At 61.1% G+C, this 57,671-nt stretch carries 49 protein-coding genes, 1 tRNA gene and 1 pseudogene (2 of these 51 running past the window's edge); 24 read left to right on the top strand and 27 right to left on the bottom strand.

The genetic code is table 11. The annotated features are described in order from the left end of the window. The 5 genes and pseudogenes from ACIQWO_RS13885 to ACIQWO_RS13865 all read left to right on the top strand — a co-directional run. Positions 1-64, top strand: the final stretch of a protein-coding gene (locus ACIQWO_RS13885) for a hemagglutinin repeat-containing protein (RefSeq protein WP_402825373.1). It extends 10,223 nt beyond the left edge of the window; only the last 64 of its 10,287 coding nucleotides appear in the window; the start codon falls outside the window, past its left edge; it ends in the stop codon at positions 62-64. 702 nt (positions 65-766) lie between these two features. Then, positions 767-1,360, top strand: a complete 594-nt coding sequence (locus ACIQWO_RS13880; RefSeq protein ID WP_402824695.1) for a hypothetical protein — start codon at positions 767-769, stop codon at positions 1,358-1,360. Positions 1,361-1,432: 72 nt separating this feature from the next. Beyond that, positions 1,433-1,828 (top strand): annotated as a pseudogene (locus ACIQWO_RS13875) (transposase); the annotation flags it as partial. A 158-nt stretch (positions 1,829-1,986) separates the two neighbouring features. After that, complete coding sequence (locus tag ACIQWO_RS13870; RefSeq protein ID WP_402824692.1) at positions 1,987-2,259, top strand: hypothetical protein; 273 nt, start codon at positions 1,987-1,989, stop codon at positions 2,257-2,259. A gap of 189 nt (positions 2,260-2,448) precedes the next feature. Beyond that, the gene (locus ACIQWO_RS13865) at positions 2,449-2,763 is read left to right on the top strand and encodes a DUF5076 domain-containing protein (protein ID WP_402824689.1); all 315 of its coding nucleotides are present in this window, start codon (positions 2,449-2,451) and stop codon (positions 2,761-2,763) included. Between the two features lie 58 nt (positions 2,764-2,821). Here the strand turns inward: ACIQWO_RS13865 and ACIQWO_RS13860 are convergent, their stop codons facing one another. Continuing rightward, positions 2,822-4,180: an MFS transporter gene (locus tag ACIQWO_RS13860; RefSeq protein WP_402824686.1), complete on the bottom strand. Its 1,359-nt coding sequence runs from the start codon at positions 4,178-4,180 to the stop codon at positions 2,822-2,824. Beyond that, on the bottom strand, positions 4,177-5,574 hold the full coding sequence (locus ACIQWO_RS13855; protein WP_402824683.1) for a M20 family metallopeptidase: 1,398 nt from the start codon (positions 5,572-5,574) through the stop codon (positions 4,177-4,179). Before ACIQWO_RS13855 ends, ACIQWO_RS13860 begins: the two co-directional genes overlap by 4 nt. Before the next feature lie 217 nt (positions 5,575-5,791). Here ACIQWO_RS13855 and ACIQWO_RS13850 point away from each other — a divergent pair, with 217 nt between their 5' ends. Further along, positions 5,792-6,709 (top strand): LysR family transcriptional regulator, encoded by a 918-nt coding sequence (locus ACIQWO_RS13850; protein ID WP_150666512.1) that lies wholly within the window; start codon positions 5,792-5,794, stop codon positions 6,707-6,709. Positions 6,710-6,735: 26 nt separating this feature from the next. On the opposite strand, the gene mdtD is transcribed toward ACIQWO_RS13850, so the two are convergent. The 8 genes from mdtD to gloB all read right to left on the bottom strand — a co-directional run bounded on the left by mdtD (position 6,736) and on the right by gloB (position 18,232). Continuing rightward, positions 6,736-8,151, bottom strand: a complete 1,416-nt coding sequence (gene mdtD, locus ACIQWO_RS13845) for a multidrug transporter subunit MdtD (RefSeq protein ID WP_402824679.1) — start codon at positions 8,149-8,151, stop codon at positions 6,736-6,738. Between the two features lie 256 nt (positions 8,152-8,407). After that, entirely contained in the window at positions 8,408-10,309 is a 1,902-nt protein-coding gene (locus ACIQWO_RS13840) for a propionate--CoA ligase (RefSeq protein WP_402824676.1), read from the bottom strand. Between the two features lie 124 nt (positions 10,310-10,433). Next, positions 10,434-12,257, bottom strand: a complete 1,824-nt coding sequence (locus tag ACIQWO_RS13835; protein ID WP_402824673.1) for an ABC transporter ATP-binding protein — start codon at positions 12,255-12,257, stop codon at positions 10,434-10,436. Continuing rightward, positions 12,254-14,089 carry an asparagine synthase-related protein gene (locus tag ACIQWO_RS13830; protein WP_402824670.1) on the bottom strand — a complete coding sequence of 612 codons (1,836 nt, stop codon included), beginning with the start codon at positions 14,087-14,089 and terminating at the stop codon, positions 12,254-12,256. Before ACIQWO_RS13830 ends, ACIQWO_RS13835 begins: the two co-directional genes overlap by 4 nt. A 104-nt stretch (positions 14,090-14,193) precedes the next feature. Beyond that, entirely contained in the window at positions 14,194-14,955 is a 762-nt protein-coding gene (locus tag ACIQWO_RS13825) for a lasso peptide biosynthesis B2 protein (RefSeq protein ID WP_402824667.1), read from the bottom strand. Continuing rightward, positions 14,948-15,130 (bottom strand): hypothetical protein, encoded by a 183-nt coding sequence (locus tag ACIQWO_RS13820; protein WP_402824664.1) that lies wholly within the window; start codon positions 15,128-15,130, stop codon positions 14,948-14,950. Before ACIQWO_RS13820 ends, ACIQWO_RS13825 begins: the two co-directional genes overlap by 8 nt. 207 nt (positions 15,131-15,337) lie before the next feature. Further along, the gene (locus ACIQWO_RS13815) at positions 15,338-17,029 is read right to left on the bottom strand and encodes a transglycosylase SLT domain-containing protein (RefSeq protein WP_402824661.1); all 1,692 of its coding nucleotides are present in this window, start codon (positions 17,027-17,029) and stop codon (positions 15,338-15,340) included. A 375-nt stretch (positions 17,030-17,404) separates the two neighbouring features. Continuing rightward, positions 17,405-18,232, bottom strand: coding sequence for a hydroxyacylglutathione hydrolase (gene gloB, locus ACIQWO_RS13810; protein WP_402824658.1), 828 nt, complete (start codon positions 18,230-18,232; stop codon positions 17,405-17,407). Between the two features lie 14 nt (positions 18,233-18,246). Here gloB and ACIQWO_RS13805 point away from each other — a divergent pair, with 14 nt between their 5' ends. The 8 genes from ACIQWO_RS13805 to ACIQWO_RS13770 all read left to right on the top strand — a co-directional run bounded on the left by ACIQWO_RS13805 (position 18,247) and on the right by ACIQWO_RS13770 (position 24,513). After that, positions 18,247-19,116 (top strand): methyltransferase domain-containing protein, encoded by an 870-nt coding sequence (locus tag ACIQWO_RS13805; RefSeq protein ID WP_402824655.1) that lies wholly within the window; start codon positions 18,247-18,249, stop codon positions 19,114-19,116. Positions 19,117-19,127: 11 nt separating this feature from the next. After that, positions 19,128-19,574 (top strand): ribonuclease HI, encoded by a 447-nt coding sequence (gene rnhA / locus ACIQWO_RS13800; protein ID WP_150576985.1) that lies wholly within the window; start codon positions 19,128-19,130, stop codon positions 19,572-19,574. A 99-nt stretch (positions 19,575-19,673) separates the two neighbouring features. After that, entirely contained in the window at positions 19,674-20,414 is a 741-nt protein-coding gene (gene dnaQ / locus ACIQWO_RS13795) for a DNA polymerase III subunit epsilon (RefSeq protein ID WP_402824650.1), read from the top strand. 274 nt (positions 20,415-20,688) lie between these two features. Beyond that, positions 20,689-20,763 (top strand) — tRNA-Val (locus ACIQWO_RS13790). A 153-nt stretch (positions 20,764-20,916) separates the two neighbouring features. Beyond that, positions 20,917-21,963: a site-specific integrase gene (locus ACIQWO_RS13785; RefSeq protein WP_402824647.1), complete on the top strand. Its 1,047-nt coding sequence runs from the start codon at positions 20,917-20,919 to the stop codon at positions 21,961-21,963. A gap of 320 nt (positions 21,964-22,283) precedes the next feature. Further along, a complete protein-coding gene (locus ACIQWO_RS13780) occupies positions 22,284-22,916 on the top strand; it encodes an exonuclease domain-containing protein (protein WP_402824644.1) in 633 nt (210 codons plus the stop codon). An 18-nt stretch (positions 22,917-22,934) separates the two neighbouring features. After that, on the top strand, positions 22,935-24,080 hold the full coding sequence (locus tag ACIQWO_RS13775) for an FRG domain-containing protein (protein ID WP_402824641.1): 1,146 nt from the start codon (positions 22,935-22,937) through the stop codon (positions 24,078-24,080). A gap of 76 nt (positions 24,081-24,156) precedes the next feature. Beyond that, positions 24,157-24,513 (top strand): hypothetical protein, encoded by a 357-nt coding sequence (locus ACIQWO_RS13770; protein WP_402824638.1) that lies wholly within the window; start codon positions 24,157-24,159, stop codon positions 24,511-24,513. Between the two features lie 165 nt (positions 24,514-24,678). Here the strand turns inward: ACIQWO_RS13770 and ACIQWO_RS13765 are convergent, their stop codons facing one another. Beyond that, positions 24,679-25,197 (bottom strand): hypothetical protein, encoded by a 519-nt coding sequence (locus ACIQWO_RS13765; protein WP_402824635.1) that lies wholly within the window; start codon positions 25,195-25,197, stop codon positions 24,679-24,681. 122 nt (positions 25,198-25,319) lie between these two features. Here ACIQWO_RS13765 and ACIQWO_RS13760 point away from each other — a divergent pair, with 122 nt between their 5' ends. Then, positions 25,320-25,655: a hypothetical protein gene (locus ACIQWO_RS13760; protein ID WP_402824632.1), complete on the top strand. Its 336-nt coding sequence runs from the start codon at positions 25,320-25,322 to the stop codon at positions 25,653-25,655. 3 nt (positions 25,656-25,658) lie between these two features. Here ACIQWO_RS13760 and ACIQWO_RS13755 read toward each other — a convergent pair whose 3' ends face one another. From ACIQWO_RS13755 to ACIQWO_RS13745, 3 genes are all read right to left on the bottom strand, one after another. Further along, positions 25,659-27,914: a DotA/TraY family protein gene (locus ACIQWO_RS13755; protein WP_402824629.1), complete on the bottom strand. Its 2,256-nt coding sequence runs from the start codon at positions 27,912-27,914 to the stop codon at positions 25,659-25,661. 65 nt (positions 27,915-27,979) lie between these two features. Continuing rightward, positions 27,980-29,074: a MobV family relaxase gene (gene mobV / locus ACIQWO_RS13750; protein WP_402825370.1), complete on the bottom strand. Its 1,095-nt coding sequence runs from the start codon at positions 29,072-29,074 to the stop codon at positions 27,980-27,982. A gap of 385 nt (positions 29,075-29,459) precedes the next feature. Further along, positions 29,460-30,323: a hypothetical protein gene (locus ACIQWO_RS13745; protein WP_402824626.1), complete on the bottom strand. Its 864-nt coding sequence runs from the start codon at positions 30,321-30,323 to the stop codon at positions 29,460-29,462. A 116-nt stretch (positions 30,324-30,439) separates the two neighbouring features. Here ACIQWO_RS13745 and ACIQWO_RS13740 point away from each other — a divergent pair, with 116 nt between their 5' ends. Continuing rightward, entirely contained in the window at positions 30,440-30,886 is a 447-nt protein-coding gene (locus ACIQWO_RS13740) for a hypothetical protein (RefSeq protein WP_402824624.1), read from the top strand. A gap of 288 nt (positions 30,887-31,174) precedes the next feature. On the opposite strand, the gene ACIQWO_RS13735 is transcribed toward ACIQWO_RS13740, so the two are convergent. After that, positions 31,175-31,918: a TIGR02391 family protein gene (locus ACIQWO_RS13735; protein ID WP_402824621.1), complete on the bottom strand. Its 744-nt coding sequence runs from the start codon at positions 31,916-31,918 to the stop codon at positions 31,175-31,177. A gap of 580 nt (positions 31,919-32,498) precedes the next feature. After that, positions 32,499-33,305 carry a plasmid replication initiator TrfA gene (gene trfA, locus ACIQWO_RS13730; protein ID WP_269203740.1) on the bottom strand — a complete coding sequence of 269 codons (807 nt, stop codon included), beginning with the start codon at positions 33,303-33,305 and terminating at the stop codon, positions 32,499-32,501. 528 nt (positions 33,306-33,833) lie between these two features. Between trfA and ACIQWO_RS13725 the strand changes: the two genes are divergently transcribed. Continuing rightward, complete coding sequence (locus ACIQWO_RS13725; RefSeq protein ID WP_402824618.1) at positions 33,834-34,718, top strand: hypothetical protein; 885 nt, start codon at positions 33,834-33,836, stop codon at positions 34,716-34,718. A 257-nt stretch (positions 34,719-34,975) separates the two neighbouring features. Here ACIQWO_RS13725 and ACIQWO_RS13720 read toward each other — a convergent pair whose 3' ends face one another. Next, complete coding sequence (locus tag ACIQWO_RS13720; RefSeq protein WP_402824615.1) at positions 34,976-35,485, bottom strand: DUF2867 domain-containing protein; 510 nt, start codon at positions 35,483-35,485, stop codon at positions 34,976-34,978. Between the two features lie 39 nt (positions 35,486-35,524). After that, positions 35,525-36,136: a DJ-1/PfpI family protein gene (locus ACIQWO_RS13715; protein ID WP_402824612.1), complete on the bottom strand. Its 612-nt coding sequence runs from the start codon at positions 36,134-36,136 to the stop codon at positions 35,525-35,527. Between the two features lie 116 nt (positions 36,137-36,252). Between ACIQWO_RS13715 and ACIQWO_RS13710 the strand changes: the two genes are divergently transcribed. After that, on the top strand, positions 36,253-36,801 hold the full coding sequence (locus ACIQWO_RS13710) for a TetR/AcrR family transcriptional regulator (protein WP_402824609.1): 549 nt from the start codon (positions 36,253-36,255) through the stop codon (positions 36,799-36,801). Between the two features lie 14 nt (positions 36,802-36,815). On the opposite strand, the gene ACIQWO_RS13705 is transcribed toward ACIQWO_RS13710, so the two are convergent. Both ACIQWO_RS13705 and ACIQWO_RS13700 read right to left on the bottom strand, forming a co-directional pair. Then, complete coding sequence (locus tag ACIQWO_RS13705; RefSeq protein ID WP_402824607.1) at positions 36,816-38,018, bottom strand: hypothetical protein; 1,203 nt, start codon at positions 38,016-38,018, stop codon at positions 36,816-36,818. 43 nt (positions 38,019-38,061) lie between these two features. Beyond that, positions 38,062-39,453 (bottom strand): surface lipoprotein assembly modifier, encoded by a 1,392-nt coding sequence (locus ACIQWO_RS13700; protein WP_402824604.1) that lies wholly within the window; start codon positions 39,451-39,453, stop codon positions 38,062-38,064. 627 nt (positions 39,454-40,080) lie between these two features. On the opposite strand from ACIQWO_RS13700, the gene ACIQWO_RS13695 reads away from it, so the two are divergent. After that, positions 40,081-42,321: an NADP-dependent isocitrate dehydrogenase gene (locus ACIQWO_RS13695; RefSeq protein WP_402824601.1), complete on the top strand. Its 2,241-nt coding sequence runs from the start codon at positions 40,081-40,083 to the stop codon at positions 42,319-42,321. Between the two features lie 171 nt (positions 42,322-42,492). Here ACIQWO_RS13695 and ACIQWO_RS13690 read toward each other — a convergent pair whose 3' ends face one another. Together ACIQWO_RS13690 and ACIQWO_RS13685 are read right to left on the bottom strand one after the other, a co-directional pair. Continuing rightward, positions 42,493-43,803, bottom strand: a complete 1,311-nt coding sequence (locus tag ACIQWO_RS13690; RefSeq protein ID WP_402824598.1) for an MFS transporter — start codon at positions 43,801-43,803, stop codon at positions 42,493-42,495. Positions 43,804-44,130: 327 nt separating this feature from the next. Beyond that, positions 44,131-45,360, bottom strand: a complete 1,230-nt coding sequence (locus ACIQWO_RS13685; RefSeq protein ID WP_402824595.1) for an arabinose transporter — start codon at positions 45,358-45,360, stop codon at positions 44,131-44,133. 180 nt (positions 45,361-45,540) lie between these two features. Here ACIQWO_RS13685 and ACIQWO_RS13680 point away from each other — a divergent pair, with 180 nt between their 5' ends. Further along, a complete protein-coding gene (locus ACIQWO_RS13680) occupies positions 45,541-45,726 on the top strand; it encodes a hypothetical protein (RefSeq protein ID WP_402824592.1) in 186 nt (61 codons plus the stop codon). A gap of 74 nt (positions 45,727-45,800) precedes the next feature. Here the strand turns inward: ACIQWO_RS13680 and ACIQWO_RS13675 are convergent, their stop codons facing one another. Both ACIQWO_RS13675 and ACIQWO_RS13670 read right to left on the bottom strand, forming a co-directional pair. Next, positions 45,801-47,408, bottom strand: coding sequence for a Na/Pi cotransporter family protein (locus ACIQWO_RS13675; protein ID WP_402824589.1), 1,608 nt, complete (start codon positions 47,406-47,408; stop codon positions 45,801-45,803). Between the two features lie 102 nt (positions 47,409-47,510). After that, positions 47,511-48,161, bottom strand: a complete 651-nt coding sequence (locus ACIQWO_RS13670; protein WP_402824586.1) for a TetR/AcrR family transcriptional regulator — start codon at positions 48,159-48,161, stop codon at positions 47,511-47,513. A gap of 161 nt (positions 48,162-48,322) precedes the next feature. Here ACIQWO_RS13670 and ACIQWO_RS13665 point away from each other — a divergent pair, with 161 nt between their 5' ends. The 3 genes from ACIQWO_RS13665 (at position 48,323) to ACIQWO_RS13655 (ending at position 51,967) form a co-directional block, all read left to right on the top strand. Beyond that, entirely contained in the window at positions 48,323-49,162 is an 840-nt protein-coding gene (locus ACIQWO_RS13665; protein WP_150666497.1) for a metal-dependent hydrolase, read from the top strand. Between the two features lie 354 nt (positions 49,163-49,516). Then, a complete protein-coding gene (locus ACIQWO_RS13660) occupies positions 49,517-50,557 on the top strand; it encodes a porin (protein ID WP_150576995.1) in 1,041 nt (346 codons plus the stop codon). Between the two features lie 117 nt (positions 50,558-50,674). Further along, a complete protein-coding gene (locus tag ACIQWO_RS13655; protein WP_150740068.1) occupies positions 50,675-51,967 on the top strand; it encodes an NCS2 family permease in 1,293 nt (430 codons plus the stop codon). Between the two features lie 106 nt (positions 51,968-52,073). Here ACIQWO_RS13655 and ACIQWO_RS13650 read toward each other — a convergent pair whose 3' ends face one another. After that, entirely contained in the window at positions 52,074-52,799 is a 726-nt protein-coding gene (locus ACIQWO_RS13650) for a GNAT family N-acetyltransferase (RefSeq protein ID WP_402824579.1), read from the bottom strand. Between the two features lie 148 nt (positions 52,800-52,947). Between ACIQWO_RS13650 and ACIQWO_RS13645 the strand changes: the two genes are divergently transcribed. Further along, positions 52,948-54,498: a PLP-dependent aminotransferase family protein gene (locus tag ACIQWO_RS13645; RefSeq protein WP_402825366.1), complete on the top strand. Its 1,551-nt coding sequence runs from the start codon at positions 52,948-52,950 to the stop codon at positions 54,496-54,498. A 441-nt stretch (positions 54,499-54,939) separates the two neighbouring features. On the opposite strand, the gene ACIQWO_RS13640 is transcribed toward ACIQWO_RS13645, so the two are convergent. Then, on the bottom strand, positions 54,940-56,187 hold the full coding sequence (locus ACIQWO_RS13640; RefSeq protein ID WP_402824576.1) for an MFS transporter: 1,248 nt from the start codon (positions 56,185-56,187) through the stop codon (positions 54,940-54,942). Positions 56,188-56,432: 245 nt separating this feature from the next. Further along, positions 56,433-57,671 carry the end of an NAD-glutamate dehydrogenase gene (locus tag ACIQWO_RS13635; protein WP_402824573.1) on the bottom strand. The gene runs 3,729 nt beyond the window's last position, so 1,239 of the gene's 4,968 nt are visible here — the last part of the coding sequence; its start codon lies beyond the right edge, outside the window; its stop codon occupies positions 56,433-56,435.

Raw genomic sequence — 57,671 nt, 5'->3', positions numbered from 1 at the left:
AGTTTCGGAGGTGACAACGACAAAAGCTCAAGAAAAGCTAAATACCCCCAAAGAGAAAAAATGAAAAAAAATGACATATTTCAGATAGCAATTTTTACCACATACGCGTGCCTATCAATCTTCCTTACAGTTTTGCTACTTATCATTTCAATATGTGCTTACTCATTTTTCACCACAGGAAACTATCCCTTTTACATTGAAGATGTTATTTACTCAGCAAAGGCAGGACTCGCCGGAGGCATCCCACTTGGCATAGGATCTTGGGTTTTAACAAAAATCGAAGAACATAAAAACCATAAATAGCGAACAGTATTACAAGGCCCACTCAACGCCCAGCGACAATAGATATTCAGATTGACGACGTCGAAAAACGGACACCGGGTGAGCGCTATCGCCAGATTTTCACGGTCATCAGAGCAGCCGCTGGAGAAAACGTGACGCCGACAACCTGGAAAGCGAATCTGCTCATAACGCTTTGCACGGCATTGTCGGACGCGCCGGAGCCGCAACAACCGCGGTGCCCGTTCCATCGGCGGTGCCGCAAGTGTAGCGCTCGGTAACTTGCTCAACCGAATGGCCACGCTCGCACGCCCGAATCCGCCCGTATCGCCTGAGTTCGGCTTCACTGAGGGGCTCATGCTTTCTGCAACAAAGCCACGTGGAATCGCCTCGGTGGATTGGCCATGTATTTTTTCGGGTTTAGTGTTTTCTCGGGAACGCTTACCTGGCTATTTTTGAAGAAACCTCCAACCGCGCAAAACCAAACATGAAAAAGAATTTTTTTATTAAAAAATCTTCTATTTACGTAGCATTTGGATCGGCACTTGGAATTTCAATATTCCAATCATTTTTTACCCCAATATTCTACAATCCTGACGGCTTCAGCATCGCGGGACTCGCCATGTCTGCAATTGTCGGAATTCTTTCTGTCAATATCTCTGCAACTGTGGGAAGAAGATTAAATGCGCTTGATGATGAACCCGAATTCTGGAATTTCGAATTTAGACGATGGATATTCCCCTTCATCGTCGTAGCACTGGTAGTTCCGGCCATTGGCCATATCATAGGAATCGTCCTCCAAGGAAGCCCCTTATTAATTGTTGCGCTCACCATGTGCAACTTCCTTCTGAACCCATTAGCGTATTGCATACTCACAGCCCGCATCTTGAAAAATCGTCTTGCGCATGTTTTTTTCTCGGCGTTGCTCACCTGGTTGATTTCAGCCCCATTGCATCTAATTTACAAGCAACCGTTGCAGATCTGGTTCGCTGTGTTTCCCGTTTCCGCATTGCTAGCAATTACCGGATATCTTGCAGCTCAAGGCACTAAAGCCATTCGAAGCCGCGCCGTCGGAATCTAGACCTCGCGCGGCGTTGTTGCATAAATTCGGGTTTGGTTGGGCTGACGTTTAGGTGCAACGGTTGTGAGGGTAGTCGATCAGATCCCGACCGATAGCCAATCGATATCATCGGCGGCGACGGCGTTTACAACAGCATGCCGTGTCACGCGGCGATTGCTGCGCGAGGTGCGCGGCCCTTGATTCCACCACGCAATGGTGCGAAGCCTTGGTCCGAGCTTACGCCGGGTGCAGCCTGGCGTAACGAGGCCATCGATGTCATTGAGAAAAGCAGCCGGCGCGAATGGAAAGTCGCCAGCGGTTATCACCGGCGCTCGCTGGCTGAGACCCTGATACCGCCTCAAGACGCTCACGGGACACAGCCTGTGGGCGCGCGAAATTGGCTCGTAAGCTACCGAAGTGGCCATCCGGGCAGGCGTGCTCAACCGAATGACCATGGTCGCACGCCCGAAATCCGTCCGTATCGCCTGAATTCAGCTTCACTGAGGGGCTCATGTTTTCGATCTCAATTGATGCACCAACGCCCTGGCGATGCGACCTCGAAAACTCACGAGCTACTCATGGCCATTCACTGAGCATTTTTTGACGCACGACGAGTGGCCCTGGGCCATTGGAAAACTGAATTAGAGGTGATTGGCGGTTGCGCCGCTGGCTCGGCGTCGGGAGGCAACTGCGGCGCGGGTGCAATGGGCGGTGCCGCAAGCGTAGTGCTCGGCAACTTGCTCAATCAGATAGCCGACACGCGCAAGGACGAATTACCGCAGCAGGACAAGGAGGCCTGGATGAATCTCATTGAACGCGTTGTGGCAGGCATTACGGCAGGAGTCAGCAAGGACGCGACTACGATGAGCATCGCAGCCGCACTAGGCATCAAGAAGGATACGTATCACGGCCGAAGCTAATGATTTATCAGACAAATACCAAGGCAATCTACGGTCGTTACCCGATGGGTTTGAACGATTGGCCGCGTCATCATCGACGCCTGGTTTTGCCCGGTGCAAGACCCGTGCTTCAGGCCTTGGCCAGCACACCATCCGTTCAGAACCCACCGACGGCTCGCGTGAGCCGGTCAACGATCCAAGAGGTATTTGATGCACGCATGTCCCATCCCCGACGCCGTATTAGCCGACGATGACGCAGTCGAAATGCTGCGCGTCTGGACCGCAGAAAAGACGATGTACTGCTCGATGAAGGTCGGGATGTATCAGGAAACCCGGAAGGTTTCCGAGGAAGCGGTCTGGGGCGTCATTCTCGCGGACGTCGCCCGTCAGGTATCGGATGCCCTCCAACAGGCCTACCCAGACGCCGAAGCCGACTCGCTCGCCATGGTGCGGGATCACTTCCTCAATGAGTTGCGCATCCCGTCGCTCCTTTCGACCGAGGACGCGCCACCTCAACGTCACTAATTTCGCGACTTAACGACTCAACGACCTGACGACGTAACGACGTCGCGATGCAACGCCCTCAGCGAGCGCCCATCCGGGTTCTCGCGATCAACAGCGTCGTCAGACTGATCACGGCGCCCACCATCAGATACAACCCCGGGGCCAGCTTGTTGCCCGTCGTGGCAATCAGCCACGCGACCGCCAACGGCGTGAAGCCGCCGAAGATCGTCGTCCCCAGGTTGTAGCCGACGGCCATGCCCGTGGCGCGTGTGCGGGTCGGGAACAACGACGACATCAAGGCCGGGATCGGCGCGAAGTACACCGCCTTCAACGTGCCCACCCACAGCATCACGACCATCATCGTCGCCAGCGACGCATGCGCATTCATGAAGGCAAACGCCGGGTACACCGTACACAGGAACAGCACCCCGGCCACCAGCATGATGCGAATGCGTCCGACCTTATCCGACCAATGGCCCACGAACGGCGTGAGCGTCATGATCACAAACCCTGTCACCAGCGTCGCGATAAAGCCCTGCGCAGGCGGCAGGCCGAGTTGCTTCGTCGCATACGTCGGCATGTACAGGATCATGTAGTTCGCGGTCGTCGTCAGAATCAACGCGCCAATGGACACCAGAAGACGCGACTTCTGCGTCGCGAGCACCTCCCACACCGGAGACTTGCCTGCCTCGCCGCCCTCGGCACTTGCCGCCTTCTTGCGAGCCGCATCGTTCGCGAACGCTGGCGTTTCGTCGACGTACTTCCGGATGTACAAGCCGATCGGGCCGACCAGCATCCCGAACAGGAACGGAATTCGCCAGCCCCATGATTCGAGTTGCGGTTGTGTCAGCGCGCCGGTCAGCACCGCCCCGAACGCCGACGCCAGCAAGGTGCTCGCGCCCTGACTCGCGAACTGCCAGCTCGACATGAAGCCGGGACGGTTCGGCACGTGCTCGACCAGAAATGCTGTCGAACTTCCGAACTCACCGCCCGCCGAAAACCCCTGCATCAGGCGGGACAGGAAGATACCGATGGGCGCCCATACGCCGATGACCGAGTACGTCGGCATGAAGGCGATGATGCCTGTGCCGACCGTCATCATCGCAATCGAGAGCATCAGCGATGCGCGGCGTCCATGTCGATCGGCGTACGCGCCGAGCACGAACGCCCCCAACGGACGCGCCAGATACGACAGCGCGAATGTGCCGAGCGCCATCAGCAGCGACACGGTTTCATCATGCGCAGGAAAGAACAGCTTCGAGATCGTCACCGCAAAGTAGCCGTAGACGATCAGGTCGTACCACTCGAGCGCGTTGCCAATGGACGTCGCGACGATCAGTTTGTAGACAGGCACCTCCGAACGCGCGCCCGCCTTCACATTGACGTCGTTGCTCCCCTCGGCATGATCCGCCCCGGCGGCGGCAGCGGAACTGTTCATCGCGGTTTCCCCTCTTTCAGGTTGACGTCCCCCAGATCCCAGAACAGGCCCGCCATGATCTGCAACGCCTCACGCGCCACCGAACCCAGCAGATGCTCGTCCGGCGCGTGTTGCGAGCACGCCGGATAGGAGTGCGGCACCCACAGCGTGGGCAACCCCAGCACGTCAGCAAAAACATCGTTCGGCAACGTGCCGCCGAGGTTCGGCAGCAGTACCGGCGGCTTGCCGGTCGTCTCGCGCATCGACGCCAGCGCCCACAGCACCCACGGATCCTCAGGGTCGAGACGCGTCGCCATCACACCGCGCTCGACTTCGACGTCCACCATCGTGAAGCCATGCGCGTCGAGGTGCGCGCGCACGATGTCCCCCAGACGCTCCCAATCCGTCCCGACGACGAACCGGATCTGCATGTGCGCGTAGGCGTAAGGCGGAATGGCGTTGACGGGCTTCTCGGGATTGCCCGTCTTGAAGGCCAGCACTTCGATGTTGTTCCAGCCGATGACGCGCTCGGTCGGCGTCAGGCCCGGCTCGCCGTAGTCGGCATCGACCTCGGGATCGTTCGGGCCGCCACCGACTTCGAGTCCGGCCAGTGCACGTCGCACCGACGTCGGCAGTTCGGGGGGACGCAATCCCTCCACCAGAATCTTGCCGTTGCCGTCGACCATCGACGCAATCGCATTCGCCAGCACGACGCCCGGATTGCGCAGCAGACCGCCCCAGTTCCCGGAGTGATGGCCGCCGTCACGCAGATTCAGGCTGAGTTTGAAATTGACGAGACCGCGCGAGCCAAGAAAGACCGTCGGTCGCTGCGCCGCCAGACGCGGACCGTCTGAGGCGATCAGCACGTCCGCACGCAACTCGTCGCGCAGTTGTTCGCAGATGGCATGCAGCCCCGGCGAGCCCATTTCCTCGCCCATCTCCACGATCATCTTCACGTTGTAGCCGAGCTTGCCGCCGCGCGCGGCGAGCACCTCCGCGAGCGCCGCCAGATTGATCGTGTGCTGCCCCTTGTTGTCGGCGGTGCCGCGTCCGTACCAGCGGTCGCCCTCGACGACGATCTCCCACGGCTTGAGTCCGTCGCGCCATTGCGCGTCGTAACCGCGCACGACGTCACCGTGCCCATAGGTCAAGACGGTCGGGGCGTCGTCGCTTTCGTGACGCTCGGCAATCAGGAACGGTCCACCGCCCGCAATCGGATTGGGGACGATGCGCGACTTGAAACCCAGCGTCGCGAGCGCAGGCGTCATCTCGTCGGAAAGATAGGCGTGGAGAACGTCGCCGCTGTCGGGCTCCTGACTCTCGGTCTTGTAGGCGACGCGACGATTGAGGGTATCGAGGAAAGCGCCCGAATCGTATTGGGCGGTGGCTTGGGAAATCGCTGCGCTACGGGTCACTGCTTGTCTCCAGATGGCTTTATGGGCACGGCTGCCGGTCTCGCTCATTGGTACGACATCGATGCGACGCGTGTCGGTAGCACGCTGCGGCACAACCGTTCAGGCCATTCTAGGAGTCGGTATTTTTGACAAAAATGATAATATTTCGAAGGTTTCTTTGCCGTTTCGGCAAAGCAGAAATGACGCCTAAACGACGCCCTTCTACCCCGTTCACCCCATGCAAACACACGCACTGCGCTACTTTCTGGAAGTCGCCCGGACAGGCTCCCTGAGTCGGGCGTCGGAACGCTTGCATGTGGCGGTCTCGGCGTTGAGCCGTCAGATTGCCAAGCTGGAAGAGGATCTGGGGACGCCGCTATTCGAACGGCGTCCGCGCGGCATGGTGCTGAGTGAAGCTGGCGCGCTACTCGCAGATCATGCGCGCCGCGTGTTGCTCGATGCCGAGCGTGTCACGTCGGAGATTCGCGGTCTCACGGAAGTGGGACGCGCAACGATTCGCGTGGCCAGTTCAGAAGGTGTGGCGCGCGACTTCTTGCCGCAAGTCTTCGCGCGCTTTCGCGAGGCGTATCCGGGCGCTCACTTCCTACTGGATGTCGTCTCGCCGTTCGAAGCGACGGAGCGCGTACGCGACGGCGAAGCCGATATCGCGGTGTGTTTCAGCGTCGCCCCCGAAAAAGGCGTGCAGGTCGTTCACACGCAACCCGCGCCGATCTATGCGTTGATGGCGAAGAAGCACCCGCTCGCCAAGCGGCGCGACGTGGCCCTTGCCGACCTGCTGCCGTACCCGATGGCGCTATCGGAGGCCGGGGTGACGATCCGCCAGATGTTCGACTTGTGCTGCACCCTCGAAGGCCTGCTGTTCGAACCGGTCTTCATCAGCAACTACCACGCCGCACTGCACAGCTTCGTGCGCTCGGGCAACGCCGTCACGCTCACCGGGCTGCTGACGGTGCGCAGCCGTCTCGCGCCCGAAGGACTCGCCGCGATCCCCATTCGCAATCCGGCGCTGCATCAGCGCTCCCTTCAGGTGCAGACCATGGCCGGACGCACCCTGCCCGCGCCCGTCGAGGCGTTTCTCGGCCTGCTCATTGACGCCATCCGCGCCCCCGAAATTCTCGACAAGCCGTTTGCCTGACGTCACGAACTCAAGACGCAGCGCCGCTAGTTAGCAGGCGGTGGCGGCGTCGTTGCGACAGCCTGTGCCTGCGCAACGCCATCGTCGTTGGCCATCTGCTCGCGGTCGGTCAACTGCGCGAAGATCCATGCCGAGCAACACGTGATCAGGCCGACACACGCGAACGTCGCACGAAACGCCGGGAGTGCGCCTACGCCCGCCGCCTCGCCGAACGCGCCCGTGAACGTCACCAGCAGCGCACCGCCGACCGTCAGGCCGAAGCTCATCGCCAGCATCTGCACGAGCGAGAACAAGCTGTTACCGCCACTCGCATCGTCCGGATTCAGATCCTTGAGCGTCAACGTGTTCATCGCAGTGAACTGTATCGAGTTGATGCCGCCGAGAATCCCCAACTGAACGATGAGCAATGGCACTGGATAGTGAGGTGTGACCAGCGAGAAGCTTGCCATCACCGCACCGGCCAGTATCGTGTTCCATACAAGGACGGAGCGATAGCCGTAACGCACGACGAGATGCGTCGCCAGGCTCTTCGCGAAGATGCCCGTGATCGTGATCGGCAGCATCAGCAGCCCTGCCTCGAACGCCGTATAGCCGAGGCTGACCTGCAACAGCAGCGGGACAAGATACGGCACGGCCGCGATCCCGATTCGGGCGAAGAGATTGCCGAGCAACCCCACGCTGAACGTATGCACACGAAACATGGCGAGCGAGAACAACGGCTGGGGCGTGCGGTTCGCATAAAGCCCGTAAGCGACGAAGCCTGCGAACCCGACCACGAGCAACACCAGCATCAGCGCGTGCGCGCCCGCCATATCGGCGTGACGGTCGAGCGCAAGCGATGTCGCGACCATCCCCACCGACAGCAGCAAATAGCCTTTGACGTCGAACGATGTCTGGTGCGGGGCGCGCGCATTCGTGAGGAAGAAGTGGGCCGCCACGCATCCGGCGACACCCACCGGCACATTGATCAGAAACACCCAATGCCACGACGCCACTTTGACCAGCCAGCCGCCGAGCGTCGGTCCGATGAGGGGTCCGATCATGCCGGGCACGGCGACGAACGCCAGCGCCTGCAAATACTGCTCGCGCGGGAATGTGCGCAACACGGCCAGACGCCCTACCGGCAACAGCATCGCACCACCGAAACCCTGCACGACGCGCCATAAGACCAGTTCGTCGAGCGTGCTCGAATAGGCGCACATGGCCGAGCCGATGGAGAAGATCGTAAGCGCACTGGAGAAGACGACGCGCGTGCCGAACCGGTCGGCGAGCCACCCCGACAGCGGGATCGTCACGGCCATCGTCAGCGCGTAGGCGATGACGACCGCCTGCATGTGCAACGGCGACTGACCGAGGTCGCGCGCCATCGCAGGCAGCGCCGTGTTGACGATGGTCGAGTCCAGCGTCTGCATGAAGAAGCCGACGGAGACGACCAAAAGCATCGCTTTCTGCCGCCAGGCGGCCTGATCGGGTGAGGTCATATGTCGATGGACGATGGCAGTGAGGAGGCGCAATGCATCATACCGGCGTTGCGCGACAGTCTGTCGAAACGCAACACCGATTATCGATATCGAAACACATTCGCCGTCCAAATGCACTGCGGCGCAGTCCGAAAAATCGGATGCGCCGCAGCCTTCCCGCATCAATCGTCCATCGCCGCCGACGTTTCAGCCGACAGCCGACCTTGCCAGGCACCGCTTACTTTCCGGCGACCGCGTCCCTCACCTGCTCAAGCGCAGACGGGTCTTCGATGGTGATCAGATCGCCCGTCTCACGTCCCTCGCAAATGGCCTGAATGGCACGCCGCAACAGCTTGCCGGAACGCGTCTTGGGCAGCATCGAGACGAAGAACACGCGCGCCGGACGCGCCACCGCCCCCAGTTGCTTGTCGACGGTCTTCATGACATCGCCTTCGAGCGCGAGACGGGCGTCCGGCGTGTCCACCTGCTCCGGGCGGCGCAGCACCGCGAACGCCATCGCCACTTGTCCCTTGAGCGCATCCTGCACACCGATCACCGCGACTTCCGCCACCGCCGGATGGCTCGCAATGCTCTCCTCGATCTCACGCGAGCCGAGCCGGTGCCCCGCCACGTTGATCACGTCGTCGGTGCGCCCGAGAATGAAGTAATAGCCATCCTCGTCGCGCACGCCCCAGTCGAAGCTCGAATACAGCGTGCGGCCCGGCACCGTCTGCCAATACGTTTTGACGAAACGCGCGTCGTCGCCCCACAGCGTGCTGAGACACCCCGGCGGCATCGGGCCTTCGATGGCAAGCACGCCCTTCTCGTTCGGTCCGCAATCCTCGCCCGTCGCCTCGTTGACGAGCTTCACGTCGTAGCCGTACACCGGCTTGCCAGGCGATCCCAGCTTGCTCGGCAGAACTTCAACGCCGCGCGCCATGCCGAGAATCGGCCAGCCTGTCTCCGTCTGCCAATAGTTGTCGACGACCGGTTTGCCCACGCCTTCGGTGAGCCAACGCGCCGTAGGTTCGTCCAGCGGCTCGCCCGCAAGGAAGATCAGTCGCAGCGACGACAGGTCGTACTGCGTGAGATACGCCGGGTCCTGCTTCTTGAGCACACGAATCGCAGTCGGCGCGGTGAAGAGTTGCGTCACCTTGTGCTTCTCGACGATGCGCCACCAGATCCCGCCGTCGGGACGGATCGGCGTGCCCTCGTACATCACCGTCGCAATGCCCGCGAGCAACGGCGCGTAGACGATGTAGCTGTGCCCCACCACCCAACCGATGTCCGACGCACAGAACATCGTGTCGCCGGGCTTCGCACAGAAGATGTGCTCCATCGACGAAGCCAGCGCCACCGCATAACCGCCGGTATCGCGCTGCACGCCCTTCGGCTTACCCGTCGTCCCCGACGTGTAGAGGATGTACGACGGCTCGCTCGATTCCATCCATTCGCAAGGGACGAACGCATCGAGGTGCTGTTCGCGCAGCGGCGCATAGTCGACGTCGCGCCCTGCAACGCGCTCCATCGGCGCGAGTCCACGGTCGATCAGGAGCACGCTCGACGGCTTGTGCTGTGCAAGCACGACGCCTTCGTCGAGCAGCGGCTTGTAGGGGACGACCTTGCCGTTACGCGAACCAGCGTCGGCAGAGACGATGACTCTGGGTTGCGCGTCGTCGATGCGTGCGGCGAGATTGACCGACGCGAAGCCGCCGAATACCACCGAGTGAATCGCACCGAGACGCGTGCATGCGAGCATCGCGAACAACGCCTCCGGGACCATCGGCATGTAGATCAGCACGCGCTCTCCGCGCGTCACACCCAGCGATTGCAACGACGCCGCCATGCGGTTCACTTCCGCCGCGAGTTCGTCGTAGGTGTAGACACGCTCCTGTTCGGTCTCCGTCGACACCCACACCAGCGCCTTTTGCGTGCCGCGCGACGGCAGATGACGGTCCACTGCGTTGTGGCAGATGTTGGTCCGTCCACCGACAAACCAGCGCGCAAAGGGCGGCTTGTCGTATTCGAGCACCTGATCGAAGGGCGTCTCCCAGTCGATCAGTTTGGCCTGTTCCTCCCAGAAGGCCGCACGCGAGTCCGGCGCAATCGAACGGGCGTGAAACGACGCGTACGAAGTCATGTTGTCTCCTTGCATTATTGGCATTCAGTGTGCGCGTTGACGCTTACGGAAGGCTTACCGGGGCACCGGGCACATGCCTGAAATGCTAGGGGATTACGCGGAGATCGGGGGGATTTCTGTCGATTTAGGCGAGATCCGGGACGGTGGCGGCAGTCGGCTGCGTGGCTGGCGATGCCGGTGCCTCAGCTTGCTGGGCATGCCACATGCGGGCGTAGAGGCCGCCGTGACGTAGCAGCGCCGCATGATCTCCGGTTTCCACGATGCGCCCGCCCTCCATCACCACGATGCGGTCCGCCTGCCGGATGGCCGCGAGACGGTGCGCCACGACCACGCACGTCGCGCCTGCCCGTTCGCGTGAGAGACGGGCCAGAATGCGCGCCTCGGTCAACGCATCGAGCGCAGCGGTCGGTTCGTCGAGCAGCAACAACGGCGGGCCGCCCCAGAGTGCGCGCGCAATGTTCACGCGTTGACGCTCCCCACCTGAGAGGCCCGCCACGGAGGCCGCATCCGGCACTTCGGCGAGCGTCGTCACGCGTTGGAATTCGTTCTGTATGCGACCGTCTTCGTGCAATCCGCCTTCGCTCAGTCCCGCGCGATAGGCGACGTTCTCGAACACGGTGCGATCGAACAGATGGCAATCCTGCGTGACGAACCCCGTCATGCGACGCACGGCTTCGGCACGCACCGGGCACAGCCTGTGTTCATCGATGCGCACTTCGCCGCGCGATGGCAGCGTGAGACCCGCCATTAGCCGCAGTAGCGTCGATTTCCCCGCGCCCGAGGGACCGACAAGCGCGACGTACTCCCCCGCAGCGATTCTCAGGCGAATGCCGGACACGATGGGCGGTGCGTCGGCGACAGCCACACTGACGTCGTCGAATTCGATGGTGGGTGCTTGCAATGCTGGAGACGGCGAAGGTACCGATGCATCAAGACGCCCGGCCGATGCAGCGACCGGCCCGCCCGACGCATCTCGCAGATGCTCGTCGACGCTGACCAGCGCTCTCGCCACCTGCGACACGAGCGCACCGAGCATTGCCGCAGGCAACGCGAACTGAAGCAGATAGGCGTTGACCTGCACCAGCGTGCCCACCGGCTCGGCACCCCGCGCCACGTCGCTGACCGCAAGCAAGGTCATTGCCGAGACGCCCGCCGCCATGATCGCCATCTGCAAGGCACTCGTGACCTGCGCCGTCGTAGCCGTCGCTAACGCTGCGACATAACGCGTACGCAGACGCTGCGACAATCGGCCCACTTCGGCGGGTTCCTGCGCAAACGTCTTCACACACTCCAGTTGACTCAGCGTGTCGGCGAGCGCGCCGGTGGTGGCGCGCGAGACGTCGTTTGCCTGCGACTCGCGACGGGTCACGCGCGCGAGCGTCGGCCGCAGCGTCAGCACGTAGGCGACGACCGTCGCGCCGAGTATCACGCCGTAGAGCACGCCGAAGTTGAGCATCAGGATCACGCCCGTCGCGATCACCTGCACGGCCAGCGGCAGCAGCCCGAACACCAGCCCGGTGACGATGACCGGCAGCGCCACCTCCACACGAAACAGGCAGTCGAGCACGTGCCCTGCATTGACGTCCCGCGCGCGATGCGCAGGCAGATCAATCAGGCGCGTGAGATAGCCGAGTCCGGTGCGACGCCGGAGGTCTTCCATCACCCGCTGGATGAGCAGATCCTTGCCCCGCTCACCGATAGCTGCCCCCGACCACAGCACGACGTAAGCCACAGCGAACGGCATCGCCAGCGTGCCCGGTCGCTCGCCCGCCAGCGCATCGACGGCCAGCCCCAGCACCCAGGGCGCTACGAGTCGCAACGCGAGCATTAGCACCGCCGCGAGCGTCGCAGCGGCAAGCCACAGCCGGTGACGCGATGCCGCCGTCTCACGCGCCCACAGCGTGCGCAGCACGAAACACAGCGCGTTCCACCCCGCCTGTCGCGTCATGCCGTCGCCTCGTTGCCAGGACCATAGGACGCGTGTTGCCCGCGCCGTCCATCTGCTTCGGGTGTTCCTCCGATACCGCCTGTCCCCTGCCGCCAGCCACGCACGAACATCTCGACGGCGTACAGGCGACGAATCGTCGCCATCGATTCGAGGTGATGATGGGCAATCCGGCCGATGGCGCGACGACAGGCATCGCGATCGATCCATCCGGACGCCGCGCAATAGCCCTCCAGACAGACTTCCTCGACGTGCCGCAAGTTGGCGGCGACGCCCGCGCCGACAACGCCCGTCATCATCCCCTTGTCGCGACGCCAGAGGTTCGGCAGACCGCTGGCCAGATACGCTGCGCGACGCAACGGCAAGCGGTTGTGCATCGCGTTAAACAGCCGGTACGTCGGCATCGCGAAGCCCGCTTCGACGACCGGTTGCGTGAGAAACGGAAACGCCGTACCGCCCTCAGCCAGCGACGGATGCACTTCGATGTCGCGCAGGTTGCCGAGCGTGCCGAGAATCTGTGCGCGCTTGCCCGGGCGCATCCTGAGCGACCACTGCGCCAGCCATGCCTGCGCGAGCGGTTCGCCACGGCATGGCTCGCCTGCGCAGGCGGCGGCCGTCAACAAGCCGTCTTGCAGCGCGGCCAGCGGGTTCGCATGGCGTTGACGCAGTTGTCCAAACGCCCCTCGCGCCACCGACCAAAGCGGCAAACGCTGCATGATCGCCAGATCGCGCCATGCACCCAGCGCGCGACGCCACTGTCCGTCAGCGAAGGCATCGAGCAACGCACCGTCAGGCGGCGGTGCGAGGAAGATGGCGTCGCCGCCGTGACCGTTGACGAGGCGATGCTCGCGGTACGGCATCAGGCGCTCTCGCACGGCATCCAGTTGCGCGAGCATGCACAGGTGCATGGCCGGACGCGCCAAACGCGGAATGTCGGTCGGCGGCGAGAACGCCGCACACGCGATATCGAGACGCTCGAACGCCATACGCACGTGCCTCGCCACACTGCCCGCATGATGCGACTCGTCGCTGGAAGGCGATGCCGGATCACAATGATTCACTGCCGTGCATTGACCAGCGAGTCCCGATTGCGCGAGCGCAAGTGCGAGCGACGTCGACTCCACACCGCCCGAGAGTTCCAGCACTGCCGAGCGGTCCCCGAGACAACGCTCCGTAGAACGTCGCAACACGCCAAGCAAGCCGGTGCCCGACGTCATCTCATACACCTCGCTCGCGCCCCCGCCCGGCTGCCATTCAGGCCACCAGACGACGCGCGTCTTCGGCGCACCACGCTCGGGGATCCATAGGGCGTGACCGAGCGGCAAACGCTCCACGTCGTATAACGCGCACTGCACGCCGCCCACGTCGCCGTGCACAAGGAAGGATTTGAGCGCGGTGCTATCGAACGACGGATCGTCGCCGACAAGCGCCGCCGGATCCGACGCGACATGCACCGCGCCGTCGCGACAGAAGCGGTAGTACGTCGGGCAGTGACCGCAGGGGTCGCACAACACGAGCGTCGCACCGCACCAGCGGTCATGCACGATGATTCGGTAGTGTCCCCAATACTGCTGCACGAAGCGCTCGGGCGATTCCAGCGCCAGTCGCGCCAGCTCCAGTCCTGGTAACACCTCGCGACCATCGTCCTTGTGAAACACACGACCGCTCACGTACCACGCAAGCAATTCGCTCTGATCGCTCACATGTCGACGGTCGTCGTCCGCTTCGGGACGAATCCGGGCGGCAGGCTGACCGTCCAGCCCCCGCAATACGACGGCGCCGGGCAACGGCACGTGACGCTCGGCCGGTCCTGGTCTCAGGCGGGCAAGTTGCATGACAGGCTCCGTGTTGGATGGCGCGCCGGTGGGGCGCAGATGAAATGCAGGCGATGCGTCGAAATCGACGATATCGACGGATGTACCGAAGCGCGAACGAGTCCTCAGACCGGCGTCTCGAAAATGACGGCGAGCTGTTCGCGACGTCGTGGGTCGTCGCCAATCACACGCCCCTGCGCTTCTGCCCACGCGTGGGCATAGAACGGCTGGCGCTGCACGCCGATCACCAGTTGCAGACGCAGCCCGTCATGCGCGCACCACAGAGCCAGCGCCGCGTACCACGGCAGGCACGGCGTGCACTGTGGATAGCACAACGCCGCGCGGTGCATCGCCGCGACGTATGGCGCGTAATCGCCGGGCAGACCGTATTGCGTGTCGCGCCGCTGCTGGGCGGCGCGGATGCGTCCGATCACGCCCGCCATACGCGTCTTGCGAGTCGCTCGCTGGGCTTGCCAGAGCCAGTAGCTCGCACGCATCACATCGCGAGCGCGCGCGTTGCCAGCAAGATCGCCGGGCATCGCCAGCCAGGCGTCGAAGCCGAGACGAGACGTCATGTCGCGCGTGGCGTGACGGGTGTCGGGCATGTCCTGCTCGCCGGGCGCTAACAGCCCCTCGGCGTCGAACATGTCCTGCATCGCGGGCAGCGTCTGCACAACTTCCTGTGGCGCGTGACGCCATCCGATCAGGCGACGCAGCGCCTGAGAGTGCGCGTACGACAGATTGAAGTAGCGATCGCGAGCAAGCTTGAGCACGACGACGTGTGCGTCCATCCCGACGATGTGCACGTCCGGCGCCAGATGACGGAAAACCGGCGCGTCCGCACACGCGCCGGTTCCGATTCGCGTCGAATCTGCCACGTCAGGCATGACCTCCGGTCACCGGCGGCAGCGTCGGAATGCAAATCGGCTTGAAGCACAGCGGCAGCACGGTGATGCCTTCGACGTCGTTGCCGAGGACACCTCGCGTGGCGTGCGTGGCATCCACCGATGCCAGCGCGTTGAGTTCGGTCACTTCTTTCACGGCTCCCAGATCCTTCTTCATTTAGGACTCCTTGTTGAGTGAATACGAACGGAATCGTCCGCGTCTTCATCATAGGAAACAGGAGCCGATGCATTTATGGGAATTTTCCGAAGGCGCACGTGAACCCCGTGCAGGGACTTGCGGGTCACCGCAGGCAGCAATGGCAGCACCAAAACAAAACGCCCGTGAGGCGAACCTCACGGGCGTTTGCGATAACGTTGCTGCGGCTTAGCGCTGCGCGGTCTTGGTGACCTTCGTCGCAGGCTTCGCGGACGACTTCGCGACGGCCTTGGCAGGCGCTTTCGCGGTGGCCTTGGCCGGCGCCTTGGAGGCGACCTTCGCGGCCGGTGCGGCCTTGCTGGCGACCGCCGCCTTGGTCGGCTTGGCGGCCGGACGGTGGTCGACCACACGAATCATCTTGCCGTTCTTGCCACGCACCAGACGCGTGCGCGGTGCATCGTCGTCATCCTTCGCGGCGACCGGCTCCGGTGCGGAAGCGGCGACCACGCGCGAGGCGTCCTTCACCGGCACGTGCAGCACCAGCAGTTGGCCCGACGTCAGCGTATCGCGACGCAGGCGGTTCCAGCTCTTGATCTGCGCAACGCTCACGCCGCTGCGCGATGCCACGCCAGCGAGCGTGTCGTGCTTGCGAGCGCGCACCATCACCTTGCGGGTGTCGGGCAGATCCGGTTCGAGGGCCAGCACAGCGTTGCTCGCGACCGAGGCGCTGATGTCCTGATCGATGTCGTCCGAGCGCGGCACCAACAGCGTCGAGCCCGCCTTCAGGCGCATGCGCGGGGCAATGTTGTTGACCGAGCGAATGACGGCTGCGTCCACGCCCAGCTTGCGCGCCACGTCTTCCGGACGCTCACGCGATGCCGACGTGTACGTCGTCCAGCTCGACAGCGGTTTGTCGTAGCCCTTCAGACGACGCTGGAACACTTCGGCGCTATCGAACGGCAACAGAATCTGCGGCTGTGCGGCACCCAGAATCACGGGCTTGCGGAACGACGGATTGAGCGCGCGGAATTCGTCGAGCGGCAGATCGGCCAGCTTGGCGGCCAGCGCCACATCGATATCACGCTTGGTGGTGACGCTCACGAAATACGGGTGATTCGGAATCTCCGGCAGCTTCACGCTGTAGATGTCCGGATGCGCAATGATGTTCTTGATGGCCTGGAGCTTCGGCACGTAATAGCGCGTCTCCGTGGGCATGCGCAGGCTCAGATAGTCGGTCGGCAGACCTTGCGCCTGATTGCGGTCGATGGCGCGCTGCACGTTGCCCTCGCCCCAGTTATAAGCGGCAAGTGCAAGATGCCAGTCGCCGAACATCGCGTAGAGCTTCGAGAGGTAATCGAGTGCGGCGGTCGTCGAGGCGAGCACATCGCGGCGCTCGTCCTGGAACATGTTCTGCTTGAGGTTGTACGTCTTGCCCGTGCTGGGGATGAACTGCCACATGCCAGCGGCCTTGGCCGTCGAGAGCGCCTGCGGGTTGTATGCGCTTTCCACGAACGGCAGCAGCGCGAGCTCCGTCGGCATATGACGGCGCTCAAGCTCTTCGACGATGTGGAACAGATACTTCTCGGAACGCTGAATCATGCGCTCGACATACTCGGGGCGCTGCGCGTACCACTGCGTGCGATCCTGCGCGAGGTCGGTGTCGAGGTCGGGAATGGAGAATCCGTGGCGGATGCGTGACCAGAGATCGGCGTCGTCGCTGCCGTAGGCCAGATCGTTAATGGAGTCGTTGTCCAGGTCGATGGTCTGATCGCTGGAGACACGCTGCTTGCCTTTTGCGGTCGACGCGACAGGCGATTTGCTCTGCGCATCGGGCGTGGAATTCGATGCACCTGTGGTCGGCGCTGTGCTGGCACACGCTGCGAGAAGCAGCGTCAGGAGCAAGCTAACGATAAGTCGCATTGATCGGGCTCGATTTGGGTTACATCTTCATGAAATTGGCAAGGATGTTAAGGAAACCCTTCAGATGCGTCAACCTTTCTGCCTAAATTTTTTGCAAAATTTACGCAGAAATGTCCCAAAAGCAAGGGTTATCCCCGAGTTTGAATTCACAAACTGTGGCCGCGACGAGACGTATTTTCGACGCGCTTTGTGACAGTGGGAGCGTATACGATGCCATCGATATGACACCGAACCTTCACACTTGGGGCGATTCGTCAGGGCGGAGCAGGCGGTGACAAACCTGTCAACGTCTGCTCCGTGACAGAGCGTATGACGCGCCGCGATGTTGACAGCGCAGCACTTGCACAGCTAGCGCTTTGCACGCCAGCCGTGAAATCAGCGAAAGGTGTCTTTCCAGCCGCGCACGGTTGCGAAGACCGCTTCGCGCGAAAGCGACGTGCGCCCCGCGTGGGCTTCGGCGGCCGCGACCACGGCCGGGGCGTCGCTGCGAAGGAAGGGGTTGGTCACACGCTCCTGGGCGAGCGTCGTGGGCAGCGTCGGACGACCCGCTGCGCGCAATGCCGTCGCCTCCCGATGCCACGCGCCGAGCGCCTCGTTATCCGGATCCACGGCGAGCGCGAAGCGGATATTCGATAACGTATATTCGTGCGCGCAGTGCACGAGCGTGGCGGGCGGCAGCGCGGCGAGCGCATCGAGCGACGCGAGCATCTGCGCAGGCGTGCCTTCGAACAGTCGGCCGCAACCACAAGAGAACAACGTATCGCCGCAGAACAGGTGCGGTGCCCCGGCGGCACCGGCGCCGAGGAAGTATGCGATGTGACCGGCGGTGTGGCCGGGCACGTCGATCACCTGAAGCGTCATCGCGGGCGATGCAATGTGCACCGTCTCGCCACCGTTGTGCGGATGATCGACGCAGGCGATGGCCTCATGCGCAGGACCGTGCACCGGCACGTCGAAGCGTTCGAGCAACGTATCGACGCCGCCGATGTGATCGGCATGCTTGTGCGTGATGAGGATGGCGCGCAGCGTGAGGTTGCGCGAGTCGAGATAGGCGAGCACTGGCGCAGCGTCGCCCGGGTCCACCACGACGGCATCTTTGCCGTTATCGATGACCCAGAGATAATTGTCCTGGAACGCGGGGACTGGAAAGACGGTCAGTGTTCCGGCTGACTGTCCACTTGCCGCATCTGCGTGCGCATCCATATATACTCGCCACCATGTCAGAACGTCCGATTATAGACTGGCCCGTCTGGCTCGTCTCACCGCCAGGCCGCTACGCGCTCGCATGGGAACAGGCCCTCTTCGACCAATGGGTCGGGGATCTGTTCGGCTATCACGCGTTGCAGCTGGGCCGTCCCGAGCTCGATACGCTACGCGAAAACCGCATGCCCTACCGGGGCCTCATCCTGCCCGCTGCGCGCGGCCCGGAAGCCCCGCCGCTCATGACCAAAGCCGCCAGTGACACCACCGGTTGCGCGCCCTCCGGCACGCCGGGCGTTGGCACGACCGCGGAGATGGTCGCGCGCGACATCCTCGTGAGCCGCTTCGATGAGTTGCCGATCGCCACGGCCAGCACAGATCTTGTGGTGCTGCCGCACGTGCTCGAATTTGCCGAGAATCCTCACGACATCCTGCGCGAAGTCGAACGCATTCTCGTGCCGGAAGGTCAGGTCATCATTACCGGATTCAACAACCTGAGTCTGTGGGGTGCACGGGAGGAACTGGGTCGGCTCGCCGGTGCGCCGTTCCTGCCGCCGGGGGCCGATCTGATCGCCTTCACCCGTCTGAAGGACTGGCTCAAGCTGCTGTCATTCGATATCGACCGTGGCCGCTTCGGGTGTTATCGTCCGCCGCTTCGTGGCGACCACTGGTTGCAACGTTTCGAATTCATGGAGCCTGCGGGCGACCGCTGGTGGCCGATCTTCGGCGCGCTGTATGCCGTGCGTGCGGTCAAGCGCGTCAAGGGCATGCGTTTGGTCGGCAAAGTCCGCAAGCGTATACTCGGCCTCCAGCCAGCGGCGGCACCGGTTGCCACACCGAATACCACGCATCGCCAACTGGCGGAAACGACCGAAGCGTCCGATTGATTGTTTGAGAGATGACCTTGCCGCAAGTTGAGATCTATACCGACGGCGCCTGTAAAGGCAATCCCGGCCCCGGCGGCTGGGGCGCCCTGCTCATCGCAGGCAAACACCGCAAGGAAATGTTCGGCGGTGAACACAACACCACGAACAACCGCATGGAGCTTCTCGCCGTCATTCGCGCGCTCGAAGCCCTGAACAAACCCTGTCAGGTCGTGCTGCATACCGACTCGCAATATGTCCAGAAAGGCATCAGCGAGTGGATTCACGGCTGGAAGGCACGTGGATGGAAGACGGCCGCGAAGGAACCGGTGAAGAATGCCGACCTCTGGCAGGAGCTGGACGCCGTCTCGCAGAAGCACGACATCGACTGGCGCTGGGTGAAGGGCCATGCGGGGCACGACGGCAACGAAGCCGCCGACCAGTTGGCCAATCGCGGCGTCGAGAGTCTGCGCCGCGGGTAAAAGCCACTCGCATCATCCGCGCACTGCGTGAGGACATTGTCATTTGCAATGACCCGCAGTGCGCCAATTCTGAAAGCACACGTAACACGACCGAACATCATGCGACAACTGATCCTCGATACCGAAACCACCGGCCTGAATGCCAAGACGGGCGACCGTCTGCTGGAAATCGGTTGCGTGGAACTGGTCAATCGACGCCTGACCGGCAACAACCTGCACTTCTACATCAACCCCGAGCGCGACAGCGATCCGGGCGCATTGGCGGTGCACGGCCTCACGACCGAATTCCTCTCCGACAAACCCAAGTTCGCCGAGGTTGCCGAGCAGTTGCGCGAGTACTGCCGCGACGCCGAGATCATCATTCACAACGCGGCGTTCGACTTGGGCTTTCTCGACATGGAGTTTGGTCGCCTCGGCTGGCCCCCGTTCATGCAGAACTGCTCGGGGCTGATCGACACGTTGATGCGTGCGCGCGAAATGTTCCCGGGACGCCGCAACTCGCTCGACGCGCTGTGTGAACGACTCGGCGTGAACAATGCGCACCGTACATTGCACGGCGCATTGCTCGATGCGGAACTGCTCGCGGACGTTTATCTCGCGATGACACGCGGTCAGGAAAGCCTCGTCATCGACGACAGCGAAGGTGACGAGAGCAACGACGGCGTGCCGCGCGAGAAGATTTCGTTGCGTCAGTTCGATCTGCCGGTGATCCTCGCGGCCAGCGAAGAAGTGGAGCTGCACGACGGCGTACTCAACGGCATCGACAAGGGCATGAAGGGGACGTGCGTGTGGCGCACGGAACCGACGCCGCCGGAAGGCGAAGCACCGGCAGCGCCCTGATTGCACGATCTCTTGGCGAACAGGGCGAGCCTCGCGAAAATTTCGCACAAAGCCCTTCCCAAACGAAGAAAACGTCCCTATAATCGCTGTCTTTGCTGCTTGCGAGTCATCGCAAGAAACGACGTGAAGTGATCGAGAGATATCATCACGACGGCAGCAAAACAGAACAAAAGAAAGGTTGCAGACTTCTACGAAAACGGTTAAAGTTCTGCTCCTGATTGCGAAAGAAGAACTTCAGCAATCGACACTAAGTCATTGATTTAGTTAATGATTTGGGTGGTTAGCTCAGCGGTAGAGCACTGCCTTCACACGGCAGGGGTCACAGGTTCAATCCCTGTACCACCCACCAAATTTGCGCGAACCGCGCAGAATAAGGCCCTCAGGCAATTGCCGAGGGCCTTTTTCTTTTGGTGCCAAACCCCGTTTCATGCCCTTTTGGTGCACAACGGGTGCAGTCGGAAAATCCGCCCAGACATCGACAACAATTGTCTGGAGGCAGCACGTGGCATCCATCACGAGACGTGGGCAATACTGGCGAGCTTTCGTTCGCCGCACTCCCCACCCGACGCAGACGGCAACATTCGACACCAAGGCGGAAGCTGAAGCATGGGCCCGTCATATCGAATCTGAAATGGATCGCGGCAGCTTCCGCGACCGGGCACTTGCCAAACAGCACTCGCTAGGGGATCTTTTTGCGCGGTACGCCAAAGAGGTTTCTCCCCAAAAGAAAGGGGGCACCCTGGAGCTCTTGCGACTCCGCAAACTCGAGGGCGATCCGATTGCTCAACTGAAAGTCGCCGCGATCACAAGCACATGCATCGCTCGGTATCGCGATAGACGACTAACCGGCACCAGCGTAAGGAAACCCGTTTCGGGATCTACGGTGAACCGCGAGTTGACCCTCATCGGCCACGTTCTGAGCGTCGCCCAGAAGGAATGGGGAATTCCGATCGACGCCAATCCGGTATCGCAAATTCGGCGCCCCAAAGAAAACAAGGCTCGATCCAGACGCCTAGGAATCGGGGAAGAAGAACGGCTGCTGGCAGAGATTTCCCTCGGCACCAGGTCGGGGAAAGGTACATTTGAGGCTGGGGGCAGTCGGAACCAGTTTCTTCTCCCAATCGTTATTCTGGCGATCGAGACAGCCATGCGTCGAAGCGAACTGCTTTCTCTGCGATGGAGCGACGTTCAGTTGGTCGAGCGATACGTCCGCCTGCATGACACAAAAAACGGGGAGGCGCGCGATGTACCGCTTAGCTCTCGAGCGGTAAGCACTCTCGCGGCCCTTTCAGCATGCGACCCGTCGTCAACTGCTCCGGTATTTCCAATCTCGGCCGAAGCCTTGAAAAAGGCTTTCGTCCGCGCTTGCGAACGGGCTCACATCGAAGATTTTCACTTCCATGATCTCCGTCACGAGGCCACGTCGCGCCTAGCAGAGCGACTTGACAATGTGCTTGAGCTTGGCGCCGTGACAGGCCACAAGTCAGTCCAGATGCTGCGCCGTTACTATCACCCTCGGGCCGCCGACCTGGCATTGAAGCTTGGCTAGAAACACAACGCAACCCGGAGCGGTCGAGCCTGCTGCGCCAACAGCAGGCTCCACCTGACCATATCGACACCTTCCGAAGAGGTGAAACATGGCTGCAATCGATTTTACCGACGTCGTAATGATGCTGTGGGCAAACGTATATTGGGTCGTGCAGTCTCAAGCCCCTGAGTCAGTGCAAGAAAAGGCACTGGCTTACGCCCGACAACAACACTACCTCGCCTATCCGCAATACACTGCCGCGTCTCAATAGGTCTGCAAATACAGTGCGACACGGTGTGACACAGCGCCGCAACGAGGCACAACGTGCAGCACGTTTGTACATGGATATCAACGCGAAGGCGAAAGACGGGAGCGAAGTGGAATCCACGAATAGATCAACAGCGCCTCGGATCCTCGTCGTCGATTTGGAAGCCACGTGCGACGAAGTCATGACCAATTGGGATATGGAGGTGATTGAGATCGGGGCCTGCTGGCTCGAGCCCGACGGGTCCACTCCGCATCGATTCCAGACGTTCGTTCGGCCCGTCACCAATCCCTGTCTCACGGGATTCTGTTCAGATCTGACCGGCATCCACCAATCCGACGTCGATACCGCCCCGATTTTTCCAGCCGCAGCTAAGATGTTGGGCGAATTCGTACAGCAGTATTGCGAGCCTGGATCCATCTGGTCAAGTTGGGGAGAATGGGACCGTCGGCAACTTGAACGAGAAAGTGCGCGTCACAGCGTTGCCGAACCGATCACACTGCCCCACCTAAACGCTAAACGCCTCTTTGCGAAAGTTAAACGGATAGGCAAAGAGGTCGGGATGGCGAAAGCGAGCCAGCTTGCTGGATTAGCGCTCGAAGGAACGCGACACAGGGCGCTTGACGACTCACTCAACGTGGCGAAGCTACTCCTTTGGATTCTGGACGGGTGCCCCGTCGAAAGCGGTCCCGCAAGGAAGGCGAGTTGACACATCTCCAATCGAAAAATGAAAAACGTAGAAAAAACCAAAGCACCGTCCCTGGTAGGGCAATGGACCGGCAGCTTTCAAGCAACCGAAACTGAGGGAACGCTAGTAATCGATCTTGAGGAACTGTCCGGCCAGACCGTGGGCACCGTAATGATGTTTCCCAGGACCGATGCACCTGTCATGGTCGGCAAGATCTGGTCCATCTACGCGGCACACGATCGCGCGTTCGCCGCAATATCCCTTAACCCAGTGAATCCGCAACTTCAAAACTTGGTGATGTGGGAGCAAATACCCCAAGTATTTCCGAATATGGAAGTCGCCAAGAAAGCACAGGCCGTACTGACTTGGACAGACTCGGAATTGGAAGTGCATTGGCATTCCGACATCAACCGACAAGGCGACGCAGCACTCACCCGAAACGATCCAACTCGGCCGTCTGAGTTGCCCACTCAAACGATGAGTTGGGCCGACTTTAAGACCTATGTTACTGGGCTCCCTTCTCGTAAGTACGTCTTCCGTGGTCAACAAAAGGCCTGGCGTCTGCGGTCTCATTTCCATCGGACGGGGCGATCGGATCTATTGCGTTACACCCTCGACGACCTCCCAACGCTACACCGCCATTTAAGTGCACGTACACGCCACCTCTTCAACAGGCAGATTAGCGACGAGAACGGTGCGTTCCTGCATCTCGCCCAACACCACGGATTTCCTACCCCTTTAATTGACTGGACCTATTCCCCATTCGTTGCTGCGTTCTTCGCGTTCAGAAAAATAACCATCAGTGACTCTAAGAAGCGCAACGCGGGCAATGTAAGAATATTCCTGTTTGACCAGGCCCAGTGGCGCGAAAACGTAATTCCGATTTCAATTACAGCTCCCGCCCTCCCACATTTTTCTCTCATGGAGTTCCTGGCGATCGAAAACGAACGGCTCATTCCTCAACAAGCGCTCTCCGCGCTCACCAATGTCGACGATGTAGAATCGTTCATTGATTTTGTGGAGAAGCTTCACGCAAGGCGATACCTGACTGCTATCGACATCCCGGCAAAGGAACGAGAGACCGTGATGCGAGAATTGGCCCTAATGGGCATAACTGCCGGTGCGCTGTTTCCCGGACTTGACGGTAGCTGCGAGGAATTGCGCGAGCGATTGTTTCCCACGTAAGATCGAAATGATCAAGGCAACAGCCGGACAACCGCCACGCGAACTTGGCAGTACAACGATCTGACGAGAGGTGAACATGCCGACAATTGAGTTGCAGATTTTCAGCCCGCGTTGGGGTCACGATGACACGTACGAGATCGAACTCGAACGGGACCACATGGAGATCATCAGGGGGGCAAACACCGCCCGCGCCGATTGGCAGGACAATGCAGACCCTATATGGAGCGGCTGGACCGTTGAGGGCATGATGGGGAATGACAGCATCCACCCGCCCGCCGTAGCGCAAAGAATGTTCCAAAGGGTTTGGGTGGCTTGGCGAGGTGGTGAGATAGATGCTGTGCAGGCGGACGCGGAGCTGCAAGCGCTTGCTGACTGGATCAATTCGGTCACGCGCGCCAAGCCGAGAACTGCCTTCTGGAGGGCCTACTTCTAGCTTTTAGATCGAGCGCTAATCGGGGAAAGGAAATGGCAGATACGGCCTATTTCGATGCATAATAGCCGTTAAACATGAGGCCCCCTAAGCCGATGGGAGGGGCCGCCCACCTGAAAGGGTCTAGCCAAGTCTAGGTAAGAGGAATCGGTCCGCAGTTTCATTGCCCTAGATGAACGCTTCGCTATTTGCCCTCGCGTCGTGCAGGGCATGGTGCTCTCCCCCATTACGCTGAAAATACGCAGCGCGGCGAGCCGCGTCTATCCGACCTCGGATATTCTCTTGCCGCCAGGAGTGCGGCAAGGGCCCACACAATAGCTCCAGCAGCAGCACACGATCACCCTCATAGTCAAAACTGAGAATTGGCTTCGGCTTCGCAGGAATACTTGAGAGCCAGGCAAGCAGTTCGGCGCTCAACTGAGCTCGTGTCATGGCTCGCCCGGGAAAGAGGCCCAATTGAGGCACGACCGTCTGTCTCACGAAGTCGCTTAGTTCTGCATAGTAGTCCGTGATTTCGCCATAGAACGTGTAGCTATCGTCCTCTGAAACGATGGCAATACTTATGAGCTGCTGCGTATCGAAGCCAGTGAACTCGCAATCGAGGAAGAAGCGGCGCCTCCAAGGGCTGCGCGTCTTGCGCGAAGGAATGCCGTCGTCGACAGGAAAATTCGAAATATTTGAATTCATTTGCGTCGGATCGTTTTACCGGTAAAACGCTCGAGAAGCGAGATCGAAAACAGCCCGTTTGTGTAGTAGTCTATATAAACTGGTTCCGATGATACTTAACCGCGACAAACACGGACGTGGCCATGAGCACTCGAGCAGACTGGGAAGAACTTGGCCGCAGCAGCAGGGCTTTTGTTAACGCCCTAGAGGAGCGCTGGGAGGCCCGGAAACAGGCAAAAGCCGAAGCGGCAGCACGATTCCAGCCTGGCGCGCCGGCTTATGCAGATATTGACTACGCAGCCAGGCTCTACGCCGTCCGCCAAGCGCTGCTTGCAGAGATTGCACGCCTTGATCCTCATAACGCGCTCCTCGACCCGAACGTACGGAAAGGGATAGCCGACCGAGGGCTGCAGGAGTTCGTGCAACGTGGTCGACAGGACTACGATGATGCAGACCTGATCCGCCCCCACCTCCCCTGAGGATCAATCTCCTTTCCGCTTTGGCCCCGATCCGCCGCCTCCGGGCGGCGTCGGCTTTTTGCCTCCCCCACCGCCGGCCCCCTTCCCCACCATCCCCGTCTGCGCATGAGACGCGCCCTTCACGAACATGGCATTGACACGGTTTTCCAGTTCGCGACCGAGCGTTGCGGAAACGTTACCGCCCAACCACCCTATCACCTGGTCAGGTATCACGTGGACGACATTGAACATCATCTGGACAACCAGGATATTCAGCCCTGCAAAGATGATCAGCAGGCCCACGATCGTCGCGAGTCCAGTGACTGAATTCCCCTGCGCATTGGCAACGGCGCTGCTGAACAGAAAGTAAAGGATCGTTCCCCCAATGCGCGTGCCGGCGCTGGCCACGAAGAATGCAATCACCATCAACGGCGCCCGCAATAGCATGTTGGCCAGGAACAAGTAGCCGTGCTGCGAGCGGCGGCCCATGCCCTCGCCCTCACCTTCGAGGTGAACCATGGACCAAAGCGGTGACGCGATTAGCGACTCGATGAAGGACGCAAACCAGGTCAGAACTCCGCTGAACCAAGCGATGAACGGCACGAGCGGCAGATACACGGCGAGGCTCAGCCCCACCACGAACAAGGGGATCATGAAAACGTATATGAGCTTTACCGCTACCTTGCCTACCGCCTTCAATGCACCAATCGCGATATCGCTGAGCCCTCCGGAGAAGAACCCCACGGCTTTTCCCGCAAGCAAACTCTTCGCGGCGTCCGCCGTAGACATGGCAATCTCGATGCCTCCGGCCACGACCAGAAGGGTCTCGGCACCGGTCATCAAATAGTCACCAAAATTCTTGCTCGCTATGATCGGGTCGACGAGACCATTGCCTCCCGAGTTTTGATAGACCGCCGACATGCCAGCGCCAACGAAACACTGCCCGATCGACAGGTTACCTGTCTCGTTCTCGCAGAAGGCTCGTTTGATCAACCTGGTCGCAAGCGAACCGGCACTCATTTCCGCGTCGGTAGCACCCGCGGCTTGCCCGGTTCCTGCCATCTGCGTCAGCGATTTCCGAAAGGCGGCGAGGGCCTCCACGTATTCCGAATCGGTCGTCGTCGGCGGGGAGAAGTGGATCTCGACTTTGGTGGCGTCAGCCATGGCCGCATTCACCTCGGCAAACGTCGAATACCACGCACCGATGCCGATCCAGCCTGTTGCCTTCATGTTCTGAATGGCCTGGTCGGTCAGCGCCTTGGTCTGGTATTGATTCAACAGGTCGTGCAGTGATTGCCGAACTGCCTCGTTGTACGTGATACGAACGGCCTCGAGCACGTTGCTTCCCATTCCAGCAATTGGCTGGCCAGACGTCTTCGCTGCCTGATACTTGCCATACCACGACTGGGCATTCAGGGCGAGATCATTGCTCATCTTCACCAGCGCCGTCTGGTGGGCCTGGCCGATGTTCTGTGCGACGGCGTTGGCGATGCCCTGGTAGTTGACGCTGTTGACACTAAAGCCCAGCGTGTTCGCCGAGCGGAAGCTCGTCGCCGGCGTCACGGTCACGCGACCGCAGAGTGTGGGCTCAGCCGCGGAACCTAGCTGAATCCCACCGGTGATCACCTTGAGCTGTACCTGACTGTTCGGTGCAACGTCAGTGCGCGACGTGAGCACCTGTTGGCATAGCCACATCTGGTACAGATTGTCGGCCATCTCAGCTGTCGCCGAGCTCGTGGCCGGACTGATTGTCGGCGCCTGAACCATCTCGGTAAACTTAGCTGTCTGCTCGATCGCTGTGTTGGTGAGCAAGTTGGCCGCGCCGACCGAGGCCAAACCGGAGTACATGTAGATGCACTGCCCAAGACCGAATCCGCCGAAGATCGGGATCAGCGTTGCAGCCCCCCAGATCATCCGGACGGGGTACCAAACGGTGGAGAACCGCTGGCCGAGAAATTGCCCCTCATTAGCCGTTTGAACAATGCTCGCGCCAATCGTGTATGCAGACCAGAAGCCAGCCACGAGGAACACGAAGACGTTGAGGTTATAGAAAAGCTGCCCGATGAGGCTGTCGCCTATTCCTCCAAAAGACCCAAACGGATTGTCGGCGAACGAGCCAAATACGTACCGGAGCATCTGGATACTCTGGTCCGATGCCGGCGTCGCGCTCATCATCCCATCCAGGGATGCGCCGGCGTCGCCTTGGGCGAACGCAACGCTCGTAAACACATACAAGCCAATAGAAACTAGAGCTTGGCGATATACGTGCTTCATTTTCATGTTCGGACCTCTATGGTGTTCGTTGCTGACTCAACCAGAGTAGCCACCGTGCTCGGGCACGCGCATCATTTTTCTGTTTGTGTAATCTTCGAATCGAGTCCGAGATCTTGCGCGAGCTCCGGATTTATAGCCTCAATCTCTTTCAACAAGTCACCACGTACGCGCTCAACTTCTTTCAGGTTCCGCGCGGCCACATCTAAGCGCTCCTGCAACTGGGATAACCGATTTTCCCGTGCATTGAACTCGATTCGCTGGCTGGCCAAGAGTGTCTCTGCCCGCTCCGTCTGTTTGCGCGCAGCCTCCGGATCTGGATAGCGTCGACTTGCTCGCCCGTGTGTGGCGAGAGCAAGGCGCGCCAACCTTTCTATTTCAGATTGGCGGCGGCGGTTTGACGCTAATGCCTCGTCACGACGCTTCAACGCGGCGTCACGGGCGGTTCGTTGTTCGGTCGTCGCCCAGAACGGCAATTCTCTCGGCATTTCAGGGACAGGCATCCTCGGCGGTAGCGCTTCCGCGCTTCCTGCCGCCTGAATCGCGCCGTAAAACTGACGAATGGAGGTGTGCTTGGCCTTTGAACCACGCACACCTCGCCTGAGCCCGTGAGACGCACCGACAATCTCCGCGAACGAGTCTTGGTGTGCCTGAAGATGCTGCCTGTTGCCGACGAGCTGTTTCGCGTTCAACCGTCCATCAAGTAGAGGGACTGTGAGCACCTGCAGGTGCGCCGATGTCTCGTCTCGATGCACAACCGCGCTAACGACATTCCCAAGTCCGCCGAAGCGCCAGCCAACCCAAGCTAGAGCCCGTTCGAAATACGCCCGTTGTTGCTCCTTACTCATGGCCGCAACGGCTTCAGGGCTCGCGCCGATGAAGAACTCGAGACAGGTGACGGCATCGCGCCTACGTTTCGGAGGAAGCTTGTGCCGGAGCGTGGCCATTACCGCTTCGACCGTCCCGGCGCCAATCAAAATTTCGTTGAGCCCGCGCCTCGAAGGGTCGGCGTTGTGCACGTTCTCTTGCCGGAGTGCGTGCCGTGCCATTGCGGCAGCTTCCCCGGTGCGCCGCTTCTTTACGCGCATGATGCAGTAGTTCGCCATCTCGTTCGGCTCCAACTCAAATTTGAATCGTCGCTGTTCAGGATCGCAAGCCAGAGAGAGCACGCGCAAGGGATATTTTGCTCAGGAATTTGCCTTCGCGCGTAGCGCACAGTCGCGTTGCGACTGGCGACGACCTCGCAATACTGCGAGGTCTAACCCACTAGACTTTGCTTCCGCAAAGTCATGGGCCAAGGGGGCTAGCCCCCTTTGGAATCCCTTGCGGGGCGCCGCCCCGCACCCCACCCTCGCCGGGAGGCAGCCGGGGCAGGGATACGACTCCTGCCCCGTTTGCTCGAGCGTTGAGGTATTTCTGGTCAATCAAGGATGCGCTTCGCCCAGTCCTCGCCCGTTCCCTCCCTTTCGGTCGGGCTGCGGCCTGCGGGCTGGCCCTTGACTGCCCGCATGTCTCGTTAGAGCGAGGAGCGTAGGTGGATATATCTCAGCGCCATCATTCCGGGCCTGAGTCGGACCACTCACCTGTTTTCGGTTTTGATTCGATTCGGGGCAAGAATTCTTTGTCACGTAATTTCATTTCAAAATGCGCCGTAGCGACCTTCAGTCCAACAGCATTACCTGCAGCGAACATGATTAGGAGGTACGTAACGATGGACAGCATCTCGATCCAGATGCGACTTGGAAGCCAGACGTCGAGTTCGTCAAGCATCCGGTCCACGTCATTCCTTGTGCGGCTTTGCAGCAAAGGTTTGCTATCTCGAATGACACGATCAAATTCTTCGAAGGCATGCCGCGCCAATCCTGGCCCGAGATTCGGGTGCGCAATTGCGTGGGTGAGCATCTCCGACGAGTTCCGGATTCGAGTGCAAAGGGGGAGATCCATCGTGCATTCCGCTGAGGTTAGACGTACGATGTTGCGAACGTCACTCTGCAGGTCTGCGTCGAGCGGTCTAATGTAGCGCTCGTCAAACTTTGTAAGACTGCCGGCAAGTGCCAAGCCGGCACTCAAGAGCGCGACGCCAGCCCAGTATTCGGCACGAACTCGATACCGACCGCGTTGTAGATCGGCGGCATCCCGGTCGCGGGCCTTGCAGAGTTTGCGATATCTGGTAACGGCGACGGATCCCCCGTACGCCAGAGCCACAATGGGTAATGGATATGTTAGCCATTTCACCGCGCTGTATGAGGTCGGTAACCAGTCATACTTTTGGGCTAGTAAAGCGAAAGCTATCTCGGCAATTACTAGAACAATGAACCCAAGTATCGACTTGAGTTCGTCGGTGTCCCAGCCAGCGTGTGCTGCAATCCTTAAGAATCTGCCAAACGCTCCCTTTGAACTCTTTTCTTCGTTTTCCATCGTCGGTCTCAGGTTGTATTCCCAATTGCTCACTTTCCGAAGGTAGCAACGGCGCTCGGTGCTGAGACTTTAGGTGGTGGTGTGGAGTACTGGCGAAACCCCTATCTCGAGAAACGATGAGGCTTTTTGTCGACACTGAGTTCACCGACTTCATCCATTGCGAATTGATCAGCGTGGCTTTGGTGGCTGACGACGGTCGGGAATTCTACGCTGAGTGCTCTGATTTCGACCGGACGGCCTGTAGCGAATTTGTGCGGGCGGCTGTTTTGCCTCAGTTAGGTCAACCTCCCAATCGCTCCTTCACGCGCGATGTACTGCGCATCGAGTTGTTGGCTTGGCTGGATCAGTTCGCCCAGGAACCCGACCGAAGTCTGTGTTTTGACTATGCCGGTGATTGGGATCTGCTCCTTGACCTATTGGACGAACTGCCCACAGGCTGGCGGGCTCTGCTGGTCAACGCTCAAATTGATCTGAGTCGCCTTGAGGACTATTACCGTAGGCACGGAGGTAGGCACCACGCATTGTGCGATGCACACGCGATCTGCTACGCCATGAAAGACTGAAATTCTAGCCCTGTGAAGGTCGGGGTGTCATAGCCCAAACTGGTCGTCGAGCACCAGTTTGGCCTGCTTTCGCTGATACCGTGGCCGAACCGTCAATTTTGCCGGCCCCAGGGCCTATGATCGACGAAGAGCGCATTCAAGCCATGTAGGGCAGCAGCGGAGCTGCCGAGCCGGTAGGGGCCGGTCCGGCAGGACTCGCCCGAAGGGCGACCCCGTAGCCCGGCGAGCCGATGGCGCAGCTAGGCACTTTTGACTGCCAAGTGCTTATGAGCTTTCGATCAGTCGCAATCAATGTTCTGCCACCATCGCAGCGACACGCGCGTCGACAATACCTAGCAGGTGGCTAGCGATAAGAATGATCTCGACAGCCTCACGCGCTGTGTCGATCGGCACATCCCGGTGGGAATGCGGATTCTTGTACGAACCGATTGCTCCAGCGAACAGGGCGGCAAGTGCCTCCCTTTCACCCTCATCAGCCGTAGGATCAGTAAGAGGCCCACTTTTAGGATTGAATGCCCGACGAATCATCGGTACCCCATGCTCCCCCTGAGGAAAACCAGCGGCGTCCCGTACCGCTATCTCGACCGCACGCATTGCCTCGAACACTGCTGTAGCGTACGCGCCGCGCATGAATGCCAGCCATACTGTGGTTGCGATCGCCGGGTGCAACAGTTCCTTCGGCAACAACCGCGCGATGCGGTAATCGGTAAACGCCGCTTCGTCTTGAAAGCGTTGCGCTCGACGACTCAATCGTCGCCAGCCGTTTTGACCATTCACTCCTTCGTCGGGCACAACCAGCCCTTGAGCCTCGATCCATGCCAGCGCCTCAGCCAGCGCCAGATCCACTTCGTGGAGACGCTCCCGCGGATACGATATCTGACCGCCAATCCCCAGTTCCAGCCTCAAGTTTCCGAAGTTGAACTTGTTCTCATGCCGCTTGCGCAGCAGGAAGAGCACCTTGGCAGCGAGTTCCTCGGGTTCCAGCGCGAGCAACACGTCAACGTCGGGAATCGCGGTCGGCAATTCGATCATAGAGTACTCTCGCAGGCAGACGGAACACGGATGATAGGGCACTAGCATACAAGCAGAGCCCGTGACTTTAGGTCGCTGCGGAGTCCTCAGTGCCTTTTCCACTTCATTCTCTGCGGGCAAACCTGCGGGCCGCACCCGCTTTTCATCCGTTAGCTCTCCACAGCCTCAGCTGTCAGCTTGATGCGCAGCTACGGGGCTTGCCTCATCTAGAAATCCCACTGCCCCAAAAATCAGCGGAGTGCCGCGCCTCAAGCAAACAGCCGTCCTGATGATTTACCCCGACAGCTGTGCCGATTAGAAATGATTAAAAACAGATTAGCAACTCAGTTGTGAATTGCTCAAACCCTTACCCGACCTGGACTTTCTGCCTCGATGGCCTATGAAGACGGGGGTATTGGAACGGTATGCCGGGAGTCCAAGAACGGCAATTCGGGGCTGTTGGAACGGCACTTCAGGGGAGCTGGAACGGCATAGCCCGGGGGTGTTGGAACGGTATGCATCGGCAGACGCTCTGGACTTTACCTTCTTAGGCAAACGCTTGCGCAGCATTTTTTGGCCTTTGCACTCCGCGCCAACAACGTCAGCGCGACTTGATCTTTTCGGTCAGACGACGCCGGAGTGTGCCTCTCTGTACGTGTACGAGGTCGCCGCGAATTTCGTAGCAAAAATGCTCGCCATTGGCTCTACTGGCGGCAGACACTGCGTCGAGCCCACGACGCAAGTCCTTCTTGAAATCACTGAGAAGAACTGCCTCGCTGCCACATAGCCGACACAGTGTTTCCACCTTGACCGGAAATGGCTTCGCATGGCTTGAGTAGTAGCCGTGCAGCCACTGCGCCAATGGCTTACCCCTTAGAGCGTAGCGTACAGTCCATTGGATATGGGTAAATTGATCCGACTTGAATAGGAGGCAGAGCTTGGGATTGAGCATAATGACATATGCTCGACTTTCATCCGCTCGATATACGTCGCCAATCAAACTTCCCTCGTAGCTGACGCGGCCGACAACCTTCACGTCCAAGGCGGTAGCCTTCAACCGACTAAGGCGGCGGTCGAGTATCTCCCGGTTCTTTCCCGTGTCAGTCTTGCCTAGCGCCTTAAGCAATTGGTAGGCAGTCGCCTTACATCCAGTCGCCGCGTTTCGGGTTCGGAAAAGGTGCAGTATCGCTTCCCACACATCGAGATCACCTTGATCGAGACGAACGCCTGTGTATCGGATTGAAATCCCATCTTGGGCATGGATCTCTTGTCGCTGTAAGGACGGCCGGGCCCTCTTGCTAATAGCTCCAAACAGAGCGGAGCGTAATGCGATATTCGGCACGCCGCGTGCCGAGTTCGGCCACGGAGGCAAACATACCTCACGCGATTCCGTACGCAACGGCAGCACGTCAATCCCGGGCTCGGCGCCCTTGGAGCCCCCTCGCTGTTGAAGCACCGCGATGAGTTGCTGATATGACCGGTGCGGCCGAACGTCGGCATTCTGCCCAACAATGGGGTCAATCTCTTCCCGCGAGGAATCCACCGGACTAGGCTCGCATTAAAACGAAACAGGCACTGGTTGCCGCGGGCGGCCACGGCGCTCCTTACCGGCAATCTCCCTAACCGGGGCTACAGCAAGACTCTCCAACCAGTCTCGGACGTCCCCGGCACGCCAACGGACATACCGGTTCTGCCGGAACACAGGGGCCGGCAATTGGCCACTCTCCAGGCAAAGGATCTGATAAATCGCAGCACGCGTCTTGCCAAGGAGTTGTCCCAACTCGTCAGCATTTATCAGCGCTGATTTATCCATTGTGGCGAACACCACCCGAAAGTCCTTGGTACGCGTGTCCATCTCTACCCCTAGACATATTGACTTCGCCTAGGTTATGTTCACCTTCACGCATGCGGCAAAAGGGCATAATCCGGGGTTTTGATGGCACGCCATTTCGGCTACAAGAACGGCGACGACAGTGCGCGGCGCGCCATGAAAATGGCCACTCGCACCCTCTTCTCGTTGATTCGTCGCCGGTCGGGTATGACACCCGCTCAACTTGAGTGGTTTTTCGGGTTTGAGATCGCAGAAGGGGCGCTTCATACCGGCCAAGAATGGAGGCGTTATGAGCGTGAATTTCTGCAAACCCAAGGTCGCCAGGAGAATCAAGCTACATCCATCGAACGCGCACACTGGATCGCGCGAAAGGCTTTCGCCAATGGGTGGCTGACTACCGCGGAAACAATCCAGATCGGCGTTGGGACATCCTCACTTCCGATCAACTTCGACGAGTATCGAGATGCAATCTCGCATCAGGCACAAGCCAAGAAGATCTTTGAGGACGGGAAAAGGCGAATGCTCGAGGGAAAAATGCCGGTCTCGCCAACAAGTAGCGGGGGAAGACCACGCGCCGCGCGGTCCGATCAAGAGTCGCTTGCTGGATTCGCTCGGTGGACAGATCAGTTACGAAATGCGGGCTTCGAGGTGGTGGAAGATCGCACTTACCTCGCGGAGGTTGACGCCCTAGTAAGGCAAGAACTCAACGGGCGCCCGACCAACGCAACAGCAGGCGGATTTTTATCGTCCTGGGAGCGGCCTTTCGACCCTTCGCACCCGCATCATGGCGCCGTGGAGCGACTGTACCTATGCGTTGCCAATCACGGCCTCCCGCACGCCCCATGGCCGCTCCCATCGACCGTGGCTGAGCTGTCAGAAATCAGTCAGCCCCCCGGTAGCGTCACGAGTGCCGACGTTGACCTGAATGTTTGTGCTGCACTCAGCCGACTCGACGAAGCCTTGAACAATCCTTCTCCGAGAAGGCTATAGCTGGTGCAAAAACGGTGCAGTCGGATTCAAAACCAAGCAAATGCGAAATTAACTCAGGAAAGAGAATTCCATGTAAACTCAAAGACGTACAAGAAAACTGTACGTAAGTATCTGGGCCAAATTCTGATTCACACGGCAGGGGTCACAGGTTCAATCCCTGTACCACCCACCAGATTCGCGCGAATCGCGCAAGGAAAGGCCCTCAGGCAAATGCCGAGGGCCTTTTTCTTTTTCCGCCCAATCTCTACTCAATCCGCTCAACCCCGCATATCTCTGACCGCCCGCTCCAGATTCGACCGAAGGATCACGCGATGAAACGGTGCGATCGTCGCAAGATAGATCCGTCCCAGTCGGTTATGGCAATGCACCACCGTCGCGGCGAGCAACTCGCGTCGATTGTCCGTATCGGTACGAAGTTGGACGGAGACGCGGAAATCGAGATGTCGGTCATCTGCGCCCAGGACCAACTCCGTCGCCGTCTTTGACAGCAGCGGAAAGAAGCTGATCACCGGTCCACGCGCTGCTCCGGCAACACCGACCGCGTGAGACGACTTGACGTTGACGGTCACCATCACGGCATCGCGAACACGCATGAGCGCACGAATCCACCACGCCTGCCGTTCGAACAGGATGCGTGTCAGCACCTCCAGATCGTCGCTGGCCTCTGGCGGCAGTCGAATTGCATAAGTGTCCGACAGGTCTGCACCCGCATAGAGCGGTGCAATGGCGCTGTCGCTGGGCATGGGCACGGCATGCGCTTTGGTCATGATGAGCTCACAAATATTGGAACGCGGGCGTAGCAACGGTCACGATACTGCGCCCTCCCCTTGCCGGATGCTGGATAAGACCAGCCCTTCGTAGACGTCATACTGTCCCGCAGGCAATACCGGCCGTAATGCCTCCAGGCTTTTCTGTGTGCCGAACATACGCTCGACAACCCAGCCGACCAGATAGAGTGCGGCAAGGCATCCACCAGCCGTCGCGACATTGCCACTGCTCGTGAACGGCCGGTCGTCCAATTCCACACCTTCTGCATGCAGCGCCGCTCTCGCATCGGGATGCGTCGTCGCCCGGCGTTCCGGCAGCAACCCCAGCCGCGCAAGAATGAACGCGCCCGCACAGATAGAACCGATCAATTGACAGCCCGGATCCAGCCGGAACGCCTCCATAAAGGCGGCGTCCGACATCGCCATCGGCACACCCTCCTTACCGCTGGCGAACAACACAACATCGGCGTGATTGGCCTCTTCAAGTCGGCCATGTGTCTGGATCAGCAAACCATTTGAGGACCGGAGTTCCGATTGCTGGCCCAAGATGCGAACTTGCCAATCGTCTCGATTGCGTCCCAGAATGTCCCACATCAGAAAGAGGTCGATGTCGGTGAATTGCTCAAAGGCGATCAGCGCAACTTGCTTCATTGATGGCTCCGTTCAATGCTCCTGATCGTCTGCGATCAGCGAACAAACACAATGGAGACCGAGTCTAGCGACGACTGCACGACCATACACAGCCTGTACGTTTTCGGTATCACCCCATGCTGACACGAGATCAATGGATTGCCGCCGGGTTCGACGCCCTCGATCAGGAAGGATATCTGGCGGTTTCCGCCGAGCGTCTGGCCAGGCGATTAAACGTGACGCGCGGCTCCTTCTACCATCACTTCCGTAGCAAAGAGGACTTCGTCCGTACCCTGCTTGCCCAATGGGAATCAGACTACACCGATCGGATGCTCGCGTATGCGGCACAAGGCCGCACCCTGGATGACGTGCTGACACGTTACCTGGAGGTGGCCGCCGAGAAACGGCCGCGCAGAGAAATAGAAATTCGAGCGTGGGCGCGCCAGGACCCACTGGTTGCCGAATACCAGGCGCGAGTGGATCGCACCCGGTTGTCATTCGCCATCTCGGTTTGCAGTGCGAGGATGGACAACCCTGTCGATGCGGAGCGCATTGCGCGCTTCGCACACCTTTGTCTGATCGGCGGACAGCAATCAGGCGATAGAAATCAATCCGCCGATTTTTCTCAACTGGCGCGCACGGCGATGGCGCTGCTGGGAAGTTCGCTGCACCCGAACCCGCTTTAGCATCGCCACACTCGTCAGCGCTTGAACCCCGCCGCCCCCACCACACGAAGATCCGGCCCCGTCAGCGAATAGACGATCCCGGCATTGTTCGCCGCTGCACCGGTCAGCACGCCTTGCGTCGAGAATCGGCATCCGCCCGCGCAAGCGCCGCCCGTCACGTTTTGCGTCATCGTGCTGAATGTCGCACGCGCACCATCAGGGCCGACCGTCGTCGATCCCGCGCCGGTCACATAGGTTGGACCCGCAGACATTGCTATGTTCAAGTTCGGTGTGACGGCATACTGCGCGTTCTGGAACGCAATGCTCAGATTGCCCGAGAGCGTACCCACCGCCCCCGTCGTCATATCGATGGCCTTCGTCGCACCAGCAAGCGCGTACGTCATCGTGCCCGAGACCGGCAGATTCGCGTCGAGTGTCGGACGACCCACAACGTAAGGCATGCCGGACTTCCACGTCGACAGATCGAACTGGAGGCCGTGATCCGAGACCGAGCCTGACGTCCAGCGTCCCCAGCCAAGGTCTTCAAGTGCGCCGGTATCGGTCGCCGTCACGCCGGACACTACGTTGAACGGCACCGTCGTGCCTGTGAACTTCGTCAGCGCGTTCGCACTGTTGAAGACACCCGCACCAATGCCGAGATTCGCAAGACCGTCCGAACCCCAGTTCATCATGTAGTAGTCCGTGCCGTTCGCCAGCACCACCGGAGGCGTGATAGGCGGCGACACGACCGGAGGCACAGTGACGACCGGATCCGCTGGCGTTTGGGTGCCCATTGGCCCGCTGGGTGCGGGAGGTGGCGGGGTCTGCGGTGCTGGCGTACTGCCGAAGACTGGCGGCGGCGTGAACAGCATCCCCGGATTTTGCGGGACGATGACCGGCGGCGTCGCGTAACTTGGGTTGAAACCGAACTGCCCGGCCTGGAACGCCTGCGTCCCAGACGGATTGCTCACGGCTATCACGCCGTCGATCACCTGAACGTACACCCCGGGGGCCGTTCCGAGCGGTGCGCCGGCGATCGGCGCACCAGTGCTCACCGGGGTCGGTACAGACGACGTCTGCACCGGAATGAACCGGGAGTAATCGACGGCAGGCGTCTGCGCCCGAACCGGCTCACTCGCCATCAACACCAATCCCGGCAACGTCACGAGCCACCCGGCAACCCACCGGGCACGCGCCCGGGACATGCCCCGCTCAATCGACATTGGCTTACGCTTCATGATGTTTCGCTCCGAATCGGATTGACGGGCATGACGAGTGAGATCAACGGAAGTCATAGCGAGCCACGATCTCGTAAACACTTCGGTGGTAGGCATACAGCGGCTGACTGGAACCGTTGCGCGTGAAGCTGTATTGCGGCGTGATCGAAAACGCCTTCGTCACAAAGTACGAATAGCCTGCCTTCACATCCAATTGACGATCACTGCGCTCGACCAGAAACATGCTGTCCAGCGTGTCGTAATTGCGCCGCTCGAAGCTCACATTCGCGAAGAGCATCTGATTGGGCATCACGTGCCATTCGCCACCGATGCGTCCGCCCCAAAGGTGATTGCCGAATGCCGCAGACAGATCGTCCTTGGGACTCTCCCGTCCTACGTACATCGACGCATAGGCCACCGGCTCCCCATAGACCGACGCAAATCCCTTGACGATGGACGCCCCACCAATCGCGCGATTCACGTCGCGTGCGTTCGTCCCCATATAGCGGATCGGCGTGTATTGCGCGAACGCCGCTGCCTGAAGACTCTCGCCGATGTCGCGCGTCCACTGCGCGGTGAAACCGTTGAGGTTCCGGTAACTCTCCGAATCGACCCACATATGCTGGTTCGCATATTGCAGCCCGAAGTTGTTCTTGCCGGACAGCCAGTTCGCGCCCAACTGGAACACGTAGCTGCCTTGATCGAACGCGCGCGCGTTACCGCCATAGCGCCGCACGTCGACGTCCCCCGATCCCGAGACGACGAGGTTCTCCGTCACCGCGTGACGAACGGCAAGGCCGCCGCTCACGTCGCCGAAATTCGCAGGCGTACCACGGGAGCCGCCGTCGAGCACAAACATCAGGCCACCAAGCGCCGGAATCGCGATGGACGAATTGGTCGTCGCATTGTTGGCGTTGGTGTCATGGCCGAAATTGCCCTGCACGTAGCCGGACCATGCCGTGCGCACACCGACCGGCGCATTGATGGCGTTCAAATAGGCTTGAATGACTGGACGAACGCCTTCGGGCACATCGCCCGCCGCCACACCTTCGAATTCCCGTCGGGCGTTCTCTCGCTGTCCCAACAAGAAGTAAGTGCGTCCGAGTTCGAGATGCGTCGGACCGTCACCCGGCCGCTCGGCGATGCTGCGCTTGAGCGCGCGCTCCGCCACGTCGAGGTGCCTGGTGTCCGCTGCAGCGATGCCGAGCAGGTAATCGTATTCGGCATCTCCCGCGAGACGCCCTTCCAGCGGGGCCAGTGCAGCGTACGCCTGCTCCGGCGACTTCGCTCGCATGTGAGCGCGTGCCTGTGCGATGGCGGAACCCCGGACGTCAGCACTTACGGCGGAAGATGCATCCCCGGCGGCGACGCCCTCGGACGCCCCCACAGTTCCCGTCAGCACAACAGAAAACGCCGCGGCGACAAGCGCACTGCGGCGAAGCGATAGAACGGACATGCATGAATCCCCGGTACGACGAGACCCCGGACCTGCCGGCAGCCCCATGCTGGTTTGTTATTAGTTTTGCCTTGTGCAACCGCATAGCCCAATCCGTCACTGCGCCTATATCTGTTTTGCTTGCGGCAGATGACGAACGCCCGGTGGCAGTTGGGGGGATGACTGCGCCCGGGGATCAAACTTCCGGGGGTCGGCGCGTTGCGCGCCATTTAATCGCAACGCCTTGCCGGTTGCAACCGGGAAAACAGAGTGTCGCGCGGCAGCATCAGCCCACGCGACAGCGCGGTCAGGAACGGGATTTCCTGATGGCTCGACGACGGCTTTTGTGGTGTTTTCTATAGATTTTTTCTATCAAAAAACAAAACCCATCCAGGCAAACCCCTTCAGAATCCCCTTCAGCCCCACCATTTCCCCCACCCCTGCCCCAGCCTGCGGGGTTTTCAACGGCGTGATGGGCACTTCCGTGCCAGTCTTATATAAGACCCAAGCATTCACATTACGAAAAGGCATTTCAGTTTTGCCCCCGACCCGTGTCACAATCAGGGAAAATTTGTCGTGGCTTGCGGACTGTGACCCAGTCGGCGGCATTCCCCCACCTTTTCCTGATTCTTGAATCCGAGACCAGCGATGAGCACGCAGCAACCCAGCATCATCTACACCCTGACCGACGAAGCTCCGCTTCTCGCCACCGGCTCCTTCCTCCCGATCATCCGCACGTTCACCGCTCCGGCGGGCGTGGCGGTCGACACGAGCGACATCTCGGTCTCGGGCCGTATCCTCGGCGAATTCCCCGAATTCCTGACCGAAGAACAACGCGTCCCGGACAACCTCGCCGAACTCGGTCGTCTGACGCAGGATCCGAACACGAACATCATCAAGCTGCCGAACATCAGCGCATCGGTGTTCCAGCTCCAGAGCGCCATCAAGGAACTCCAGTCGAAGGGCTACAAGATTCCGGACTTCCCGGAAGATCCGAAGACCGACGAAGAGAAGGCCATCCAGAAGCGTTACTCGAAGTGCCTCGGCTCGGCCGTGAACCCGGTCCTGCGTGAAGGCAACTCGGATCGTCGCGCACCGCTCGCCGTCAAGAACTACGCCAAGAAGCACCCGCACAGCATGGGCGAGTGGAGCATGGCTTCGCGCACGCACGTCGCGCATATGAAGCATGGCGACTTCTACCACGGCGAAAAGTCGATGACGATCGACAAGGCACGCGACGTCAAGATGGAACTCGTGACGAACAGCGGCAAGACGATCGTGCTCAAGCCGAAGGTCTCGCTGCTCGACGGCGAAATCATCGACAGCATGTTCATGAGCAAGAAGGCGCTGTGCGACTTCTACGAAGAACAGATGGAGGACGCACGCAAGACCGGCGTCATGTTCTCGCTGCACGTGAAGGCCACGATGATGAAGGTCTCGCACCCGATCGTGTTCGGCCACGCTGTGAAGATCTTCTATAAGGAAGCCTTCGAGAAGCACGGCAAGCTGTTCGACGAACTGGGCGTGAACGTCAACAACGGTCTCGTGAACCTGTACGAAAAGATCGAAGCGCTGCCGAGCACGCAACGCGAAGAGATCATTCGCGATCTGCATGCCTGCCATGAACACCGTCCGGAACTGGCGATGGTCGACTCGGCCAAGGGCATCTCGAACCTGCACGCGCCGAACGACGTGATCGTCGACGCATCGATGCCCGCCATGATCCGTATCGGCGGCAAGATGTGGGGTGCCGACGGCCGTCCGAAGGACACGAAGGCCGTGATCCCGGAAAGCACGTTCGCTCGCATCTATCAAGAAATCATCAACTTCTGCAAGACGAACGGCGCATTCGATCCGACCACGATGGGTACGGTGCCGAACGTCGGCCTGATGGCACAGAAGGCTGAGGAATACGGCTCGCACGACAAGACGTTCGAAATCGCCGAAGACGGCGTGGCGAACATCGTCGACATCGCCACGGGCGAAGTGCTGCTTTCGCAGAACGTGGAAGCTGGCGACATCTGGCGTATGTGCCAGGTCAAGGACGCACCGATCCGCGACTGGGTGAAGCTCGCCGTGAACCGCGTGCGCAACTCGGGCATGCCCGCCGTGTTCTGGCTCGACCCGTACCGTCCGCACGAAGCCGAACTGATCAAGAAGGTCGAAACGTACCTGAAGGATTACGACACCAACGGTCTCGATATCCAGATCATGTCGCAAGTGCGCGCCATGCGTTACACCCTGGAGCGCGTGATCCGCGGCCTGGACACCATCTCGGTGACCGGCAACATTCTGCGCGACTACCTGACCGACCTGTTCCCGATCATGGAACTGGGTACCAGCGCCAAGATGCTCTCCATCGTGCCGCTGATGGCCGGTGGCGGCATGTACGAAACGGGTGCTGGCGGCTCGGCACCGAAGCACGTCAAGCAATTGGTGGAAGAGAACCACCTGCGCTGGGACTCGCTGGGTGAATTCCTGGCACTGGCTGTCTCGCTGGAAGACCTGGGCATCAAGACGGGCAACCAGCGCGCCAAGATCCTCGCCAAGACGCTCGACGCCGCAACGGGCAAGCTGCTCGACAACAACAAGGGTCCGTCGCCGAAGACCGGCGAGCTGGACAACCGTGGCAGCCAGTTCTACCTGTCGATGTACTGGGCACAGGAACTCGCCGAGCAGAAGGACGACGCCGAACTGGCCAAGCTCTTCGCCCCGCTCGCAAAGGTTCTGACCGAGAACGAGAAGACCATCGTGGGCGAACTCGCCGACGTGCAAGGCAAGCCGACCGACATCGGCGGCTACTACAAGCCGGACTTCGAAAAGCTCGAACAAGTCATGCGTCCGAGCAAGACGTTCAACGCAGCACTGGCAAGCGTCGCCAAGGCGTAAGCCAAGGTGTCGTTGCCGGTCGGTCCGCAAGGACTGCCCCGGCAGCAGGAAATAAAAAAGCGGGTCCACTCACATGGACCCGCTTTTTTGTTGGCGACGCTACTTGTATGAAGCGTCGCCCCAGAGGGACGGGCAGCGCTGCCGCCCTTCCCTCACCTCCCTACGGAACGATCAGCGATTGACCTGTTCCTTCGACTGCGTGAGTGCCAGCACGGCACCCAGCGCGAGCGCTGCCGACACGCAGTACATACCGGCGTTAGTGCTCTGCGTCACGTCCTTGAGCCAGCCGATGACGAACGGGCTCACGAAGCCTGCCAGGTTGCCGATCGAGTTGATCATGCCGATGGCAGCCGCCGCCGAGCCGCCGACAAGCAGCGCGCTCGGGTACGTCCAGAACACGGGCATCGTGGCCAGCATACCGGCCGTGCCGACCGACAGTGCGACCATCGCGAGCGGTACGTTGTTGCCCCAGATCGTGCTCAGGTACAGGCCGACTGCACCGGCGAACGACACCACGGCGAAGTGCCAGCGACGCTCACGCGTGCGGTCCGAGCTGCGTGCCACGACGATCATGCTGACGACGGCACATGCGTACGGAATGGCGGTCAGCAGACCCACGTCGAGCGCGCTCTTCACGCCGCTGGCCTTGATGAGCGTCGGCAGGTAGAAGCCGATGCCGTACAGACCCATCATGCAGCAGAAGTAGATCACGGCCATCAGCCACACACGACCGTTGGAGAACACCGAAGCCACCGATTGCGGTGCCTTGCCCGCGCCGTCCTGCGCGATGTTGTGTTCCAGCACGGCCTTTTCGTCTTCGGTGAGCCACTTCGCAGCGCGAATGCCGTTCGGCAGATACATCAGCGTGATCACGCCGAGAATCACCGACGGAATGGCTTCAATGAAGAACAGCCATTGCCAGGCCTTCCAGCCGCCCACGCCGTTGAACGCTTGCAGGATCCAGCCCGAGAGCGGACCGCCGAACACACCGGCCACCGGAATGCCGATCATGAACAGCGCGTTCATGCGGCCACGGCGCTGCGCCGGGAACCAGTAGGTCAGATACAGCACGATGCCGGGGAAGAAACCGGCCTCAGCCACACCGAGGAGGAAGCGCACGACGTAGAACTGCGTCGGCGTCGTGACGAACAGCGTCGCCGCCGAGAGCACCGCCCACGAGATCATGATGCGCGCAATCCAGCGACGCGCACCGACCTTGTGCATGATGATGTTGGACGGCACTTCGAAGAAGAAGTAACCGATAAAGAAGATGCCGGCGCCCAGACCGTAGACGGTCTCGCTGAACTGGAGGTCGTTCAGCATTTGCAGCTTGGCGAAGCCGACATTCACGCGGTCCAGATAGGCTGCGACGTAACACAGGAAAAGGAACGGCAACAAACGCCAGGTCGCTTTTGCGTAGGCTTGCGCCTCGATCTCGCGCGTATGCGCGTTGGCTTTGACACCGCTAGCGATAGTACTCATGGTCTCCACTTCGAACTTCGGCTGCCACGCAGCCTGAATTGACTGCAACGTTGCACCCGGACCACTCGCACCGATCACGCTGCCTTACCCACTCGACCGCTCTGAAGACCTCACGATTCCCATGTTGCGGGAATCGATCACGCGGAGGCCCGGAGGCATAGTCTCCGGACGTCGCGCCCCGGCCGTTAAGCCGTTGTGCGACGCATCTCACCCTGCCATCCCCTTAGGTATTGGGAGGCCGAGCCGGATTGTAAACCATAGGACACCGCTTTAAATGGAACGAAACCTCAGTGTTTGAACATTTTCCTGAAGCGCGACCATTCGGCATCAGCGCTGACGCGCCCGCAACGACACGACCACGATGACACCGAGCACTGCCGCCACCGCGCCGCACAGGAACACGGCGCGATAGCCGAACGGGTTGGCCACGGCCCCCGCGAGCGGACCGGTGGTCAGAATGGCGATGTCCTGAAACGCGGCGTACGTGCCGAGGCTCGTGCCACGGCTGGCCGCCGGTGCGCGCTTGACCACTTCAATGCCCAGCGACGGAAAGATCAGCGAAGCCCCGGCTCCAGCGAGCGCAGTACCCAGCAGCGCGAGCCACGCGACGGGTGCTTGCCAGACGATCAGCAGCCCGATGGCCTCGACGACGAGCGACGCCTGCGCCACCCGCAGATTGCCGAAGCGCTCGGGCCAGCGTCCGCCGATCAGACGCATCAGCACGAAGGCCAGACCGAACGCCGACAGCGCAATCGCCGCACCGGTCCAGCGCGACGCCTCGAAGTACAACACCACGAACGCACCGACCACAGCGAACCCGACACCCTGCAACGCCAGCGCCAGTCCGGGCAGGAAGACGATACGCAACACCTGCGAGTACGGCAGCGCGCCCCCCGCCTGATGCGCGGGTGCGACGGCAGCAATGCGCGAGATGACGGCCCAGCCCGCCAGCGGCAACAGGCAGATTGCGATAGCCACGCCCGCGAGCGACATTCCGCCGTAGAGCGCAAGTCCCAACGGCGCGCCGACCGCGAATCCGCCGAACACGGCCGCGCCGGTCCACGACATCACGCGGCCCGATTGTGCGGCGCCGAGACTACCGATGGCCCACGTCAATGTGCCGGTGATGCACAGGCTCTCACCGACGCCGAGCAGCAGGCGGGCGAGTGTCAGCACAGCGAGACGCGGCTCGGCGGCCACCGAAATCAGGCTCGTCGCGAGCAGCGCGATGCCTGACAGCCCGACGAACACCAGACCGCGCGTGAGCGCCACACGCGCACCGCGCTGATCGGCAGTGCGTCCGGCGAACTTGCGGGTGAGCACCGTGGCGAGCGACTGCACGCCCACGGCGAAGCCGACGATGACGTTGTGATACCCGAGCGTGTCGTGCACGAACAGCGGCACGACGGAGAGCGACATGCCGATGGTCAGGCACGCGAGAAAGACATTGAGCGAGAAGCGCACGAGCAACGCCGTAGCGTTGACGGGCGCGCCCGCCGCCTGATGCGGGGGTTGGGCCCGATCCGAAGACTGGGCCGATGTAGCGGAGGACGACATACGAGAAAGCTCCAAAGGTTGCCGGTCAATGCCAAATGGCGCGCGAGCGAAGCCATCGGTGAAACACCGGCGAACGATGAACAAGCCACGAACGACGGACACCAGACGCCAACCGGCGGACGAACGACCGCGAACAGGGCATCGGTATCGAAACAGGCAAATCGGAGGAGGACGGCGCTTATGACGCTCAGAGAACCGGAGACAACGCTGAATGGGTTGCCCGGTAGTTCACCGACGAACGCACGCCCCTCGACCGACGTGCCGATAGAACCGGCCGCTGTCGCGGAGAATGCGTTGATTCACGTGAACGCTTACGTGACACCGGAGGAGATTTCACCGGATGCCAAGAATCCGTCGCCATTCTAGCCACGCATGTTGCGTTGTGCAAGTGACGGGCATGGCACCCAAACCACAGCTAAGTCACACCTCGCACCACGCGTTCAATCGATGGGGTCTGTCCCTTTCGCGCGACGCGTGCTCGCCTTGACGGTCTGCTGCAACGCACGTCGCAGGGCGCTGTAACGTCGCAAGGCTTCTTCCATCACGGAGATACGTACGGAGCCAGCCGCGCCGTCAGCCAGCAATTTGGCCTTGAGCCCGCCATATGCCGCTTCCATCGCCGATGCATGCGTACCGAGCGATTCTCCACCGTCCGCTGGCAGCGTATCGCTTTCCACATGATCGAGCAGCGCGCTCGATTCGCGCAGGAACGCCGTGTAGACGTCCGACATTCCGGTCGCGGTGCTGGTCTGGTCACGCAACGCGGCGGCGGCGACCGCCTGCTCTGCCGCGCTCTCGTAGTAACGCAGCGTGCGCAACGTGTCGGCCAGTTGCTCGGCAGACTTCGCGCCCATTGCCACGCGACTCATGCGTTCGGCGAACGTCTGGCAGACGCTGCCGAGGCGCGTGACGGACGCGTGCGACTGGGCCAGCACGCCGGAGCTCGTTCCGGTCAGCGCGCCGCGCACCATATGCCGACTGATCACGCCAAGGCGCTCGACTTCACGCTTAAGCGCGTCGACGGCCAGTTCCGGCACCTGCAACACGTTGTCGTCGAGAAACTGAGGCGCGCCCTCGTCTTCCTCCCGCGAGCGAAAGCGTCGCTGCAACCAGTGCAACAGCGGCGTGGTCAGCGGAATCATCAACAGCACGCCAAGCACGTTGAAGGTCGTATGAAAGATCGCGAGCTGGATGGCGGGGTCGGCTTCGCGGTGCATCCATTCCATGCCGGTGGCGATGGCGCGAATCATCCACGGCAGCAGCAGGAGCGCCACGACAGCCGCAACGGCATTGAAGGCGACGTGCGCCATCGCGGCGCGGCGTGCATTGGGCGTCGCCCCGATGGCTGCGATCACGGCGGTCACTGTCGTACCGATGTTCGCGCCGATCACCACCGCCGCTGCGCCCTGCGCGCCCAGCAGTCCGTTTTGCGCAGCCGTGAGTGTGATGGCCATCGCCGCCGCCGAGGACTGCACGATGCAGGTGAGCACGAAGCCCACGACGACTTGCAGCAGCACGTCGAGCGGGCCGATGCCGTCGGGCAGGCGAATCATGCCCGCCATGTCGATGAAGGCGGATTGCAGCAGCGAGATGCCGAAGAAGAGCAGGCCGAAGCCCGCAAGCGCGTTACCGATGGCACCGCGCCGGGTGCCCGCGCCCGTCAGACGCAGCGCCACGCCGACGGCAATCATCGGCAGCGCAAAGGCATCGATATTGAATTTGAGGCCGATGACCGCGACGATCCACCCCATCATCGTCGAGCCGAGATTGGAGCCGAACATCAGCCAGAGCGCGCCGCCGAGCTTGAGCAGCCCGGCGTTGACGAAACCGATGGTCGCGATCGTCACGACCGACGAGCTTTGGGTGATGGCGGTGACGAGCACGCCCGAAGCGAAGGCCTGCCATCGGGTGCGCGTCGCCCCCGCGAGAATGCGTTCGAGCGCTGGCCCGGCGGCGAGTTTGAGGCCATCGGTCATCATCGCCATACCAATAAGGAAGATGCCGACGCCACCCGCCAGAATGCTGACCGCCTTGACGATTTCACCCATGCAACGCCTTCCTTTGTGCGAACTGCCGGAGCTATCGAAGTGGTGCGCGTCTATGCCTGCCAATCAACGGTGGAATCTGCCGTCGGCCCGCTGGTCATGCCGTCAGGCGTCGGCGCGCAACAGGCCCCAGCATAACCGGTAAAGCTCGTCCTCTAATTCTGGAGTGCCAAGCAACGGGGAGTCTTCGAGTACCGCCGAGCGCAGCGTGCCCATGAATGCGCGCGTGAGCACAAAGACCGTGGCAGTGGTCGGCGGACGCATCCCCGGCGCATCGCGGCGCGACATGGCGATGGCGATATGCTCGGCCGCCTCACGCATCGCCTGCATGATGTTCTCGTGATGGTCCATCTGCCACGCCATTTTGATGAGCGAGCGCTTCACGCGTCCGCCCGAACCGAAGGCTTCGATCAGCATGCGGATACGTTCGCGAATCACGCGCTCGGGGTCTGCGCCCTCGTCGGCGGCACGTGCGAGGAATTCGTTCTGCTCGTCCATCACGCGACGCCGCTCGCGCGCAATCATCGCCAGCAGAATCGCTTCCTTGGTCGGGAAGTACTGATACAGCGTGCCAATCGAAAAACCGGCCTTCTTGGCGATGCGATTGGTCGTGAGCGCCGCCTCCCCTTCTTCGTCGAGAACCTGAGCGGTGGCTTCGAAAATGGTCTCGACGGTGTGCTGCGCGCGTGCCTGCATCGGCCGCTTTCGCATGGCAGACGGGGCATTCGGGATGGTGGGCGACTTCGGTGTGGACATGACTGAAAACCTGAGCAGGAACTGAGCGAGAAGCGAGTTGCGGCATGACGCCTGAAAAATGAATAATGCTCACATTCGGTATGAATATCAAGAGACGGCGTCATGGACGTCACATTCATTGCGTTGGACGTTCGTCTCGACTGCCTGAGAGGCCTGCCATCATGAGCAACGACATTTCCGCCCTGACTGTGCGCAAGCTGACGGTCGATCTGGCCAGTGGCTTCGAGCGCCATTGGCACAGTGGCGACGCTTACCGCACGATGTACTACAACGCGCTGTCGATGAGCTTTCCCGTCGGCGAGCAGTCGTTCATCGACTCGGTGCGCGACACGATGGACCGTCTGCCTGACGATGCACGCTACGACAAGCTGCGCGCCGACATCGCACAATTCATCGGACAGGAAGCGACGCACCGTCATCTACACGGCCAGTACAACGCACAGCTTGCCAAGCAGGGGTTGGTGAATCATTGGGAGAACTGGGCGACGTCACGCATTCAGTGGGCGCGACGCCGCAAGCTGTCGCCGATGTACATGCTCGCGGTCACGGCCGCTTACGAACACTGCACGGCGGTGTTCGGCGACGGCGCGCTGCGCTACGACCGCTGGCTCGCGAAGGCGGAGCCGAAGATGCGTCTGATGTGGCGCTGGCACGCCGCCGAAGAGACCGAGCACAAAGCGGTGGCGTTCGACCTTTATCGCGCACTGGGTGGCAGCGAGCGCCAGCGGGTGCTGACGTATCTCTACGTGCTGTTCATGTTCGGACTGGAGAGCCACGCGCAGACGATCAACAACCTCTGGCGCGACGGCACGCTCTTCAAGCCGAGCACGTGGTGGGGATTCACGACGATGTTCTTCGGTCGCGACGGCGTCATCTGGCGCACCACCGGGCCGATGCTCAAGTACATGCTGCCGTCGTTCCATCCGAATCGTCACGGCGATCCGGCGCTCGCACAGAACTGGCTTGAAGCGCACAACGCGAGCTGGCGCGCGGTTCGGTAACAATGATCTGACGCTGGCGGCTTGTCGCCAGCCTTCATCAAAACGAGAGCGGATATTCGTGCGCACAGCGCGGATATCCGCTTTTTTTTCGCCCCCGCAAATTACGCTGCGCAAGAGGTAAACCGCCAGTGTTAACCCGCGAAGTGTGACGGCAACAACGGAATAACGAGTATCAACGCTGCGTGATATGTCGTATGAGGCACCTTGATAATAATGATCACGCCTCAATGCAACACCGATCCCCGCGCAACGCGAAGTCAGTGTGTCAATGACTCAGGCGTGCCCCCTTGCACCCTTCGGTGAAAAGAGCAGTACAGAGGCACGCACAAACTAAAACGAGACGGAGACACATTCATGAGCAAGGCAGCAGGTTGGCTGCGGGGCACGCTCGCCCTCGCAATTTGCGGCGCGGCGGGCGTCGCGAACGCACAATCCAGCGTTTCCCTATATGGTCAGGTCGACGCGTGGGTTGGCGCGGCCAAAGCCCCCGGCGGCGAACGCGCGTGGACGCAGGCCGGCGGCGGTATGTCCACGTCTTACTGGGGTATGAAGGGCTCCGAAGATCTGGGCAACGGTCTGAAAGCGATCTTCACCCTCGAAGACTTCTTCTTGCCACAGAACGGCCGCTACGGCCGCTTCACCGGCGACAGCTTCTTCTCGCGCAACGCCTACGTCGGCCTGCAATCGGACACGCTGGGCACGATCACAATGGGGCGGCTCACCACGTCGTACTTCGTGTCGACGATTCTGTTCAACCCGTTTGTCGACTCCTACACCTTCAGCCCGATGGTCTACCACACGTTCCTCGGTCTCGCGGGACAAGGGATCGTCGGCGACTCGGGCTGGAACAACGGCGTGATGTACGCCACGCCCGACTACAAAGGGCTGGGCGCAAGCTTCTCCTACGCCTTCGGCAACAAGGCGGGTGAAATGGGGCAGAACAAGTGGAGCGCCGCGGCCATGTACTTCCACGGCCCGCTCGCCGCCACGCTCGCCTATCAGCAGGTCAAGTTCGATTCGACGCCCGACGATCAGGCCGGTATCACCGGCTTTCGTAATCAGCAGGCGCTTCAGGCCGGTCTGACGTACGACTTCAAAGTGGTCAAATTCTTTGGCCAGTACCAATACATCAAGAATACGATCACCGGCGGCAATCTGACGTCCAACGGCGGCCAGCTCGGCTTTACCGTGCCGCTCGGCGGGGGTAATGTGATGGCGTCTTACGCTTACACGAAGAACTCCGGCGCGAACAATGCCAGCCGGAATACGTGGGCCATCGGCTACGACTACAACCTCTCCAAACGCACCGATGTGTACACGGCCTACCTCAACGACAAGGTTTCCGGGCTGGATGCCGGGAATACTTTCGGGGTGGGCATGCGCATGAAGTTCTGACAGACTCGACGCAAGCAGTCGCCTGACAAAATCGTTGGCACGGGCTCGCGCGCAGTACAATGCGCGCGCCCCCGCTGCACACGGACAACGGCATAACAAAGTCACAAGGAGAGCGCGTTGCTGACCAAATTCTTCAAACTCGAGGAGCATGGCTCCAATGTACGCACGGAAATGGTGGCGGGTCTAACGACCTTCCTCACCATGTCGTACATCATTTTCGTCAACCCCAACATCCTCGGCACGACGGGCATGGACAAGAGTGCCGTGTTCGTGGCGACCTGTCTTGCAGCGGCGATCGGCTCGGTGGTGATGGCTTTCGTCGCTAACTACCCGATCGGCATGGCGCCGGGTATGGGCCTGAACGCCTTCTTCGCCTTCACGGTCGTAGGCGCGATGGGCTACACATGGCAACAGGCGCTCGGCGCGGTGTTCATCTCAGGGTGTCTGTTCATCATCCTGACCGTAACAGGGGTGCGATCCTGGCTCATTGCCGGGGTACCCAAATCGTTGCGATGCGCGATTGCAGCGGGTATCGGTCTGTTCCTCGCCATCATCGCGCTCGGTAACGCTGGCGTGGTCGTCGCCAACCCGGCCACGAAGATCGGCCTGGGCGACCTCCACTCGCCGCAGGCACTGCTCGCCATCTTCGGCTTCTTCCTGATCGCCGTGCTCGACGCGCTGCGGGTTCGCGGTGCCATCCTGATCGGCATTCTGGCCGTGACGGTGCTCTCGATGGTGCTGGGCCTGAACCAGTTCCAGGGCGTGTTCGCCATGCCGCCGAGCCTCTCGCCGACGTTCCTCCAGCTCGACATTCCGGGTGCCCTGCACGCCGGTTTCGTCCACGTGATTCTGGCTTTCGTGCTGGTCGAAGTGTTCGACGCGACGGGTACGCTGATGGGCGTGGCCAAGCGCGCGGGTCTGCTCGAAGGCACGCACTACAAGGGCCTGGGACGTGCGCTCTTCGCCGACTCCATCGCCATCTTCATCGGCTCGCTGCTGGGCACGAGCAGCACGACGGCTTACGTGGAAAGCGCCTCGGGCGTGCAGGCTGGCGGCCGCACGGGTCTGACCGCACTGACGATTGCCGTGCTGTTCATCCTCGCGCTGTTCATCGCCCCGCTGGCAGGCTCGGTTCCGGCGTACGCCGCCGCACCGGCACTGCTGTACGTCGCAGGCCTGATGCTGCGCGAACTGCTCGACGTCGAGTGGGACGACATCACGGAAGCCACGCCGGCCGCCCTGACCGCGCTGGCCATGCCGTTCACGTACTCGATCGCCACCGGTCTGGCGTTCGGCTTCATCTCGTACGCCGTGCTGAAGTTGTTCACGGGCCGTGCGAAGGAAGTCCACCCGGCCGCGTGGGTCATCGCCGTGCTGTTCGTGTTGAAGTACGCCTTCTTCCCGGGCTGATCGGCACGGGGTATCGTCACCGTCGATTGGGACGGTTCCGATAGCAGCAACCAGCAAAACGGCCCGCCGGGATGATCCGGCGGGCCGTTTTGTTTTGACGCCGCAGTTATGCGCGGGCAGCGGAGATCAATGCCGCAAGTCCCGCGCGATGCTGGCCCTGCGCGTCGAAGTTCTCCGGCGAGAGCCACTGCTCGAAGCCCCGGCTGATCGCAGGCCATTCCGCATCGGTGATGGAAAACCACGCCGTGTCCCGATTGCGCCCGCGATAGACGATGGCGTTACGGAAGATGCCTTCGAACGTGAAGCCATAGCGGGCCGCCGCGCGGCGCGAGGGGGCGTTGAGTGAATCGCACTTCCATTCGTAGCGGCGATAGCCCATTTCATCGAACGCGCGACGCATGAGCAAGTACTGCGCCTCGGTCCCCGCGCGCGTGCGCTTGAGCAGCGGCGAGTACGCCACGTGCCCCACTTCGACGACACCGTTTGCCGGGTCGATACGCATGAGTGCCAGCGTGCCGACCGCCTTGCCCGTCTCAAGATCGATGACGGCGTGGTGCAGCGGGTCGGTAGATGCCGCCATCTTCGTGGCGTATGTGTAATAGCTGTCGAAGTCAGGGAACGGGCCGCCGCTCATGTACGTCCAGTCGCGGCCGTCCGGTGCTTTGGCATAGGCGTCGAAAAGGTCTTTGGCGTGACGCTCGACGTCAATCGGCTCCAGACGGCAATACCGCCCGCTGACCGGCGTGCGCGACGGTTGAGCACGCGGCGTCCAGTCGGGCAGCGGTGTGCCGATGGGCTGGTCGTAGTCGTTGAAGTTCGGTGCGTCGGTCATGGCTCTCTCGTCTCCGGCAATTGGCTGGGCATTCTGATCAAGCTGACTAAGTTATCGTGCCGGTGGTACGATGAAAAGCACCACTCCTCGCGAATCTCTTGGTGCCATGACATCCGTAGCCAAAACGCGCGCCGACACAACGCCCCCGATGCCTGCCTTTGCACCGGAGAACGTTGCCGCCCTGTTCGATAGCCCGCTTGCCACGGGACCGGGACGCAACGTCTCGCTCCAGAAGCAGTTGCTGACGCGGCTCAAGCACGCCATTCTCGAAGGACGGCTGCCCGCAGGTGCACGTCTGCCAGCCTCACGCACGCTCGCGGAAGACCTTGCGGTGTCGCGCAATACCGTCTCCATCGTCTACGACCAGCTCGCTGCCGAGGGTTTCATCGTCCCGCATCGGCTCGGCACGCGCGTCGCACAGCTCTCGCTCGATCCGCACATTGCGGCGCAGGCGGCACAGGTCGCGAAGTCGAGGACGCAAGCGGTCGATGCGCCGGATGTCGCGTCGGAGGTCGTGACTGCACCATCACCGTCACGCCGCATTCAACGCCTGCCCTCCACCCGGCACGCCGCGCGCGCGGGCGACACCCCGTTGCCGTTCACGCCCGGGGTCCCCGCGCTCACCCGCTTTCCCGCGAGCACATGGCGACGCACGCTGGAGCGCGTGATGCGTGAAGCGCAACCCCGTCACTACAACTATGGCGATCCGCTGGGCGAGCCTGCGCTACGTGAGGCCATTGCCGACCACCTGCGCATCTCGCGCGGCGTGCGGTGCGATGCCTCGCAGGTCGTCATCACGGAAGGTGCGCACGAGGCGCTGATTCTCTGCGTGCGGTTGCTGACAGACCCGGGCGACACGGTGTGGATGGAGGACCCCGGCTATCGCGGAGCGAAGGCCGCCTTTCATTCGAGCGACGTGCGATTGCAGGCACTGCGTGTGGACGACGAAGGCATCGTCATTCCCGAAGGCTTGTGGGAGCGCTCGCCACCGCGACTGGTGTACGTCACGCCATCGCACCAGTACCCGCTTGGCAGTGTGTTGTCGGCATCGCGCCGTCTCGATCTGATTGCGCAGGCACGGCGTCACGGCGCGTGGATTCTGGAGGACGACTACGACAGCGAGTTTCGCCATCAGGGCGAGCCGATTGCCGCGATGCAGGGGATGGTGCCGGACGCGCCCGTCGTCTACGTCGGCACCTTCAGCAAAACGATGTTCCCGGCACTGCGTCTCGGGTTTCTGATTCTGCCGACGGCACTCGCGACGCAGGCCCGCGATGCCCTCGACGAACTCTTACGCGGTGGGCATCGCTTCGAACAGCTAGCACTCGCCGACTTCATCCGAAGCGGGCAGTTTGCGCGCCATCTGGGGCGCATGCGGCGTTTGTACCGGGAGCGTCAGACGGCATTGCGCGACGCGCTGGCCACGTACTTCGATCCGGCATACGCGGTGATTGGCGAACGCTGCGGGCTCCATCTGACGGTACGACTGGACGCCGCCTTCCCGGACAAAGCCATCGTGGTGGCGGCACAGCGCGAGGGGATCGGCCCTCGCGCGCTGTCGAGCTTCGCACTCGATCCGCAACCGGCGGATAACGGATTGGTGATCGGCTACGGGGATACGGACGCCTCCCGCATCCCCGGATTGATCAAGCGGCTGGCGGCGATTGTCGCAGCCGCCGGGTCAATTTCGGCCGGGTAGGTTGTTAGCGCAGACGGCACAAAAGCGTCGGGTCGGGACAGTAACACGCGTCCGGGTCCCACGGCGGGCACGATTGGCACTGCGCATCGTTTGCCTGTACCCCGGGAAGCTCGGCGGCTTGTATCGTCGGAATTTGTGTCCAAAGCGCCGCCGAGATCATCCCGGCACGAATCATCCAGTTCAGTTTCATTTCACACTCCTAAGATGAATGCCCGTTGCGATAAGCAAGGGCGCTCGCAGCATCCCTGCGCGACGCGCTGGCTGCGGCGGATTCAATTTAGGTCGGAGATACGGCAGACGACTTGCAGAAATGCGCTCGTGCCCCCGGAATTGGGAGGACAGCGCAGTGCAACGGGAGGAAGGTTCCCCATAAATCGGCACGCGGTAACCGTGTGCCGATCTCCTTGTGGGAATGAGACGAGGCCTGGATCGGTAAGACTATTACGACGACGTCGCGGTCTGTGCGGCCTTGTTCGCCGTCGACGCAGCGTCATGCGGTTGGCCCACGCGGGCATTGCGCGACATCCACAGGGTCAGCAGAACGGCTGCGATGGCGGCCAGTGCGGCGCACAGATACACCTCGGCGTATCCGTAAGCCCCCACGATCAGGCCCGCGACCGGTCCCGTGACGCCCAGTGCGACGTCGAGAAACACAGAGTACGCACCGAGTGCCGCACCACGATTCTGCGCAGGTACGAGGTTGACGGCCGCCACGCCCAGCGACGGGAACACGAGCGAGAAGCCCGCACCCGCCAGCGCCGCACCGAGCAATGCCGTGAAGCCCGTCGGGGCAATTCCCAACACGATCAGGCCGAAGGCTTCCAGCGCGAACGACGCCATCGCGACACGATAGCCGCCAAAGCGCTGAATGCTGCTGCCGAGCAACAGACGCACGCCCATGAAGCACAGACCGAACGCCGTCAATGCCAGCGCCGCGTTGTCCCAATGATGGCTTGCGTAGTAAAGCGTAATGAACGTCGAGATCGCACCGAAACCGATGGAACCTAGCGCCAATCCCATGCCGAACGGCATCACGCGGCCGAGCACCGCGCGGAACGCGAGTCGCTCACCGTGAATGACCGGCGTCGCGCGCTTCATGCGAGCCAGCAGCAAACCGACGATACCCGCCAGCGCCACCGCAGCGCCCACGGCCTTGATGCCGTATGCGTTATTGAGCGCCACGCCGAGCGGTGCACCGAGCGCCAGCGCGCCGTAAGTTGCCACGCCGTTCCAGGAAATCACGCGCGCCGTGTGCGACGGCCCGACTTGTCCGATGCCCCACATGATTGCGCCCGTCGACACCCAGCTTTCACCGAAGCCGAGCACGAGACGTCCGGCGATCAGCGTGAGCAGCGCCAGCCAGGGCACACCGGAGAACACGCCCCCCAACGCCACGAGCAAGCCGGACGCGCCACACGCGACCAGACCGCACAGCACCGTGCGCTTCGGGCCCCAGGCGTCGGCCGTGCGTCCGGCATACGGACGCGAGAGCAGTGTCGCGAGATATTGAACGCTGATCGCCAGCCCGGCTATCACGGAGCTGTAAGCCAGATCCACGTGCACGAACGACGGCAGCACCGCGAGCGGCAAACCGATCGTCAGATAGCAGAGGAACGTGAAGAACACGGTGGAGACGATCTGCAACGTCGTGGCGAACTGGCCGTTCGCAGGGCGGGTGTCGGTAGGCATTGCGCAGGGGATCAGGAATCGACGAAACCCCAGGACGCGACCACCCGCGCGACGGGCAAGCATGCGCGCGGGTCATCTCAATCCTAGGGTTTTCCCGGATCATACGCCGTTTCGCCGCTTTTGTGTAAACGCTTAAAAAATGTTGCTGCGGCGATGATTTGCGCTTCCCGATTGCCGTTGCTCGCCGTGCGGGGTTAATCGTCCACAGCCCCGCCCGGCAAGCGTTTGAACGGCATCGATCGACGTCAGCGCCCGACTTCCGCGAGGGATTTCAGGCTCACTGACAACATGGCAAGGTCGGCGTTACCGACGGCGATCTGGTCGGCCAGCACCCGGTGATAACGGGCGAGTGCTTCGGTGTGCGTCTGCTGCCATCCGGCGACTAGACGGGCGGCAGGACTCTGGTCGACGGCCTCCGGTGATGCCGTCGCATCGCTCCCCGTCCCCTTCACCTTCCCGCCTTCCAGCACGCTCGCCGTCAGACGTCGACGCAACACCGACAACTCCTCCAGCAACGTTGCCCGCGCGAGACGCTGCCAGTGCGTTTGCATCGGCAGGCCAAGCACGCCTGTCTGCAACCAGCCGTAGCCCAGCGGCGCGTCGAGCGCGAAGTACACCTGTGCCGCGAGCGACGGCTCGCATCCACTGGTACTCGCGACCTCGGCGATGTCGAGCAACGCCACGCGTGCGCCGACACCTGCCGCCGTTTGCGCAAGCAGCGGCGGCACACCGGCGTCGATCATGGTCTGGCTGCGCGTGCGGGCTTCATCCGCCGCTTCGCCGCTCACGAGCGTGTCGAGCGTGGGGAGAATCGGATCGAGCACACTGCGCAGGCGCTCGACGGTCTGCGGCACGTCGGTCAGCCGCCGACGCAGGAACCACAGCGTGGCCTGCTCGTGCCACTGTGCAATCGCCGTGAAGAGCGACGCCTGCGTCTCGTGCGACACCCGCGCGTCCAGCGCATCGATGTCGAGCCACAAGGCGTCGAGTCCATACGCCCCGCGCGCGGCGAGACTGGCACGCACGACATCGGCGGGCTCCGCGCCAGTCTCTTCGCTCAAGCGATGCACGAACGTCACCCCCGCTCGGTTGACGAGCGCATTAGCGTGCATCGTCGCGAGGATTTCCCGTTTGAGCGGATGACGCAGCATCGCTGCGCCACATCGGCTCGCCAGTGGCGTCGGGAAGTAGGACGGCAGTCCGTCGGCCACGAATTCGGCGTCCGGCAGATCGCTGGCCAGCAGCAGGTCGTAGAGCCACATCTTGCTGTACGCCATCAGGACGGCACGCTCCGGCGAGGTCAGCCCCGTGCTCGCCGCGCGACGCGCATCGAGGGCTTCGTCGTCCGGCAAGAACTCGATGGCGCGTGCGAGGCGTTGTGCGCGCTCCAGATACCGCATGAAGCGGGCGTCTCCATCGAGCGCTGCCGCCGAGCGCAGACGCCCGAGCGACAACGCCTGCGTTTGCAGATAGTTGTCGCGCAA

Source organism: Pandoraea sp. NPDC090278 (assembly GCF_044772185.1).
GTDB lineage: Bacteria > Pseudomonadota > Gammaproteobacteria > Burkholderiales > Burkholderiaceae > Pandoraea.
This window is presented reverse-complemented; position numbering and strand designations above follow the sequence as displayed.

Excerpts from the sequence above, each read along its gene's own strand:
- ACIQWO_RS13695 (WP_402824601.1), top strand. The coding sequence starts at position 40,081 with ATGAGCACGCAGCAACCCAGCATCATCTACACCCTGACCGACGAAGCT.
- ACIQWO_RS13780 (WP_402824644.1), top strand. The coding sequence starts at position 22,284 with ATGGATATCAACGCGAAGGCGAAAGACGGGAGCGAAGTGGAATCCACG.
- ACIQWO_RS13825 (WP_402824667.1), bottom strand. The coding sequence starts at position 14,955 with ATGCCTGACGTGGCAGATTCGACGCGAATCGGAACCGGCGCGTGTGCG.
- ACIQWO_RS13740 (WP_402824624.1), top strand. The coding sequence starts at position 30,440 with ATGAGGCTTTTTGTCGACACTGAGTTCACCGACTTCATCCATTGCGAA.
- ACIQWO_RS13685 (WP_402824595.1), bottom strand. The coding sequence starts at position 45,360 with ATGTCGTCCTCCGCTACATCGGCCCAGTCTTCGGATCGGGCCCAACCC.
- ACIQWO_RS13680 (WP_402824592.1), top strand. The coding sequence starts at position 45,541 with ATGACGCTCAGAGAACCGGAGACAACGCTGAATGGGTTGCCCGGTAGT.
- ACIQWO_RS13640 (WP_402824576.1), bottom strand. The coding sequence starts at position 56,187 with ATGCCTACCGACACCCGCCCTGCGAACGGCCAGTTCGCCACGACGTTG.
- ACIQWO_RS13755 (WP_402824629.1), bottom strand. The coding sequence starts at position 27,914 with ATGAAAATGAAGCACGTATATCGCCAAGCTCTAGTTTCTATTGGCTTG.
- ACIQWO_RS13880 (WP_402824695.1), top strand. The coding sequence starts at position 767 with ATGAAAAAGAATTTTTTTATTAAAAAATCTTCTATTTACGTAGCATTT.
- ACIQWO_RS13865 (WP_402824689.1), top strand. The coding sequence starts at position 2,449 with ATGCACGCATGTCCCATCCCCGACGCCGTATTAGCCGACGATGACGCA.
- ACIQWO_RS13745 (WP_402824626.1), bottom strand. The coding sequence starts at position 30,323 with ATGGAAAACGAAGAAAAGAGTTCAAAGGGAGCGTTTGGCAGATTCTTA.
- ACIQWO_RS13850 (WP_150666512.1), top strand. The coding sequence starts at position 5,792 with ATGCAAACACACGCACTGCGCTACTTTCTGGAAGTCGCCCGGACAGGC.
- ACIQWO_RS13775 (WP_402824641.1), top strand. The coding sequence starts at position 22,935 with ATGAAAAACGTAGAAAAAACCAAAGCACCGTCCCTGGTAGGGCAATGG.
- rnhA (WP_150576985.1), top strand. The coding sequence starts at position 19,128 with ATGACCTTGCCGCAAGTTGAGATCTATACCGACGGCGCCTGTAAAGGC.
- ACIQWO_RS13860 (WP_402824686.1), bottom strand. The coding sequence starts at position 4,180 with ATGAACAGTTCCGCTGCCGCCGCCGGGGCGGATCATGCCGAGGGGAGC.
- ACIQWO_RS13720 (WP_402824615.1), bottom strand. The coding sequence starts at position 35,485 with ATGACCAAAGCGCATGCCGTGCCCATGCCCAGCGACAGCGCCATTGCA.
- ACIQWO_RS13705 (WP_402824607.1), bottom strand. The coding sequence starts at position 38,018 with ATGAAGCGTAAGCCAATGTCGATTGAGCGGGGCATGTCCCGGGCGCGT.
- mdtD (WP_402824679.1), bottom strand. The coding sequence starts at position 8,151 with ATGCTTTTGGTCGTCTCCGTCGGCTTCTTCATGCAGACGCTGGACTCG.
- ACIQWO_RS13690 (WP_402824598.1), bottom strand. The coding sequence starts at position 43,803 with ATGAGTACTATCGCTAGCGGTGTCAAAGCCAACGCGCATACGCGCGAG.
- ACIQWO_RS13765 (WP_402824635.1), bottom strand. The coding sequence starts at position 25,197 with ATGAATTCAAATATTTCGAATTTTCCTGTCGACGACGGCATTCCTTCG.
- ACIQWO_RS13645 (WP_402825366.1), top strand. The coding sequence starts at position 52,948 with ATGCCTGCCTTTGCACCGGAGAACGTTGCCGCCCTGTTCGATAGCCCG.
- ACIQWO_RS13760 (WP_402824632.1), top strand. The coding sequence starts at position 25,320 with ATGAGCACTCGAGCAGACTGGGAAGAACTTGGCCGCAGCAGCAGGGCT.
- ACIQWO_RS13665 (WP_150666497.1), top strand. The coding sequence starts at position 48,323 with ATGAGCAACGACATTTCCGCCCTGACTGTGCGCAAGCTGACGGTCGAT.
- dnaQ (WP_402824650.1), top strand. The coding sequence starts at position 19,674 with ATGCGACAACTGATCCTCGATACCGAAACCACCGGCCTGAATGCCAAG.
- ACIQWO_RS13670 (WP_402824586.1), bottom strand. The coding sequence starts at position 48,161 with ATGTCCACACCGAAGTCGCCCACCATCCCGAATGCCCCGTCTGCCATG.
- ACIQWO_RS13815 (WP_402824661.1), bottom strand. The coding sequence starts at position 17,029 with ATGCGACTTATCGTTAGCTTGCTCCTGACGCTGCTTCTCGCAGCGTGT.
- ACIQWO_RS13770 (WP_402824638.1), top strand. The coding sequence starts at position 24,157 with ATGCCGACAATTGAGTTGCAGATTTTCAGCCCGCGTTGGGGTCACGAT.
- ACIQWO_RS13835 (WP_402824673.1), bottom strand. The coding sequence starts at position 12,257 with ATGACGCGACAGGCGGGGTGGAACGCGCTGTGTTTCGTGCTGCGCACG.
- ACIQWO_RS13700 (WP_402824604.1), bottom strand. The coding sequence starts at position 39,453 with ATGTCCGTTCTATCGCTTCGCCGCAGTGCGCTTGTCGCCGCGGCGTTT.
- ACIQWO_RS13820 (WP_402824664.1), bottom strand. The coding sequence starts at position 15,130 with ATGAAGAAGGATCTGGGAGCCGTGAAAGAAGTGACCGAACTCAACGCG.
- ACIQWO_RS13830 (WP_402824670.1), bottom strand. The coding sequence starts at position 14,089 with ATGCAACTTGCCCGCCTGAGACCAGGACCGGCCGAGCGTCACGTGCCG.
- gloB (WP_402824658.1), bottom strand. The coding sequence starts at position 18,232 with ATGGATGCGCACGCAGATGCGGCAAGTGGACAGTCAGCCGGAACACTG.
- ACIQWO_RS13725 (WP_402824618.1), top strand. The coding sequence starts at position 33,834 with ATGGCACGCCATTTCGGCTACAAGAACGGCGACGACAGTGCGCGGCGC.
- ACIQWO_RS13840 (WP_402824676.1), bottom strand. The coding sequence starts at position 10,309 with ATGACTTCGTACGCGTCGTTTCACGCCCGTTCGATTGCGCCGGACTCG.
- ACIQWO_RS13715 (WP_402824612.1), bottom strand. The coding sequence starts at position 36,136 with ATGAAGCAAGTTGCGCTGATCGCCTTTGAGCAATTCACCGACATCGAC.
- ACIQWO_RS13805 (WP_402824655.1), top strand. The coding sequence starts at position 18,247 with ATGTCAGAACGTCCGATTATAGACTGGCCCGTCTGGCTCGTCTCACCG.
- ACIQWO_RS13660 (WP_150576995.1), top strand. The coding sequence starts at position 49,517 with ATGAGCAAGGCAGCAGGTTGGCTGCGGGGCACGCTCGCCCTCGCAATT.
- ACIQWO_RS13735 (WP_402824621.1), bottom strand. The coding sequence starts at position 31,918 with ATGATCGAATTGCCGACCGCGATTCCCGACGTTGACGTGTTGCTCGCG.
- ACIQWO_RS13675 (WP_402824589.1), bottom strand. The coding sequence starts at position 47,408 with ATGGGTGAAATCGTCAAGGCGGTCAGCATTCTGGCGGGTGGCGTCGGC.
- ACIQWO_RS13710 (WP_402824609.1), top strand. The coding sequence starts at position 36,253 with ATGCTGACACGAGATCAATGGATTGCCGCCGGGTTCGACGCCCTCGAT.
- ACIQWO_RS13650 (WP_402824579.1), bottom strand. The coding sequence starts at position 52,799 with ATGACCGACGCACCGAACTTCAACGACTACGACCAGCCCATCGGCACA.